Annotated in this window: 40 protein-coding genes; 13 read left to right on the plus strand and 27 right to left on the minus strand. The window is 68.7% G+C overall.

Annotated features, from left to right (window positions below; all coding sequences use genetic code 11):
- Window positions 1-50 precede the first annotated feature (50 nt).
- Both ACFQ9V_RS18205 and ACFQ9V_RS18210 read right to left on the minus strand, forming a co-directional pair.
- Window positions 51-1814, minus strand: a complete 1764-nt coding sequence (locus ACFQ9V_RS18205) for an ABC1 kinase family protein (protein WP_382460528.1) — start codon at window positions 1812-1814, stop codon at window positions 51-53.
- Window positions 1815-1818: 4 nt separating this feature from the next.
- Window positions 1819-2415 (minus strand): PadR family transcriptional regulator, encoded by a 597-nt coding sequence (locus ACFQ9V_RS18210; RefSeq protein ID WP_370056756.1) that lies wholly within the window; start codon window positions 2413-2415, stop codon window positions 1819-1821.
- A 253-nt stretch (window positions 2416-2668) separates the two neighbouring features.
- On the opposite strand from ACFQ9V_RS18210, the gene ACFQ9V_RS18215 reads away from it, so the two are divergent.
- Window positions 2669-2992: a DUF4190 domain-containing protein gene (locus ACFQ9V_RS18215; protein ID WP_382460564.1), complete on the plus strand. Its 324-nt coding sequence runs from the start codon at window positions 2669-2671 to the stop codon at window positions 2990-2992.
- Here the strand turns inward: ACFQ9V_RS18215 and ACFQ9V_RS18220 are convergent.
- On the minus strand, window positions 2989-3195 hold the full coding sequence (locus ACFQ9V_RS18220) for a PLDc N-terminal domain-containing protein (protein WP_382460565.1): 207 nt from the start codon (window positions 3193-3195) through the stop codon (window positions 2989-2991). The two genes, ACFQ9V_RS18215 and ACFQ9V_RS18220, sit on opposite strands and share 4 nt — an antisense overlap.
- Before the next feature lie 108 nt (window positions 3196-3303).
- Between ACFQ9V_RS18220 and ACFQ9V_RS18225 the strand changes: the two genes are divergently transcribed.
- Window positions 3304-3873, plus strand: coding sequence for a molybdenum cofactor guanylyltransferase (locus ACFQ9V_RS18225; protein ID WP_382460529.1), 570 nt, complete (start codon window positions 3304-3306; stop codon window positions 3871-3873).
- A complete protein-coding gene (locus ACFQ9V_RS18230) occupies window positions 3873-4118 on the plus strand; it encodes a DUF6457 domain-containing protein (RefSeq protein WP_382460530.1) in 246 nt (81 codons plus the stop codon). The genes ACFQ9V_RS18225 and ACFQ9V_RS18230 overlap by 1 nt, the downstream gene beginning before the upstream one ends.
- Before the next feature lie 6 nt (window positions 4119-4124).
- On the opposite strand, the gene ACFQ9V_RS18235 is transcribed toward ACFQ9V_RS18230, so the two are convergent.
- Both ACFQ9V_RS18235 and ACFQ9V_RS18240 read right to left on the minus strand, forming a co-directional pair.
- Window positions 4125-4622: a hypothetical protein gene (locus ACFQ9V_RS18235; protein ID WP_382460531.1), complete on the minus strand. Its 498-nt coding sequence runs from the start codon at window positions 4620-4622 to the stop codon at window positions 4125-4127.
- Between the two features lie 11 nt (window positions 4623-4633).
- Window positions 4634-6607, minus strand: coding sequence for a primary-amine oxidase (locus ACFQ9V_RS18240; RefSeq protein ID WP_382460532.1), 1974 nt, complete (start codon window positions 6605-6607; stop codon window positions 4634-4636).
- A gap of 572 nt (window positions 6608-7179) precedes the next feature.
- Here ACFQ9V_RS18240 and ACFQ9V_RS18245 point away from each other — a divergent pair.
- From ACFQ9V_RS18245 to ACFQ9V_RS18255, 3 genes are read left to right on the plus strand one after another with little or no spacing between them, the layout of a single operon-like run.
- Window positions 7180-7824 carry a TetR/AcrR family transcriptional regulator gene (locus ACFQ9V_RS18245; RefSeq protein WP_382460533.1) on the plus strand — a complete coding sequence of 215 codons (645 nt, stop codon included), beginning with the start codon at window positions 7180-7182 and terminating at the stop codon, window positions 7822-7824.
- A gap of 33 nt (window positions 7825-7857) precedes the next feature.
- Complete coding sequence (locus ACFQ9V_RS18250) at window positions 7858-8124, plus strand: type II toxin-antitoxin system Phd/YefM family antitoxin (RefSeq protein ID WP_382460534.1); 267 nt, start codon at window positions 7858-7860, stop codon at window positions 8122-8124.
- On the plus strand, window positions 8121-8516 hold the full coding sequence (locus ACFQ9V_RS18255; RefSeq protein WP_382460535.1) for a PIN domain-containing protein: 396 nt from the start codon (window positions 8121-8123) through the stop codon (window positions 8514-8516). Before ACFQ9V_RS18250 ends, ACFQ9V_RS18255 begins: the two co-directional genes overlap by 4 nt.
- A gap of 22 nt (window positions 8517-8538) precedes the next feature.
- On the opposite strand, the gene ACFQ9V_RS18260 is transcribed toward ACFQ9V_RS18255, so the two are convergent.
- From ACFQ9V_RS18260 to ACFQ9V_RS18280, 5 genes are read right to left on the minus strand one after another with little or no spacing between them, the layout of a single operon-like run.
- Window positions 8539-9930, minus strand: a complete 1392-nt coding sequence (locus ACFQ9V_RS18260) for an aspartate ammonia-lyase (protein ID WP_382460536.1) — start codon at window positions 9928-9930, stop codon at window positions 8539-8541.
- Window positions 9927-11069: a M20 family metallopeptidase gene (locus tag ACFQ9V_RS18265; protein ID WP_382460537.1), complete on the minus strand. Its 1143-nt coding sequence runs from the start codon at window positions 11067-11069 to the stop codon at window positions 9927-9929. The genes ACFQ9V_RS18260 and ACFQ9V_RS18265 overlap by 4 nt, the downstream gene beginning before the upstream one ends.
- Before the next feature lie 7 nt (window positions 11070-11076).
- Complete coding sequence (locus tag ACFQ9V_RS18270; protein WP_382460538.1) at window positions 11077-11748, minus strand: DUF1028 domain-containing protein; 672 nt, start codon at window positions 11746-11748, stop codon at window positions 11077-11079.
- Complete coding sequence (locus tag ACFQ9V_RS18275) at window positions 11745-12170, minus strand: RidA family protein (protein ID WP_382460539.1); 426 nt, start codon at window positions 12168-12170, stop codon at window positions 11745-11747. The genes ACFQ9V_RS18270 and ACFQ9V_RS18275 overlap by 4 nt, the downstream gene beginning before the upstream one ends.
- Entirely contained in the window at window positions 12170-13447 is a 1278-nt protein-coding gene (locus ACFQ9V_RS18280) for a flavin-containing monooxygenase (RefSeq protein WP_382460540.1), read from the minus strand. Before ACFQ9V_RS18280 ends, ACFQ9V_RS18275 begins: the two co-directional genes overlap by 1 nt.
- A 259-nt stretch (window positions 13448-13706) precedes the next feature.
- Between ACFQ9V_RS18280 and ACFQ9V_RS18285 the strand changes: the two genes are divergently transcribed.
- The 3 genes from ACFQ9V_RS18285 to ACFQ9V_RS18295 all read left to right on the plus strand — a co-directional run bounded on the left by ACFQ9V_RS18285 (window position 13707) and on the right by ACFQ9V_RS18295 (window position 17629).
- The gene (locus ACFQ9V_RS18285; RefSeq protein ID WP_382460541.1) at window positions 13707-15170 is read left to right on the plus strand and encodes an aldehyde dehydrogenase family protein; all 1464 of its coding nucleotides are present in this window, start codon (window positions 13707-13709) and stop codon (window positions 15168-15170) included.
- A gap of 10 nt (window positions 15171-15180) precedes the next feature.
- Window positions 15181-16038: an HpcH/HpaI aldolase/citrate lyase family protein gene (locus ACFQ9V_RS18290; RefSeq protein ID WP_382460542.1), complete on the plus strand. Its 858-nt coding sequence runs from the start codon at window positions 15181-15183 to the stop codon at window positions 16036-16038.
- An 82-nt stretch (window positions 16039-16120) separates the two neighbouring features.
- On the plus strand, window positions 16121-17629 hold the full coding sequence (locus tag ACFQ9V_RS18295; RefSeq protein WP_382460543.1) for an APC family permease: 1509 nt from the start codon (window positions 16121-16123) through the stop codon (window positions 17627-17629).
- 258 nt (window positions 17630-17887) lie between these two features.
- Here the strand turns inward: ACFQ9V_RS18295 and ACFQ9V_RS18300 are convergent, their stop codons facing one another.
- Together ACFQ9V_RS18300 and ACFQ9V_RS18305 are read right to left on the minus strand one after the other, a co-directional pair.
- Complete coding sequence (locus tag ACFQ9V_RS18300; RefSeq protein ID WP_382460544.1) at window positions 17888-19447, minus strand: GMC family oxidoreductase; 1560 nt, start codon at window positions 19445-19447, stop codon at window positions 17888-17890.
- Window positions 19444-20874: a purine-cytosine permease family protein gene (locus ACFQ9V_RS18305; protein ID WP_382460545.1), complete on the minus strand. Its 1431-nt coding sequence runs from the start codon at window positions 20872-20874 to the stop codon at window positions 19444-19446. Before ACFQ9V_RS18305 ends, ACFQ9V_RS18300 begins: the two co-directional genes overlap by 4 nt.
- Window positions 20875-21029: 155 nt before the next feature.
- On the opposite strand from ACFQ9V_RS18305, the gene ACFQ9V_RS18310 reads away from it, so the two are divergent.
- Window positions 21030-21965, plus strand: coding sequence for a LysR family transcriptional regulator (locus ACFQ9V_RS18310; RefSeq protein WP_382460546.1), 936 nt, complete (start codon window positions 21030-21032; stop codon window positions 21963-21965).
- 112 nt (window positions 21966-22077) lie between these two features.
- Complete coding sequence (locus tag ACFQ9V_RS18315; protein WP_382460547.1) at window positions 22078-23715, plus strand: amidohydrolase; 1638 nt, start codon at window positions 22078-22080, stop codon at window positions 23713-23715.
- A gap of 52 nt (window positions 23716-23767) precedes the next feature.
- Here ACFQ9V_RS18315 and ACFQ9V_RS18320 read toward each other — a convergent pair whose 3' ends face one another.
- From ACFQ9V_RS18320 to ACFQ9V_RS18345, 6 genes are read right to left on the minus strand one after another with little or no spacing between them, the layout of a single operon-like run.
- Window positions 23768-24826 carry an ABC transporter ATP-binding protein gene (locus ACFQ9V_RS18320; protein ID WP_382460548.1) on the minus strand — a complete coding sequence of 353 codons (1059 nt, stop codon included), beginning with the start codon at window positions 24824-24826 and terminating at the stop codon, window positions 23768-23770.
- Complete coding sequence (locus tag ACFQ9V_RS18325; protein WP_382460549.1) at window positions 24826-25638, minus strand: ABC transporter permease; 813 nt, start codon at window positions 25636-25638, stop codon at window positions 24826-24828. Before ACFQ9V_RS18325 ends, ACFQ9V_RS18320 begins: the two co-directional genes overlap by 1 nt.
- The gene (locus ACFQ9V_RS18330) at window positions 25635-26609 is read right to left on the minus strand and encodes an ABC transporter permease (RefSeq protein ID WP_382460550.1); all 975 of its coding nucleotides are present in this window, start codon (window positions 26607-26609) and stop codon (window positions 25635-25637) included. The genes ACFQ9V_RS18325 and ACFQ9V_RS18330 overlap by 4 nt, the downstream gene beginning before the upstream one ends.
- Complete coding sequence (locus ACFQ9V_RS18335; protein WP_382460551.1) at window positions 26609-27739, minus strand: PotD/PotF family extracellular solute-binding protein; 1131 nt, start codon at window positions 27737-27739, stop codon at window positions 26609-26611. Before ACFQ9V_RS18335 ends, ACFQ9V_RS18330 begins: the two co-directional genes overlap by 1 nt.
- Before the next feature lie 54 nt (window positions 27740-27793).
- A complete protein-coding gene (locus ACFQ9V_RS18340; protein WP_382460552.1) occupies window positions 27794-28774 on the minus strand; it encodes a sugar phosphate isomerase/epimerase family protein in 981 nt (326 codons plus the stop codon).
- On the minus strand, window positions 28771-29913 hold the full coding sequence (locus ACFQ9V_RS18345; protein WP_382460553.1) for a Gfo/Idh/MocA family protein: 1143 nt from the start codon (window positions 29911-29913) through the stop codon (window positions 28771-28773). The genes ACFQ9V_RS18340 and ACFQ9V_RS18345 overlap by 4 nt, the downstream gene beginning before the upstream one ends.
- A gap of 147 nt (window positions 29914-30060) precedes the next feature.
- Between ACFQ9V_RS18345 and ACFQ9V_RS18350 the strand changes: the two genes are divergently transcribed.
- Window positions 30061-31242: an ROK family protein gene (locus ACFQ9V_RS18350; protein ID WP_382460554.1), complete on the plus strand. Its 1182-nt coding sequence runs from the start codon at window positions 30061-30063 to the stop codon at window positions 31240-31242.
- An 18-nt stretch (window positions 31243-31260) separates the two neighbouring features.
- On the opposite strand, the gene ACFQ9V_RS18355 is transcribed toward ACFQ9V_RS18350, so the two are convergent.
- Window positions 31261-31755 (minus strand): peptidoglycan-binding protein, encoded by a 495-nt coding sequence (locus tag ACFQ9V_RS18355; protein ID WP_382460555.1) that lies wholly within the window; start codon window positions 31753-31755, stop codon window positions 31261-31263.
- A 131-nt stretch (window positions 31756-31886) separates the two neighbouring features.
- On the opposite strand from ACFQ9V_RS18355, the gene ACFQ9V_RS18360 reads away from it, so the two are divergent.
- A complete protein-coding gene (locus tag ACFQ9V_RS18360) occupies window positions 31887-32081 on the plus strand; it encodes a hypothetical protein (protein ID WP_370056725.1) in 195 nt (64 codons plus the stop codon).
- Between the two features lie 15 nt (window positions 32082-32096).
- Here the strand turns inward: ACFQ9V_RS18360 and ACFQ9V_RS18365 are convergent, their stop codons facing one another.
- The 8 genes from ACFQ9V_RS18365 to ACFQ9V_RS18400 all read right to left on the minus strand — a co-directional run bounded on the left by ACFQ9V_RS18365 (window position 32097) and on the right by ACFQ9V_RS18400 (window position 43465).
- Window positions 32097-32567, minus strand: a complete 471-nt coding sequence (locus tag ACFQ9V_RS18365; RefSeq protein ID WP_382460556.1) for a hypothetical protein — start codon at window positions 32565-32567, stop codon at window positions 32097-32099.
- Between the two features lie 257 nt (window positions 32568-32824).
- Complete coding sequence (locus ACFQ9V_RS18370) at window positions 32825-33781, minus strand: NAD(P)-dependent alcohol dehydrogenase (RefSeq protein ID WP_382460557.1); 957 nt, start codon at window positions 33779-33781, stop codon at window positions 32825-32827.
- A 69-nt stretch (window positions 33782-33850) separates the two neighbouring features.
- Window positions 33851-34402, minus strand: coding sequence for an HXXEE domain-containing protein (locus ACFQ9V_RS18375; RefSeq protein WP_382460558.1), 552 nt, complete (start codon window positions 34400-34402; stop codon window positions 33851-33853).
- Entirely contained in the window at window positions 34399-35079 is a 681-nt protein-coding gene (locus tag ACFQ9V_RS18380; RefSeq protein ID WP_382460559.1) for a 4'-phosphopantetheinyl transferase family protein, read from the minus strand. The genes ACFQ9V_RS18375 and ACFQ9V_RS18380 overlap by 4 nt, the downstream gene beginning before the upstream one ends.
- A gap of 87 nt (window positions 35080-35166) precedes the next feature.
- Window positions 35167-36141 (minus strand): tetrahydrofolate dehydrogenase/cyclohydrolase catalytic domain-containing protein, encoded by a 975-nt coding sequence (locus ACFQ9V_RS18385; protein ID WP_382460560.1) that lies wholly within the window; start codon window positions 36139-36141, stop codon window positions 35167-35169.
- A 24-nt stretch (window positions 36142-36165) separates the two neighbouring features.
- A complete protein-coding gene (locus tag ACFQ9V_RS18390; protein WP_382460561.1) occupies window positions 36166-38895 on the minus strand; it encodes a beta-ketoacyl synthase N-terminal-like domain-containing protein in 2730 nt (909 codons plus the stop codon).
- Window positions 38892-41981, minus strand: a complete 3090-nt coding sequence (locus tag ACFQ9V_RS18395; RefSeq protein WP_382460562.1) for an AMP-binding protein — start codon at window positions 41979-41981, stop codon at window positions 38892-38894. The genes ACFQ9V_RS18390 and ACFQ9V_RS18395 overlap by 4 nt, the downstream gene beginning before the upstream one ends.
- Window positions 41978-43465 (minus strand): MFS transporter, encoded by a 1488-nt coding sequence (locus ACFQ9V_RS18400; protein WP_382460563.1) that lies wholly within the window; start codon window positions 43463-43465, stop codon window positions 41978-41980. The genes ACFQ9V_RS18395 and ACFQ9V_RS18400 overlap by 4 nt, the downstream gene beginning before the upstream one ends.
- Window positions 43466-43922: the final 457 nt, after the last annotated feature.

The following is a 43922-nucleotide window of genomic DNA, read 5'->3' on the forward strand; positions in this document are numbered from 1 at the left end:
CCCCTAAAACACGCTTTTAGGGGCGTTTACGTGCCCCTCGACGTTCCGGGCTAGTGCCGGCGACCGCCCACGAGCACGTAGATCAGCGGTGCGGCGGAGACGCTCATCAGCACGATCCCGAACGCGGGCACGGTCGGCAGCAGCACGGCTCCCGCGACCAGGAACCCGCTGAACAGCACCGCCGCGATCAGCCGCCGGGTGACGCGTTCGAGCCGCCCGATCCGCTGGTCGAGTGCGGGCGTCTTCACCGAGAAGTTGCCCTCCTCGATGCGGTTGACCATCCCGTCGAGCCGTTTCGGCAGCCGCACGGCCACGCCCGCGATCGAGGCGGCCTCCTTCAGCGCGTCCTGCACCATGTTGCCGCTCTCGTCGCGCAGCAGCTGCGTCGCGTACGGCTCGATCGAGTTCCACAGGTTGAACTCCGGATCGAGCGCGCTGCTCACCCCGGACGTCAGCGACATCGCCCGCACGATGAGGAGGAAGTGCTCCGGCAGCTGGAACGGCAGCGACCGGATCACGTCGCCGAACTGGATGGCGAAGTCGCGGAACTCCCGCTGGTCGACCTCCCGCAGCTGCGCGAACCCCATCCCGCCGAACCGTGCGAAGAGCTGCGTCATCGCCCGCTCGAGCTCGGACGTGTCGGAGGTCGGCAGCAGCACCCCGACGTCGCGCATCGCGTCCACGAGCCCCTTGCCGTCGCGCCCCGCCGCCGCGATCAAGAGCTTGCGGAGGCCGCGCCGGGTGCCGTCGGGGACCTCCCCCATCATCCCGAAGTCGATGAACGTCAGCTTCCACGGGTGCGCGGTGGTCGCGTCCATCCCGTCGGCGGCGAGCGTGGGATCAGGCGTGACGAAGATGTTGCCCGGGTGCGGGTCGGCGTGGAAGAACCCGTTCGTGAAGAGCTGGTCGAACATCACGGAGGCGAACACCGGCGCCACGTGCGCCGGGTCGATGCCCGCCGCGCGCAGCGCCTGCACATCGGTGATCTTGATCGCCGTGACGTCCTCGAGCGTGAGCACGCGGCGCGTGGTCCGCTCCCAGACGACCTCCGGGACCGCCACGCGCGGGTCGTGGGTGAAATCCTCCGCGAACCGCGCCGCGCTCCTGGCCTCGTGGAGGTAGTCGATCTCCTCCATGCTCGTCGCCGCGAACTCCTCCACCAGCGCCGGCATGTCCACCCGGTCGGCCACCACCCTGACCCGCTTCAGCCAGCCGCCCACCCGCCGCAGCGCCGCCAGGTCGACGTCGACGATCGCGTCGATGCCCGGCCGCTGCACCTTGACGACGACCGTGTCCAGCCCGGTGTCGTTTCTGTCCTGCTCCGCGAGCCGCGCCCGATGCGCCTGCCCGAGGGAGGCCGCCGCGACGGGAACCGGGTCGATGCTGTCGAAGACGCGCTCCAGCGGCATCCCGAGCTCCGCCTCGGCGAGCCGCCGGATGGCGTCGAACGGGACCGCGGGCACCTCGTCCTGCAGCCCTTCGAGCTCCTTCGTGATCTCCGGCGGGAGGACGTCGAGCCGCGACGACATGAACTGCCCGACCTTGATCATCAGCCCGCCGAGCTCGACGGCGAGGTCGTGGAACCGCCGCGCGAACGCGGTGAGCCGCTTGGTCCGCCCGCGCTCGCTGAAGCGGCCGAGCCCGATGCGCGGAAGGAAGAGGTCGTACCACCAGATGTGGACGAGGTTGGCCGCGGCGAACCGCAGGATGCGGCGGTAGCGGGCCCTGGTGTTGCCGGAGCCCGCTACTGCTGCTGTCCTGTTCGTGCCTGGTGTCGTCGTCGCGCCTGATCCGGCCGCGTCGGGCGCCGCCACCCGCTCAGTCCTGGGCGTCCTGGGCGAGGATCGAGTACAGCTTCCGCCGCGCCTCGTCGAGGACCGCAGCGGCCTCCTTCACCTGCTCGGGCGTGCCGGTGCGCCGCACCTGGGCGGCGGCCTGCGCGAGCGCCATCCCGGCCTTCGGAAGCTCGGAGTCGAACGGGTTGTGCCCGCCGCTCCAGTTGCCGGGGCCCCAGGGTGGGCTGGTGGTCTCGCTCTTCTCCTCGGGCGCCCACGGCGCAGGCCCGGCCTCCTCGGCCGCGGCCTTGCCCTCCTCGGTGAGCGCATACGTCTTGCGCCCGTTGGACTCCTCGGCCGTGATGAGCCCCTCGTCGGCCAGCAACTGGAGCGTCGGATACACGGACCCGGCCGACGGCTTCCAGCTCCCGCCGCTGCGCTCCTCGATCTCCCGGATGATCTGATAGCCGTGCATGGGCTTCTCGGCCAGCAGCGCGAGCACGGCGGAGCGGACATCGCCGCGCCCCATCCGCGTGCCGACCTTCTTCTCGAACTGCGACCGGAGCTGGTCGAACGCCTGGAAGAGGCCGTCGGCATTCATGTTGCCCCAGCCGCCGCCACCGGTGAATGTTCCGCTCATGATGTGCCTCCTGATAAGGATCGGGTGAGTCGGTAACGATAGTTAACGATATATCGTTCAGGGCGGATTCGGGAGGGTTCTCAGCGCACACTCACCCCAACCCAGGGGGACGGAGCACACCGCGCCGCACGAGCCAGCGCCGGTCAGCACGTCGCCCTTCGCCGCCGCCGGCAGCCAGGGTGTCGGCTACGGTGTCGCATCGCAGACAGCCGACTTCCAGACCTCCTACCGCGATCCGAACGGGTACGTTCCCCTGCAGTCGCAGTCGCAGTCGCCGTACGCGGGCCCGCAGTACGTCGTCGCCGTCCCCCCGAAGAACAGCAAGGCGACCAGGGCGCTCGTCTGGGGGATCGTCTGCCTTCTCATCAACCCGTTCGCGCTGCCGTCCATCCTCGCGATCGTGTTCGGCGTGCAGTCGCGCACCACGGCCGACCAGATGGAACGCGCAGGGCTTGTCGACTCCGGCCGGGGACGCGCCACTGCCGGGATCGTCCTGGGCTGCATCGGCGCAGCGTTCTTCGTGCTGTGGATGGTGTACTACGTCAGCCAAGTCATCCTGCCCCGCGTAAGCGGCTAGCCCACCGCCCCGCCGGCCGAACCGCCTTCGCGCACCGACCGCCGCCCGATCGCGAACCACAGAATCGCACCCACGACCGGGATCAGCGTCGCGATCACCACCCACGCGACCACCGGCCCGGCCGCCGCCTTCGACTTCGCGATCTGCACCAGTGCGATCAGCCACAGCACGAACGGCACGATCCAGAACGACAGCACGACCATCACGTGCCAACCTGTGAGTCCATAAAGCATGCCCAGAACAATACCGAACGGTAGGGATACGGCGCCGACGACTCGCACCCCCACCCCGACCGTGGCAGGCTGGTCCCCGTGGCCCTCCCTCCCCCGTCGCCCGCCGTCATCGTCATCGCCGGCGGCCGCTCGTCGCGTTTCGGCAGCGACAAGCTGCTGGCCGAAATCGACGGCCGCACGCTGCTGCAGCGGACGATGGAGGCCGTGAGCGGCTGCGCGACGGTCGTCCTGGTGTCGGCGACCAACGAGACGCTGCCGCGCGGGGTCGTGACCGTGTCCGAGTATCCGCGGTGGGGCGGCCCGTGCGCCGGCATCGCGGCGGGAGTCGCGGCGCTGCCTGAGGAGACCTCCGAGACGCTCATCGTCTCGGCCGACCTTGCACGACCGGCCCTCGCCGTCGCCGCACTCCACGCCATCGAGTCGGGCGTGCTCGCCGATCAGGACGGCAACGCGCAGTGGCTGCTGGCGCGCGTCCCGGTCGCGGCACTCCGGGCGCAGCTCGCAGAACTGGACGCCACCGGCGGCACGGCCGGCCGGCCCGCCCGCGCACTGATCGGCCACCTCGGCCTCCCGATCGTCCGCGCCCACCGCGACGCGGTCGCCGATATCGACGAACGGCATGACCTCGAACGAGTGAAGGAGCACTGATGGAACCGCAGGAACTCGACGCATGGGCAGGCGCTGCCGCGCGGCGGCTCGGGGTGGGTCTCGAGCCGGGCGATGTGGCCGCGCTGCTCGACCTCGCCCGGGATGCAGCCCACGGGGTGACCCGGCCGGCGGCGCCGCTCACGGCCTACATCGCCGGCCTGGCCGTCGGGTCGGGGCGGTCGCTGGAGGATGTCGCTCGCGAGCTGCGGGTGGCGATCGCGGAGGCCGGGCCCAGCGAGGGCTGAGCCCGCCTACATCACCGCCATCAGCAGAACGCCGACGGCCATCCCGGCGACCTCGCCGAGTTCCAGGAGCCTTCGCGCCCCTGGACGACGCTGCAGGCGACGCTCCCGCGCCATCGTGACGAGCAGCCACACGCTGTACGCGAGATACCCCGCGACGAACGCGACCACGATCGCGCCGAGCGACACCCCATGCGCGTGCGCCGAACCAGAAGCACCGCCACGCGACATCCCCAGCGACATCCCAACCAGCGCCGCCATCGTCACCCCGCCCAGCGCCCGGTGCAGGCTCATCGGCGGCACCCTCCCCGACCGCCGCTGGAGCGCGAACCCCGCCGACGCCAGCGAGAGCACGATGGCGGCCAATCCGACGCCGGGCACGGACGACCCGAGCACGCAGCCCAGCATCGCCAGCACCATCAGCCCGGCCGACACCCACACCCGCACCGGCCGCGGCGACCCCAGCAGGCAGCACGCGGAGACCGTGGAGGCCCCGAGCGCTCCCACGTCGAGGAGCATCAGTGGCCGCAGGTGCAATCGGCGCCGCAGGAGGCGGAGGTCTCCGCAGCCGCCGAGTGGCACGACGACGCCGACCGCGGCACGTCCAGCGTCGGGTTCCGGTCGAAGAACCCGTACGGCTTCAGCGTGAACCCGGCGTAGTCGACCGGCATGATCGGCCAGTCCTCCAGGCGCGGGAAGTGCGTCAGGCCGAACGCGTGCCAGACGACGATGTCCTCGCCGTCGAGCGGGCGGTCCTGCGCGATATACGCGGGAAGGCCGGCGCCGCCCGGGTGCAGGTTCACCGCGTACCCGGCAGCCCACAGCTCCGACGGCTCGTACTGCGTGACCCAGAGGTGGTGCGCGGCGAAGCCGGCGCGGCGACGCTGGTGGGCCTCGTCCGCGGTGAACAGCGCGGGCTCCGACGACGGGTGCAGCACGTAGCTGGTCGGCCGGCCGACGCGGTTGCGACGGGAGGCGCTGCTGATCGACCAGACGCGACCCACCGAGCCGTCGGCGTCCCGCACGGCGCCGGACTCCGACGACAGCCGGGTGATGGTCCGGCCGATCGCGCTCCCCCACGGGTTGCTCGCCGACACGGGGACGCGGGCGACGTCGATCTCGTCGACCGCGTTGGCGACGCCGTCCACGGTCATGTCCAGCCGCGCGCAGAACATGTGCTGGTGCACGGGCGCTCCGAGTCCCGGCGCGAGCGGGGTGGAGTACGGGTCGTCGCCGCCGTCGTGGGCGCCGGTGAAGACGATCCCTGTGGCCTTGGCCTCCACCTCGAACGTCCCGTCCAGGTAGAAGTAAAAGTAGAAGCCGTAGTCATAGTTGCCGACGGTCGTGAAGAACGAGACGACCAGGCGGCGCTGGCGGCGGGCCTCCGAAGTGTTGGTGAACTCGTCGGTGTGCTTCCAGAGGATGCCATAGTCCTCCTCGTGGATGCAGATCGCGTTCTTGATGGTGCGCGGGTTGCAGAAGTCGTCGGCGACCACGGCGTCCAGGTAGAAGATGTCGCCGAGGCAGTCGCAGCCGAGCTCCAGGGAGTTCGCGAGGCGCCCGAACTGGTACTCGCCGGCATCGTAGTAGTTCTGCCAGCCGTGGATGGGCGTCGGGTCGGCGTAGTTGACGACCATCTCCGAGATGGAGGCCCGGTAGAGGATCGGGCGACGCTCCTGCTGGTAGGTGAAGGCGACGTCGTGGAGGGTGAGGCCCTCGCGGCCGTTGAAGCCGACGCGCAGGTCCCAGTTCTCCCAGCTCAGCACGCCGTCCCGGTACTCGAAGCTGACGCCCTCGGGCTGGGTGATCTCGATCGGCTTGAGCGAGGTGCGCAGCGGGCCGGTGACCTCCGGGTCGAGGTAGTCGCCCGACTCCATCGGGACCGTGTCGATCGGGGTCTCGACCAGGCGGATCACCGAACGCGACAGGGTGTCGACATGCGCGACGACCCCGTCGATCGGGTGCGCCCACGGGAGGTCGGACGGGCTCTGCTGGACGAAGGCGAGCACGCGGAACATCCGGCGGCCCTCCTCGTCGTCGTAGTCGAAGTGGCCGGCGGTGAGCGGGCACGTGCGCACGGTGCTGACGTCGTGGATGCCGCGCTTGGCGAGCGCGGCGACCCAGCCGGCGTCGGCCTTGACGATCTCGTCCACGAGGGTGAACTCCTCGTCCAGGACGGGCGCGGTGCCCTCGGTGACGGGGTCGAGCTCGCGGGTGTGGACGACCTCCCCCGCGGTGAGGTCGGCGACGGCCTGCGTGACCGCGCCGGTCGAGAAGTCGAGCAGCAGGGCCTCCACCTCGCGGTGCAGCCCGGCGACGCGGTCGGGGTCGAGGACGTCGCGCTTGTGCGGCTCGCGCAGCATGACGTAGGTGAACCGGGTGTGCTCGGTCACGAGGCCGGCGGCGGCGAACACCTCGCGGGCGCGGTCGATCTCGGCGCCGGTGAGCGCGGCGAGCGGGTGGGAGGTCGCGGTGGCGATCGTCAGGGACATTCCAGAACTCCTTCGTCGGTGGATCCCGATTGTTATTGACTGTAGCGTCAAAAACCGGGATTGGGAAGGGTCGCTGCAGAGAAGGGAGGAGATTCGCGGCGACGTGCCGGGCTGGGGCGGGTCGCGGAGGAGATTCAGGGCGGGGCCGGGCGGATGTCCTCCGTTGGCGACGCGTGTGGGGGTGGGAGCGGGCGGGAGTCCTCCGTTGGCGACGCGTGTGGGAGCGGGCGGGAGTCCTCCGTTGGCGACGCGAGCGGCGAGCGGAGGAGATCGTGGCCTGCGGAGGCCGGATGTCCTCCGGTAGCTGCGGTTCGGGGGTTGCGCGGGCGGATCTCCTCCCTTGGCGACGCGGGTGGGGAGCGGAGGAGTTTCGGGGCGGCACGCCGGGCTGGGGCGGGTTGCGGAGGAGATTCGGGGACGGGGGCGGCCGGGTGTCCTCCGTTGGCGACGCGAGCGGCGAGCGGAGGAGATCGGGGGCTGCGGAGGGCGCGTGTCCTCCGGTAGCTGCGGTTTGGGGGTGCCACGGGCGGATGTCCTCCGTTGGCGGCGGCGGGTCGTGCAAGATGGGGAACGTGCCGAAGATCGTCGATCACGACCAGCGCCGCCGCGACATCGTGGACGCCTACCTGCGCGTGCTCGCGCGCTCCGGCGTCGCGGGGACGCACGGCCGCTCCGTCGCGGCCGACCTCGGCGTGGTGCCCGGCACGCTCTGGCACTACTTCGACTCGGTGGAGCAGATCGCGGAGGCAGCGGCCCAGCGGGGAGTCGAGCGCACGCTGGAGCGGATCGCCGCCCGCGCCGGCGACGCCCGCGGGCTCGCGGCGCTGCTGGCGATCGCGGAGGAGATCCTGCCGACCTCCGCGGTCACCCGCGAGGAGGCGCGCGTGGTGGTCGCGTTCTGGGGCCAGGTGCACCCGGGCTCCGACCCGCGCTCGGCGTTCGGCCGCACGCGCGAGTTCACCGAGCTGACCCGCACCGCGCTCGCGCAGGCGGTGGCCGACGGCGAGCTCGTGGGCACCACTCCGGTGGAGCCGTTGGTGCGCCTGCTCGACTCGATCTACGCGGGTGAGCAGGTGATCTGGGCGGCGGAGTCCGTGGAGGACGACGTGAGCCGGGTGCGCGCCACGTTCGCGACGGCGGTGCTGCCGTGGCTGGACGAGAGCGGGTCCCCGGCCGCGGGAACGCTGCAGGATTGGGCGGCCGGCGAAGCGTCGTAGATAAATGTCTACGGAATGAGCTAGTGTTGGGGAATGATCTCGACCATCGATGACCACAGCATCACCGTCGGCCAGCTTCGGCAGAACCCGACGAAGATGCTCGCCGACGTCCAGGGCGGCGAGCGTTACGTGGTGACCAATCATGGTCGTCCTGTCGCCGACGTCGTGCCCCACGTCGAGTCGGCGTGGGTCCCGGTCGAGCGGGTCGCGGCGCTGCTCCGGCGCAGCGGCGATGAGGACTGGGGACGCGAGCTCCAGGACCAGCGAGCCGAGCAGGATCTGCGGGACCCCTGGCAGTGAGGGCGCTGCTGGACACCAACGTCGTCATCACCGGCGGGTACATCGTCCCGGAGGGGATCACCGACGTCGCGATCTGCTCCATCTCGTACGCCGAGCTCGAGCAGGGACTCGTGGCGCCCGGGCTCGACCCGTCGGTGCTCGCCGACCGCAAGCTCCAAGTCCTGGAGATCCGGCAGGCGTTCGGGCGCGGCCTCCCGTTCGACGATGTCGCGGCGATGTACTACGGACGCATCGTCGAGGCGGTGCACGCGGCCGGCAGGTCGCCCCGCGGTCGGATCGCCGACCTGATGATCGCCGCGGTCGCCAGGGCGCACGGCGCCGCGATCGTCACGCACAATGTCGCCGACTTCGCCGGCCTCGAACGTATCGTCCGGGTGATCCCTGCCGACTGACCTCGCGGTCCCCGAGGCCGGCTCAGCGCGCCCCGGTCAGCACCCGCGGGTCCGTGATCGCGTCGTACTCCTCCGCCGTCAGCAGCCCGCGCCCGACGATCGCCGCCCGCACGTCTCCCCCGGTCTCCAGCGCCTCGTGCGCGATCTGCGCGGCCGTCGTGTAGCCGATCCGCGGCGTCAGCGCCGTCACCAGCCCGACCGATGACGCGACGCGTGCCCGCAGCAGCTCGGCGTCGGCCTGGATGCCATCGACGCAGTTGATGCGCAGCGTCCGGCACGCGTTCGTCAGCCAGGTGAGCCCCTGCAGCAGCGCGTTGGCGATGACCGGCTCGAACGCGTTGAGCTGGAGCTGGCCGTTGTCGGCCGCCATCGTGATGGACACGTCGGCGCCCGCGATCGCGAAGGCGACCTGGTTGACGACCTCCGGGATCACCGGGTTGACCTTGCCCGGCATGATCGACGAGCCTGCCTGGCGCGGCGGGAGGTGCAGCTCGCCGAAGCCGAACTGGGGGCCGCTGGAGAGCAGGCGCAGGTCGGAGGAGATCTTCGAGAGCTTGATCGCGGCGCGTTTCAGCGCAGCCGAGACGAGCATGAAGACGCCGGTGTCCGAGGTCGCCTCGATCAGGTCGGTGGCGGTCACGAGCGGGAGGCCCGTCAGCGCCGCGAGGTGGCGCACGACCGAGGGGGCGTAGCCGGGCGAGGCGGTGATGCCGGTGCCGATCGCGGTCGCGCCGAGGTTGATCTCCGCGAGCAGCGGGATGGTCTCGGTCAGCCGGAGGTTGTCCTCGTCCATCGTCACCGCGAACGCCGTGAACTCCTGGCCGAGCGTCATCGGTACGGCGTCCTGGAGCTGGGTGTGGCCGATCTTCACGTGGTCGCGGAACTCGACCCCCTTGGCGCGGAACGCCGCGGCCAGCAGCGCGTGCTCGGCGATCAGCCGCCGCAGCCCGATGGTGAGCGCGACCTTGACCGCGGTCGGGTAGACGTCGTTCGTGCTCTGGCTGCGGTTGACGTGGTCCAGCGGGTGGATGACGTCGTACCTCCCGCGCGGATGCTCGAGGCGTTCGAGCGCGCGGTTCGCGATGACCTCGTTGGCGTTCATGTTCGTGGAGGTGCCGGCGCCGCCCTGGATCAGGTCGACCACGAACTGGTCGTGGAGGCCGCCGTCCACGATGTCCTGGCAGGCCGCGTCGATGACGTCGGCGACCGACGGCTCCAGCACGCCGATCTCCGCGTTCGCGCGCGCGGCCGCCTGCTTGACCAGCGCCAGCGCGGTCACGAGCTCGGGATACGTCCCGATCCCCCGCCCGGAGATCGGGAAGTTCTCCACGGCGCGCCGCGTGTGCGCGCCCCAGTAGGCGTCGGCCGGGACCTCGACGGGGCCGAGCGAGTCGTGCTCGGTGCGGGTGGTCACGAGACGAACTCCACGACGGTCTGCGCGAGCGCGACGGCGGCGTCCCGCAGCGCCTTCTCGGCCAGCGGGCCGACGCACGCGGCGGCGAACTCGGGCTGGTGGTTGGTGGCCGGGAGGCTGCCGACGCCGACGTACGGGTGGATGGCGGGGACGACCTGCGACACGTTGCCCATGTCGGTGGAGGCGCGGTTCATCCGGCCCGCGGCGGACGAGCCGTCGAACACCCGGCCGAGCGCCTCCGCGTTCGCCCGGTACAGCGCGAGCGCGCGCTCGTCGTTGCGGAACTCGGAGTACGGCTTGCTCTCCGGCGTGATCGTGAGGGCCGTGCCGGAGGCGAGCGCGCCCGCCTCGAAGCAGCGGTTCACCTTCTCCTCGATGCGCTCCAGCTCCTCCAGCGTCTCGGCGCGGACGTACCAGCGGCCCTCGGTGCGGTCCGGGATGGCGTTGGGGGCCTGACCCCCGACCGTCTGGATGCCGTGCACGCGCGTCGAGTGCGGGAGCTGCTGGCGCAGCAGGCCGATGGCGACCTGCGCGACCACGAAGGCGTCGTTGGCGTTGACGCCCTCCTCCGGGTAGGCGCCCGCGTGCGCGGCCTTGCCGTCGTAGCGGACGTGCGAGTGCGCGACGGCGAACGGACGCGCCTCGGCGACGTCCACCGGGCCCGGGTGCGCCATCAATGCGAGGTCGAGGCCGAAGAACGCGCCGCGGTCGAGCAGCTCGATCTTGCCGCCGCCGCCCTCCTCTGCCGGGGTGCCGTAGACCTCGACGGTGATGCCGAGCTCGTCGGCGAGCGGAGCGAGGGCGGAGGCGACACCCACGGCGATCGCGGCGATGAGATTGTGGCCGCAGGCGTGGCCGAGGCCGGGGAGCGCGTCATACTCGGCGCAGACGCCGATCCGGACCGGGCCGGCGCCGGCCGTGGCGAGGAAGGCGGTGTCCAGGCCGAGGTACGCGGGCGTCACTGCGAAGCCGCGGGAGGCGAGCGCCTCCTGCAGGCGGGCGCTGGAGCGGTGCTCGTTCCAGGCGGTCTCGGGATCGGCGTGCAGCGCCTCCGACAACGCAACGAGCGACGGGAGGTCCACGTCAACGAGCGCGCGGATCCGGTCCTTCAACGCGGTCGCGGTCGCAACGTGACTCATCGCAGTGTCACTCATCCCCGGGCACCCCGTAGCTCGGCGCCCCCGCCGGCATCAGCCCGCGCGTCACGTACGCGTCCCGCTGCGGCAGCCACGTCTCCACCAGGATCTCCCCCAGCAGCTCGACCGGGTTCTCCGCCCAGTCGACGCGGAGGTCCGTGACCCGCCAGCCGGCGTCGCGCACGACCGCGACGCCGGCCGAGTGCACCGGCCCCTCCTCGCCGCCCGCCGCGATCGCCGCCTGGAGCGCGGCCAGCAGCCGCACCTCCAGCTCGCCCGTGGCCGCCTCGAACGCGTCCACCATGAGCTGCGGCACGTCGTCGCGCGCGAGCATGTTGCCCGCCGCGACCGCGTGCGCCGACTGCGCCTGGCCGTGGTGGCCGAGCACCTGCGAGCCGGAGTGGATGGCCGAGCGGCCGTTCCGGTCGATCACGAGGAGCTGCCGGTAGTCGATGTCGGGCGTGGAGTCCACGACCCACGCGAGGACCTCCTCCACCGGCCGGCCGTCGCGCAGGCCGTCGATGAGGCGCGGGCCCAGCCGGGGGTCGGTGATGTTCTGGGAGTGCGCGCCGCCGACGCCGTCGGCGAGGTTCACGCAGCGGGCGGCGACGGCGGGCGAGGAGGAGCAGATGGCCGAGCCGATCGCCCCAGTGCCGTCGACGGCGAGGATCGAGAACGTCACCGGGAGACCTCCCCGCTGATCACGGCCGTGGCGTCGATCTCCACCAGCCACTCCGGCCGCGCCAGCGCCGAGACGACGATGCCGGTTGAGACCGGGAACACGCCCTTCAGCCAGCGCCCGACGACCCGGTAGACGACCTCCCGGTAGCGCGGGTCGATGAGGTAGATGACGACCTTCACGATGTCGTCGAGGCTCGAGCCGGCCTCCTCCAGCAGCATCGCGATGTTCGCCATCGCCTTCTCGGCCTGCGCCTCCACGTCGCCGACGCCGACCGACTCGCGGGTCTCCAGGTCCTGGCCGATCTGGCCGCGCAGGTAGACGACGCCGCCCGCGACGACGGCCTGGCAGAGGTCGTTGTCGAGGTTCTGCTCGGGATAGGTGTCCTTGGTGTTGAACGGGCGGATGCGGGTGTGCGTCGGCATCAGACGGCTGCTCCTTCCGCCGCGACCGCGGCGTTCTCGTACGACAGGTAGGTGCGCTGGATCTGGATCTGGTCGGCGATGTAGCCGGCGTCGTGCCAGACGCCCCAGATGAAGCTGGAGCCGCGGCGCGACTGCCACGGCAGGCCGAGGAAGTACACGCCGCGCTCGGCGGAGACGCCGCGCTGGTGCACGGGCTTGCCCGCCGCATCCAGCGCGTTCACCTGCAGCCAGCCGTAGTCGACGCCGAAGCCGGTCGCCCAGACGATGGAGGTGATCCCGGCCGCCGCGAGGTCGAGCTCCGTGACCGGATCGGTGACGCACGCGGGGTCGGGGCCGAGGATGCGGGCCTCCGGCTCCTCGGGGAGGTCGAGGCCGTTGCGCTCGATGTAGGCGTCCGCCTCGTCGAGCACTGAGAGGTAGTTGGCGTCGCCGGCGTGGATGTTCGCGGCCAGGTCGCCGCCGAACCGGATGACGCCGTCCGCGTAGTCCTGCGTGCGGCCGACGAGCGTGATGCCGCTCTCGGCCAGTTCGCGGAAGTCCACGGTGCGGCCGCCGCGGGCGCCGCTGACCGCGATGGTCACGTGCTCGGCGCCGGCGGCGGGGGCGGAGGCCTCCCACTTGCCGAGGACGCCCAGCCACCACACGTTGTCGCGGCCGCGGTACCGGCGCGGCGGCCGGTCGTGCGGACCGACCGACAGGTGCACCTGGCGTCCTGCGCGGCGCAGCTCGTCGGCGATCTGCACGCCGGAGGAGCCGGCGCCGACGACGAGCACGCCTCCGGCCGGGAGCCGGCCGGGGTTGCGGTAGTCGCTGGAGTGGAGCTGCTCGATGCCCGCGGCCGCCGGGATGACGGTGGGGATGACGGGCTTCTGGAACGGGCCGGTCGCGGCCACGACGTGACGGGCGGTGTAGCTGCCGTCGGTGGTCTCCACCTGGAACCCCGGCGCGCCGACAGTGCGGCGGACCGACAGCACCTCCACCCCGCTGCGGATGGGGGCCTCCGTCATGGCCGCGTAGGCGACGAAGTAGTCGGCGACGCGCTCCTTGGGGGCGAAGCCGTCCTGGTCGACGTCGTCGAACTCCAGGCCGGGGAAGCGGTCGTGCCAGGCGGGGCCGTTGGCGACGAGCGAGTCCCAGCGTCCCGAGCGCCAGCGCTCGGCGATGCGGCCGCGCTCCAGCACGAGATGCGGGATGCCGCGCTCGGTCAGGTGGGCGCTCATCGCCACACCGGCCTGTCCCGCGCCGACGACGAGGACCTCGATTTCCTGGCTCGACATGCTGATCTCCTTCGCTGATGGGCTGTGCTGTCCCGGGGGTGCCTGGCCATTGTCAGCAGGTCCCGGCGAATCTGTAAAACAATGAGAATCGCCGTATTGGATCAACGGAAGTGATGCTTCGCGCGCAATTCGCGCACGTGAGCTTCTCATTTCGTAATCAGGTGTTGCGTGGCGGGAGCCCACTCCATCACTTCAATCGATCCATTGGAACGCTTTTCAACGCTCGTTTCGATGCACTCGACCTGCGTACTCTTCCGGCATGACGATCGACACAACCGTCCGCATCGACGGCAGGGCACTTATCAACGGCGACAGGGTCGGCGCGAGCTCGGGCGAGACGTTCGTCACGATCAACCCGGCGACCGGCGAAGAGCTGGCGGAGGTCGCCAGAGGCGGCGCCGCCGACGTCGACCGCGCCGTCGCCGCGGCCCGCGCCGCCTTCGAGTCGGGCGTCTGGAGCCGCCGCGACGCCGCCGACCGCGGCGCCGTCCTCCGCCGGCTCGCCGACCTCATCGAGCACAACGCGGCCGAGCTCGCCCTCCTCGAATCCCTCGACATGGGCAAGCCGCTCTCGCAGACCAGCGCCGTCGACGTCCCCGGCACCGCGGCGACCTTCCGCTGGTACGGCGAGCTCGCCGACAAGCTCACCGACGAAGTGCCCTCCACTCCCCCGGGATCGACCGCGATCGTCAGCCGGGTCGCGCTCGGCGTCGTCGCCGCGATCGTGCCGTGGAACTACCCGCTCGACATCGCCGCCTGGAAGCTCGCGCCTGCACTGGTCGCCGGCAACAGCGTCGTGCTGAAGCCCGCGGAGACGACGAGCCTCACCGCCCTCCGCCTCGGCGAGCTGGCGCTGCAGGCGGGCATCCCGGCGGGCGTGCTCAACGTCGTCCCCGGCCCCGGCTCGGTCATCGGCCGCGCGCTCGGCCTCCACCCGGACGTCGACGCTCTCACGTTCACCGGCTCCACCGCGGTCGCGAAGAAGCTGCTGACCTACGCGGGCGAGTCCAACCTGAAGCGACTGAGCCTGGAGGCCGGCGGCAAGAGCTCCAACCTGATCTTCGCCGACGTGGAGGACCTGGCGCTGGCCGCCGAGAAGGCCGCGTTCGGCGCGTTCTACAACCAAGGCGAGGTCTGCTCCGCCAACTCGCGCATCTTCGTCGAGCGTCCCGTGTACGACGAGTTCGTCGGGCTGATCACGGCGGCCGCGGAGGCGTACCGCTCCGGCGACCCCCTCGACCCGGCCAGCGGCAACGGAGCGCTCGTCTCCGAGTCGCACGCCGACAGCGTCGCCGCCGCGATCGAGGCGGCGGCGCGCGACGGCGAGCTGATCGGCGGCGAGCGCCTCCAGCGGCAGGGCTCGCGCGCCTTCATCGAGCCGGCGATCGTCGCCGGCCTCCCGCTCTCGCACCCGCTGCACCGCGAGGAGGTCTTCGGCCCGCTGGTCGTCGTCCAGGCGTTCGACCACGAGGACGACGCCGTGCGGGCGGCGAACGCCACCGACTACGGCCTGGCCGCGTCGCTGTGGACCTCCAGCCTCTCCCGCGCCCACCGGGTGTCCGAGCGGCTGGTCGCCGGAACCGTCTCGGTGAACACGGTGGACGCGCTCGGCTCCACGACCCCGTTCGGCGGGTTCCGGCAGTCCGGCTTCGGCCGCGACCTCTCCCGGCACGCCATCGACAACTACGTGGGCCTCAAGACCACGTGGTTCCAGCACGCGTAGGAGGCCGGCCATGACCATGCAGCTCGACGCCACGCCGCGCACGACCACGACCACCCGGGTGCCTCCCGAGGTCGCCCGCTCCTGGCTGCTCCTGGCGGCAACACGCCTCGACGCGGTGGCCGTCGCTGGGTCGGCCGCCGACGCCGTCGTCATCGACCTGGAGGACGCGATCGACGCCTCCCGCAAGGAGGTCGAGCGGGAGCGCGTCGTACGGTTCCTGGAGTCCGGCGGCCCGGCCTGGGTGCGTGTCAACGACCGCACCTCGGCCTTCTGGGCCGGGGACGTGGAGCGGCTGCGCGGCCTCCCCGGGCTGCTCGGCGTCGTGCTCGCCAAGACCGAGGAGGCGGCCCACGTCACCGAGACCGCCGAGCGGCTGGGCGGCGCCACACGGGTGGTCGCCCTGATCGAGTCCGCGCTCGGCATCGAGAACGCCGCCCTGATCGCCCGCTCGGCAGGCGTCTTCCGGCTGGCGTTCGGCAGCGGCGACTACCGCCGCGACACCGGCGTCGCCAACTCGGAGGCCGCCCTGGCCTACCCGCGCTCGCGGCTCGTCGTCGCGAGCCGCGTCGGCGGCCTCCCCGGCCCGATCGACGGCCCGTCGGTTCTCGACGGCGCGCCGATCGTCACCGAGCAGTCGCGGTCGGCCGCCGCGCTCGGCCTCACCGGGCGGCTCTGCCTGCGCGAGACGCAGGTCGGCATCGTCAACGAGGTGATGGCGCCCTCCGCCGAGGACGTCTCCTGGGCGGTCGGCTTCCTCGACGAGTTCGAGGAGGCCGGCCGCGTCGTCCGCGACGGCAGCGACCTCCCGCGGCTCGGCCGAGCCGAGAAGATCCTCCGCCTGGACCGCGCGTTCAGCGCGGCCGGGTAGCCCGCACCGCCCGGGCCTCCCCCGCCCGGATTTCCCCCGCAAGCCCCACCCGAAGAGAATGCAAGGACGAAGGAGTCCCCCGATGACCGATACGAAGCTCCAGACCTCGAACATCCGAACCCAGCATTTCCGCAAGACCCTCGGCCGGCTCGACATCGTCTTCCTGTCGATCAGCGCGGTCATCTCCATCGACACGGTCGCGCAGATCGCGGCGGGAGGCGGCGCCGAGGCGTTCACATGGACGGCCGTGATCGGCCTCACCTTCCTGTTCCCCTACGCGCTCGTCATCTCCGAGCTGGGCAGCACGTTCCACGACGAGGGCGGCCCGTTCGTCTGGGTGCGGCTCGCGTTCGGCAAGCTGACCGCGGCGATCGCGACGCTGTTCTACTGGATCACCAACCCGCTCTGGATGGGCGGCTCGCTGGTGTTCATCTCCGCCGCGACCTGGGGCGCCTACATCGCCCCGCTCCCGGAGGGCAGCGCAGGGGACATCGTCTTCAAGCTGGTGTTCATCTGGCTGGCCATCGGCACGGCGATCATCGGCCTCCAGTACGGCAAGCACATCGTCGCGGCCGGAGCGATCGTCAAGATCCTGCTGCTGGTGGTGTTCGTCGTCACCGTGGCCGTCTACGCGGCCAAGAACGGCGTGCACGGGTATGCGGCGGGCGCGTTCTCGCCGACGCTCGGCGGGTTCCTCGCCGTGACACCGGTCATCCTGTTCGCCGTCGTCGGCTTCGAGGCCCCGAACGGCGCCGCCGAGGAGATGCGGAACCCGCAGCGCGACGTCCCGCGCGCGATCACCTCCTCCGGCATCATCTCGATCCTCTGCTACCTCGTGCCGATCTTCGCCATCCTGGCGGTGCTCCCCGCGAACAAGGTGCAGGGCGCCAGCGGCCTGCTCGACGCGTTCAAGGAGGTCTTCTCGGTCTACGGCATCGCGACCGGCCCGGTGATGTTCATCGCCGCGCTGCTGTTCGTGTTCGTGGTGCTCACCCAGGCGAGCGCGTGGATGATCGCCTCCGACCGCGTGCAGGCCGCCGCCGGCGCCGACGGTGCGTTCTTCCGCTACTTCGGCGTCTTCTCGAAGCGCTTCGGCACTCCGGTGCGGATGAACCTGCTCTCCGGCATCGTGGCCACGGTGTTCTGCATCTCGGCCACGATGCTGCTCAAGGGCAGCACGGCAGCGGTGTTCACGGTGGTTCTGACGGTCGCGATCTCGACGCTGCTGCTGTCGTACCTGCTGATCTTCCCGTCCATCGTGCGGCTGCGCCGGAAGTACCCGGACGTGGAGCGTCCCTTCCGGGTCCCAGGAGGCCGCGCCGGGCTGTGGACCGCCGTCGTGATCATCTACGCGTGGGTGCTGCTCGGCTCCTGGGTCGCGGTCTTCCCCGGCACGCTCGAGGGGCTGCTCGGCCTGAAGTACGACTTCGTCGACACCTGGGGCGTCGACCGTCCCACCTTCGAAGGCTTCACGCTCGGCACGCTGATCGTCATCAGCGTCCTGGCCCTGGCCGGCTACTTCTGGCAGCGCGCCCGCGACCGCCGCGTCGCCCCCGGCCCCGAGGTCCTCCTGGAGCCGGTCCGCGACTGAGGCGCGCCCCACGCACCCAACGGAGGAGACCCCGGCCCAACCAGCCGGGATCTCCTCCGTTGACTGTTATTCCGGGGCCGCAGCGAGTGGATGTCCTCCGTTAGCGACGCGCGTGAGTAACGGAGGAGATCGGGTGCGGCGGGACGCGTGGGAGCAGGTAACGGAGGAGTCTGCGGGCGGGTGGGACGCGTACTCCTCCGTTGGCGACGAGGGGCGGGAGGGGGCCTCCGGTAGCGGCTGGCGAGGGGTTGGGCGCGGTCAGGCAGGGACGGGGGCGGCGAGGAGGTCGGCCGCCCGCTCGGCGACCATCATCACCGTGATGACCGGGTTCACCGACGTCAGCGTCGGGAACACCGACGCGTCCACGATGCGGAGGCCGTCGATGCCGCGGACGCGCAGCGCCGGGTCGACGACCGCGAGCTGATCGTCGGCGGCGCCCATCCGGCAGGTGCCGCTCACGTGATAGACGGTCTGGTGGATGTCGCGCTGCACGGGCGACAGCTCCTCGTCGGTCTGGACGTCGGGGCCGGGGAAGACCTCCCGCAGCAGGTGGCCGCGCATCGGCTCGGCCTCCGCGATCCGGCGCGCCAGGCGCACTCCGGCCACCAGCATCCGCTCGTCGTGGCCGGAAGCGTCCGTGAAGTAGCGGTAGTCGATCACCGGCGGCTCGTCCGGGTCGGCGGAGGCGATGGTGACGCGGCCGCGGCTGTGCGGCTTCGCGACGTTGGGCGCGATGGCGACGATGGCGGCCGGGAAGACGACGCCGCGGGCGCGCGGATGGTCGACCACCGGCTCCACCGGGAAGTGCATCAGCACGTCCGCACGAGTGGGGTCGCCGTCCACGCCGACCATAGCGCCCGCGTCCCAGCCGGAGGCCGAGACCGCGGGGGGCGCCGACACGGCCTCCCACACGACCAGCCCCTCGACGTGGTCCTGGAGGTTCTCCCCCACGCCCGGCAGCTCGTGCACCAGCGGAACACCCGCCGCCGCGAGCACCGGCGCCGGGCCGATCCCGGACAGCAGCAGGAGCCGCGGGGTGTCGATCGCACCGCAGGCGAGCACGATCTCGCGCCGTGCCCTGACTTCGCGCAGCGTGCCGGACGCGTCGCGGTAGTGCACCGCGACGGCGCGACCGCCGTCCAGCACGATCCGCGATGCCCGCGCGCGCGTGATCACGTCCAGCGACTCACGGTCGTCCATCACGTCGTGGAGGTAGTGGATGGAGCTCGACCCCCGCACGTTCGTCGCCGGGTCGTAGCCCACCTCGAAGAAGCCGGCGCCGCGCGCCAGGGTGTCGGTGCGGCCGTCGTTCCAGCGCTCCTGCAGCGGGAGGCCGAGGGCCGAGACGGCGGAGGCGACCACGTCCGCGACGAACGGGTTCCTGTCCTCCGCGCCGACCGGGTGCACCGGGATGGCGAGCCGGTCGAAGTACCGCTGGAAGCTCGCCGCGTCCCACCCGGCCGCCCCGGCCTCCACCCACTCGGAGAGATCGGACGCGAGTGGGCGCCACGCGATCATGGTGTTCGCGGTCGAGCAGCCGCCGAGGATGCGCATCCTGGTCTGCCGGATGGACGAGTTTCCGCGCTCCTGCGGCGCGCTGCGGTAGTCGAGGTCGTACTCGCTCCCGATCATCTCCTCCCAGCGCCGGAGCTCGCGGGCGCGGCCCTCGTCGCGGTCGCTCGGCCCCCACTCCAGGAGGGCGACCGTCACGTCCGGGTTCTCGGAGAGGCGAGCGGCGACGATGCCGCCCGCAGTGCCGCCGCCGACCACGACGTAGTCGTACTCGGCGGCGGCCTGTGCTGCTGGATCGGGGGTCATTCTGCTCCTGCGACGGGGGTGGGGAGGGAGGTGGAGGCCGCGGCCGGCGCCACAGTCTTCGACGGCGCCCACTTCATGAGCGCGTAGTACAGCGGGCAGATCACGGCCAGGCCGACGATCCACGAGATGTCGACGCCGCCGAGCGCGGTCGCGATCGGGCCGGTGTAGAAGGCGGTGTTGATGAACGGCAGCTGGATGAGGACGCCCAGCACGTAGCAGACCACCGCGTTGCGGTTGATCCGGCCGTAGACGCCGCCGTCCTGCCGGAACAGCGAGGGGATGTCGTACTTGCCGTGCTTCACGACGTAGTAGTCGACCAGGTTGACGGCCGTCCACGGGATGAGCACGCACAGCAGCAGGATCATCAGGTTCGACAGGTTGACCAGGAAGTTGGCCGAGAAGGCGAAGCCGAGCACCAGCGCGACGAGGAAGAGGATGACCGCGATCGCGCCGCGGGTGACGGCCCGCGGGATCCACTTCGGGAACAGCGTCTGCCCGATCGTGATGATCGCGAGGCTGCCGCAGTACAGGTTCATCCCGTTGCTGACGCTGATCCCCACGCCGAACACGAGCATCGCCAACCCGGCGATCCCGGGGATGAGCGCGCTGAGCCCGGTCGCGACGTCGTCCTTCGGGAAGGCCGCGCCGACGATGGAGCCGAGCACCATCGGGATGACCGAGCCCGCCACGCAGCCGGCGAACGTCGCCCAGAACGCGGCGCGCACGCCGGTGTCCTTCGGCATGTAGCGCGTGTAGTCGGACACGTAGGGCGCGTACGCGATCTGCCAGAGCGCGGCGACCGAGATGGTGCCCATGATGCCGGCGGCCGTGACCGAGCCGTAGTCGATGGCGCTCGCGGGGAGGGTGCCCGCGGCAAAGATGTAGACGAAGACGATGGTGATGGTGAGGCCGGCGACGATGCTCATCACCGTCCCGAACACGTGCAGCAGCCGGTAGCCGAACACGGCGCCGAAGACGCTGATCAGGCCGACGATCACGGTCGACCAGAAAGCGCCGAGATGGGTGAGCGAGTCGAGCGCCTGGCCGCCCAGGATCACATTCGACGCGAAGAACGCGACGTACATCCCGACCACGATGACGACCACCAGGAGGCTGCCGTACGACCCGAACTGCGCGCGGGTCTGCAGCATCTGCGGCACGCCCATCTGCGGCCCCTGCGCCGCGTGCAGCGCCATCACGACGCCGCCGATCAGGTTGCCGACGACGAGCGCCACGATCGCCGCCCAGATCGGGAGGCCGTACACCGCGGTCGCGAGCAGGCCCGTCGCGATCGACAGCATCATGATGTTGCCGCCGAACCAGATCGTGAACAGGTTGCGGGCCTTGCCGTGCCGCTCGTCCTCGGGGATGTAGTCGATGGTGCGGGTCTCGACGCCGAGGGCGTCGCTGCGGACCTCTGTGGTCATGGGTGTGCTCCTCGTCGTGGCCTGGGGGCTTGGCATAGAAGCCTCTGCCTTCCTGGCGCATCAATCAACTAAGGTTGCCTGAAGCACTGCATCACTTGGGGAGATACCACGCCGCAGGTAACAGCGCCGAAACCTGGTCGTAATGGAGGCCTCCCATGAGCAAGAAGCCGGATGTCACCCTGGCACAGCTCCGCTACTTCATCGAGGCCGCAACGCACCTCTCGATGACCCGCGCCGCCGAAGAGCTGTTCGTCGCCCAGTCCGCCGTCTCGTCAGCCATCGCGCAGCTCGAGCAGCAGGTCGGCGCGCAGCTCTTCATCCGGCAGCGCTCGCGCGGGCTGACGCTCACGCCGGCCGGGCAGCAGTTCCTCGGCGACGCCCGGGCGCTCCTGCTCAACCTGGAGGAGGCGCTCGACACCGCGCGCGGCATCGACAACCAGGTGCGCGGCACCATCCGGATCGGCTGCTTCGTCACGCTCGCGCCGTTCATCCTGCCGGCGATCGTCAGCCGGGTGCGGGCCGAGCACCCGTACCTCGACATCGAGGTGGACGAGCTGGACACCGACGGCGCACGGGCCGCCCTGCGCAGCGGCCGGGTGGAGCTGCTGATCGGCTACGACTTCGGCTTCGGCAACGACATCCGCACGGCGGTGCTTTCCGACGCTCCCCCGCACGTGATCCTGCCCGCCGACCATCCGCTCGCGGCATCGCCACAGGTCTTCCTGCGCGAGCTCTCGCGCGAGCCGATGATCCTGCTCGACCTGCCGCACAGCCGGGAGTACTTCCTCGGCATCCTCGCCGGCGCGGGGCTGCAGCCGGAGATCCGCCACCGGTCGCTCAACTACGAGACCGTGCGCGCATTCGTCGCGCACGGTCACGGCTTCTCGATCCTCAACCAGCGCCCACGGCACGACTTCAGCTACGACGGCGAGCGGGTGGCCGCGCTGCCGATCGCGGACAGCGTCCCCGCCCTCCCCGTCGTGCTGGCGGCGATGCGCTCGGTGCGGGCGACCGCCCGGGCGCGCGCGGTGAGCGACATCGCGGCGCAGGTGGTCGCAGAGGCGCTCAACCCGGAGCCGTTGCGCGCGTGACCTGACGGTTTCGGACGCGCATCTGCGTGGATGATGAACTGATCCAGTCGAAACTATTTGCGTGATCCAGCGCCGCCGCCGAGACTGGTCGTTGAGCGCGAAAGGGACGCCGATGAAGAGTCTGCACTTCACGAACGCCCGCCTGTACCGCGGCGACGGCGTCTGGCAGGACGGCGGCGTGCTCGTGCGCGACGGGCTCATCGCCGCCATCGGCGCGGACGACGAGCTCGCAACGCTGCGGGATCCCGGCACGGTCGTCCGCGATGCCGCCGGCGCCTCCCTCCTCCCCGGCTTCCACGACACGCACGTGCACCCGCCGATGGCCGGTGCCTCGCTGCTCGGCATCGACCTGATGCCCGTGCACGACGCCGACGAGTACCTGCGGATCATCGCCGGGTACGCGGCCGCGCATCCCGAGCTCGACGTCATCGTCGGCGTCGGCTGGTACGGCGACGTCTTCCGCGGCGGCCTCCCCACCCACGAACTGCTCGACGGGGTGGTGGCCGACCGCCCGGTCATCCTCACCAGCCACGACGGCCACGGCGTCTGGGTCAACTCCCGGGCGCTGGAGGCCGCCGGGATCGCCCCCGACGCCGCGGACCCGCTGGGCGGGCGCTTCGTGCGCGACGACCGCGGCGCGCTCACCGGCGTCTTGCTCGACACCGCGATGCAGGCGCTGGACCCGATCCTCCCCGAGCCCGGCCCCGGCGCCGTGGAGGAGGCCATCCTCGCCGCCCAACGCCGCCTCCACTCGGTCGGCGTGACCACCTGGCACGACGCCGCGGTGGGCAAGAGCGAGCTCGGACCGGACTCGCTCGACGCCTACCTGAATCTGGCGCGGCAGGGCGCGCTCACCGCCCGGGTGGTGCTCTGCCAGTGGTGGGACCGCGACCGCGGCCTGGAGCAGCTCACCGACCTGGAGGCGCGGCGCGAGCTCGTCGCGCAAGCCGGGCGGATCGAAGCCGGCACCGTCAAGATCATGCAGGACGGCATGATCGAGAACCGCACCGCCGCCCTCCTCGACGACTACAGCGACGAGGCGGGCGTGCGCGGCGACTCGTTCATCCCGGCCGAGCAGCTCGCGACGATCGTCGCCGAGCTGGACGCCCGCGGCTTCGACGTGCACCTGCACGCCGTGGGCGACCGCGCCGTGCGCGAGTGCCTCGACGCCGTGGCACACGCCCGGTCCGTCAACGGGCCGGCGGGAGGCCGCCACCAGCTCGCCCACCTCGACGTGGTCGACAGCGCCGACTTCGACCGGTTCGGCGAGCTCGACGTCACCGTGAACGCGCAGCTGCTGTGGGCGCGCACGGACACCGAGATCGTGGAGCGCAAGCTGCCGATGATGGGCGACGACCGGGCGGGCAGGCACTTCCCGTTCGGGTCGCTGCGGCGGCACGGCGCCCGCATCGTCGGCGGCAGCGACTGGCCGGTGTCCGACCCGAACCCGCTGTGGGCGATGCACACCGGCACCACGCGGCTCGCGCCCTCCACCGATCCGCACGCGACAGGGCACGCGCTCACCGAGCCGCTGCTGGCGACGGAGGCGCTGCCGGCCGCCACCGTGCTCGACGCGTACACCGGGACGGCCGCGTGGATCGGCCGGCTGGAGGCGACCACCGGACGGCTGGCGCCCGGCCTCGCCGCCGACCTCGTCCTCCTGGACAGCGACATCTCGGACGGGCGCTCCTTCGACGCCACCCGTGTGGCCGAGACGTTCATCGACGGCCGCAGCGTGTACCGCGGCTGAGCGTCGCTCCCCCAGCACCGCCTGCACCGTCCAGCCGACGAGACGTGAGTAATCACGCGAAGGCGTGGAGGCCTTCGGGGGCGATGGTGAAGCCGACCTGCTGACCGGGGGTCAACGCCTCGGCCGCCTGGGACAGCATCGTGACGGGGATACGGAGGTCGCCCGCGACGATCTCGGCCCGCGCGAACGGCCCGAAGAAGTCGACCGCGCGCAGCACGCCGGAAGCCGACCCCGGCGTGGATGCCGCGTCCTCAGCGAGGATGCGCACGCGCTCGGCCATGACCAGCACGTCGACGCGGTCGCCCTCGCGGAGGTCGTCCTGCGACGTCGTCAGCGACAGTCCGCCGATCGCCACCCTCGCGGCACGGCCGGAACCGTGGACGACGCCGGTGCCGAGCGACTGCCCGCCGAGGAACTGCGCCACGAACCGGTTGCCCGGCGTCCGGTACAGCGACTCGGGGGTGTCGTTCTGCTGGACCACGCCGCGGTCGAGCATCATCACCTGGTCGCCGAGGTCCATCGCCTCCTCCTGGTCGTGGGTGACCATTATCGTCGTCAGCCCGGTCTCCCGGTGGATGCGCTTGAGCTCGCGCTGCATCTCGCCGCGGATCTTCTTGTCCAGCGCGGACAGCGGCTCGTCCAGCAGCAGCAGGTCAGGGGAGGTCACCAGGGCACGCGCCAGGGCGACGCGCTGCTGCTGGCCGCCGGAGAGCTGGGCCGGGGAGCGTCCGCCGAAGTCGCCGAGGCCGACCAGGCCCAGCATGTCCTCCGCCTTCTTCTTGGCGGCGGACCGCGGAGTGCGGCGGGCGCGGAGCCCGTACATCACGTTGGCCAGCACCGACAGATGCGGGAACAGCGCGTAGTTCTGGAAGACGAACCCGATGTTCCGCCTCTCCACCGAGAGCCGCGTCACATCGCGCGACCCGACCCGGATGGAGCCGCCGTCGGGGTCCTCCAGGCCGGCGACGATGCGCAGCAGGGTGGACTTGCCGGACCCGGAGGAGCCCAGCATGCAGCAGAAGGCGCCATCGCCGACGGTGAGGTCCAGCGGTTCGAGGACGCGGGTGCCGTTGAACGTCTTCGACACACCCGTCACAGTGAGCTCGGCCATCAGTTTCCTTTGTTCGTAGAGGTCGTGAAGAGCTTGGCGGCGTTGCCGGACAGCCAGTTGAGGATGACCACCAGCAGCACCGTGGAGAGGATGATGATCGTCGCCAGCGCGTCCACGTCGGGCGTCACACCGAGGCGGACCATCGAGTAGATCTGCACCGGCAGCGTCGAGACCCCGATCGGGGCGAGGAAGAGCTGGATCGCGAAGTTGTTGAACGTGATCACGAACGCAAGCAGGCCTCCCGCGATGATGGACGGCCCGATCAGCGGAATGGTGATGGTCAGGAACGTCCGCAGCGGGCCGGCGCCCAGCGAGTGCGCGGCCTCCGCGTAGTTCGGGTTCAGGTCGCGCAACCGGCCCGAGACGATCAGCACGACGAACGGCAGCGAGGTGACGATCGAGGCGAGGATCAACCCGAGCGTGCTCGAGCCGAGGCCCAGCCAGCCGAACACCACGACGAACCCGGCGGCGAGGATCAGCGCCGGGACCGTGAGCAGGGCGAGCAGGAGGCTGTTGATCGGCGCCGTGATGTAGATGCGGCTGCGCGCCATCCCGAGGGAGAGCAGCGTGCCGACGATCACGGCGAAGATGGTCGCCTGCGTCGCCAGGTTGAGACTGGTGAGCAGCGCGTCCACCAGGGCCTGGTCGTGCGAGAGGTTCGCGTACCAGTCGAACGTGAAGTGGAACGGGAACGTGCCGTACCGGGACTGGTTGAGACTGAGCGCGGTCATGGCCAACAGTGGCAGCGCCAGGACGACCAGCACCACGTACAGCCAGACCTTCATCAGCCGGGGCAGGACGGCGGTCTTCATCGGAGGACTCCTTCCGTGGTCAGCGCATCCTCAGCGATGAGGGTCTGCGCAGCGACGCTCTCCACGCGCGGCTTGCCTGCCTTCGCGACCCCGGAGAGCGCGTTGCGCGACCACGACAGCAGCCCGGTCACGCCTCCGACGATCGCCAGCGACGTCACCAGCAGCACCAGCGACATGGCCACCGCGAACTGCTGGTGGACTCCCGCCGAGAGCTGCGCGGAGATGGTGTTGCCGAGCATCTGCCCGTTCGGGCCGCCCAGGATGGCGGGCTCGGCGAACGCGCCGACGGTCTGCACGAAGGTGAGCGCGAAGTTCACGCCGATCATCGCCGAGCTGAGCGGCCAGATCACCCGGGTGAACACGAAGCCCTTCGACGCGCCGAGAGTACGGGAGGCCTCCAGCACCGAGCCGCTGATCTGCTCCGAGGCCGAGTACATCACCAGGATGGCGGTCGGGATGGACTCCTGGACCAGCATCAGGATGTTCGCCGCCGGGGTGTACATGATCGACGCCTGCGGGTCGGCGAGACCGATCGAGGACAGGAACGACATCACCGGGCCGCCCGCCTGGATGAGGCTGACGAACCCATAGATCAGCAGCAGCTGCGACGTGATGTACGGGATGATGACGAACCCGAGGATCAGCGGCTTCGCCTTCGGGCTCGTGTAGCGGGCCAGCGCCCAGGCCGCGGGCCAGGCCAGCGCGATGCTGACCACGGTCACGCAGAACGCGATCAGCAGCGTCCGGCCCAGCAGCGACATGTACACCGCGCTCGAGAACATCTCCGTGAAGTTCTCGACGGTGAAGCCGCCGGAGCCGTTCGTGAACCCGATGATCAGCAGCGCGACCAGCGGGAGCAGGGCGAACAGGACGAGCAGGAGGCCGCCGGGGGTGAGCAGGAAGCCCGTGCCCAGGGCCCCCCTGGCCCGCCGCCGGGGACGGCGGGCCAGGGAGAGAGGGGCGGTGGTCATCAGGAGCCGGCTTTCACCTGCGTCCAGGCGTCGACCCACGACTGGAGCCGGTCCGCGGGCTGCGGGAGCTGCAGCGCGAGACTCGAGATCTTGTCGGGGTTCGCCTGGAGGCGGTCCAGCGTTGCCGGTTCGAGCGAGGCGACGACCGACTTGTTGGCAGGGGCCGGCGAGGAGTCGGCGGGAGTGTTCGCCCACTTGGTGAGGAAGTCCTTGCCGGTCATGTAGTTGAGCCACTTGTAGGCGAGGTCGAGGTGCTGCGTCTTGGCCGCGATCGCCCAGTTGTCGATCCAGCCGACCGCGCCCTCCTTGGTGATCTCGTACTTGAAGTTCGTGGTGCCCGGCGCCTTGGCGTCGATCAGCCCGCCGATGCCGTCGGAGTTCGCGATCCCGGCGACGATGGCGCCGCTGGCGATGCCCTTGGCGAGGTCGTCGGTGGACGAGTACAGCAGCTTGGCGTTGTCCTTCAGCTTCTGCAGCGCCGGCGTGACCTTCGCCATGTCGGGGTTCTGCGGGTCCTCACCGAGGTAGAGGGCGGTGATCGGGACGAGCACGGTCGCGTCGTCGATGAGCGCGATCTGGCCCTTGTACTTCGGGTCCCACAGCACGCTGAGCGAGTCGGGCGTCGGCGTCACCTTGCTGCCGTCGAAGAACAGGCCGGTGCTGCCCCAGGTCCACGGCACGCCGTAGAGCTTGCCGTCCTTGCGGATCTCCTTGCGGCCGGAGAACTCCGGGTAGAAGTCGTTGTAGTTCGTCAGCTTGGAGGTGTCCAGCTCGTGGAAGATCCCCTGGTCGATGCCCTGGCCGATGTACTGGATGTTCGGCAGCGCGACGTCGATGCCGCCGTTGGCCTTGTTCACGAGCTGCAGCTCGTTCGACTCGGAGTCGATGTACTGGAACTTGAGGGTGGCGCCCGTCTCCTTCTTGAAGTCGGTGGCGACCCAGGGCAGGTCGGCGCCGTAGCCCTTCCAGATGGCGACGGTGAGGGTGTTGCTGCCGCTGCCCGAGGCGCTCGGCGACAGCGAGCACGAGGTCAGGGCGACGGCCGCGGCGACGGCTGCTCCGACGGCGATACTCGTCCGTCGTGCGATGGAGCGGCGGCGTTGCCCTTTGATGCTGCGTGAGTCTTTCACGTCATTCTCTCCTTGTTGTGTGGTGCATGAGTCCACTCTTGGCGGTGGGGTGGGTCAGAGGATGCCGGCGGTGGCGTCCTCCAGGAACGTGCGCGCCGCGATGAGCTGCCCGACCGGGTCGGAGGCGGCGTCGAGCTCCAACAGGATGCCGCCCTCGTAACCGATCCCGGCGAGCGTCGCCGCGAAGGCGGGCCAGTCGACGATGCCCTGGCCGGCGGCCCGGAAGTACGGGCGGTGCCGCTCCCAGATGCCCTCGTCCACGAGCGCGTGCTCGCGGAAGGCGCCGGCGGCGTCCTTCCAGTGCGCGATCACGACGCGCTCGCGGTGACGCGAGACGAGCTGGACCGGGTCTCCCCCGCCGAGCACGATGTGGCCGGTGTCCGGGCAGAACGCGACGAGGAACGGGTCGGTCAGCAGCAGGAACAGGTCGACGTCGCGCGGCGTCCAGAACACCGAGTGACTCTCGGTGTGCAGGGCGAGGGTCACACCGTGCCGCTTCGTGATCGCACCGACCTCGTTGGCGATCTCGGCGATCGGCGCCGCGGTCGCGAGGTCGACCGGCGCCAGCCCGTCGCCCTCCGCGTTGTTGCGGCGCATCGGGAGCCCGGCGACCAGGAAGGAGGCGCCGATGCCCGCCAGGAACGCCGCCTCGGTCTCGGCGGCGGCGAGGATGGCGGCGCGCGTGGCCGGGTCGGTCACGTCCTCCGCGTGCTCGATGTCGGCGAAGTAGGCGCTGACCACCGAGAGGCCGCGGCGCTCCAGCTCGGCGGAGAAGGCCTCCGCCGAACCGTAGGCGGCGATCGCGGTCAGGCGGTCGGCGGGCGGGAAGGTCATCTCGAACTCGGCGACGCCGGCCTCCTGAAGGGCGTCGAGGATCGTGTCCCAGACCCGGCGCGGCTCGGCGGCGGCGAGGGCCTCCAGCGAGTCACGTCCGGTGAGGCCCCAGAAGCCCGGGTCGAAGAAGGTGATCAGGTCGACGCCGAACGCGCGGGTCGTGGCCGGGGCGCTAGTCGTCGATGCGGTGGTGGCGGTCATGCGATCGCGGTCTCCTCGAGGGATGCCGAGCGCCAGGTCTCCGTAGCAGGGGCCGGGCGCTCGCAGGTGGTGGTCAGGGTGTGGACGCCGTCGGTGCCGTTCGCGATCGCGTCGAGCACCTCCAGCACGTGCATGGCGAAGTCGGCGCTGGTGCGGTGCGGCTCGCCGGTCAGCGCGGCGGCGAGGTCGGCGACGCCGGGGCCGCGCAGCGGAAGCAGTTCCTCCAGGAGACCGTCCGTGAAGCCTTCGATGACGCCGGGCAGCTCGCGCCACTCGTCCTCTCCGTGCAGGCGGACGCGCACCGCGTCGTCGTAGTTGTTGGGGTCGGGGACGCTGAGCGTACCCTTCGAGCCGTACAGCTCGATGAACGGGAGGTTGTGGTCCCAGACGTCGAAGCTGGCCAGCACCGTTCCGATCGCGCCCGACGCGAATTCGAGCGTCGCCGAGGCGTGCGTCGGGATGGTGACGTCGATGGACTCCACCCGCCGGCCCGGGGTGGAGACCGGACGGACGGTGCTGCCGATCCGGGCGCTGGCGTAGACGGTCGAGACCGGGCCGAGGAGGTTGACCAGCGCGGCGATGTAGTACGGGCCCATGTCGAGCGCCGGGCCGCCGCCCGGGATGAAGAGGAAGGTGGGGTCCGGGTGCCAGAGCTCGGCCTTGCTGTGGGTGACGAAGGCGCTCGCGCCGATCACCTCGCCGATCAGTCCGGCGTCCACCGCGGCGCGCGCTGTCTGGCCTGCCGAGCCGAGGAAGGTGTCGGGAGCGGAGCCGAACAGCACGCCGCGCTCGCGGGCCTCGGCCACCAGCGGGGCCGCCGTGGCGAAGGAGGCCGTGAGCGGCTTCTCCGTGAAGACGTGCTTTCCCGTCGCGAGGAGGGCGCGGGTCACGCTCTCGTGCGCCAGCGGCGGGGTGAGGTTGACGAGGATGTCCACGCCCTCCGCCGCGGCCAGCTCCTGAACGCTCGCGAAGACCGGGACGCCGTAGCGCTCCCCCGCCGCCTGCGCGAGCTCCTGGCTCAGGTCGGTGCAGCCGACGATGTGGAGGCCGTCGAAGCGCTCCAGCCCGCGGAAGTACGCGCCCGAGATGTTGCCGCAGCCGACGATGCCGACCCCGATCCGGTCTTTCTGAACAGTCACGCTGGCCCTTCTTCTTCGAAGCTCTCGGCGGAGGAAGCACGTTTGCTTTTCGCCGTTGAACGGGAACGTTAGCAATTATGCGCGGTAATAGCAAAACTATTTTTTCTCGCGTAAGATCAGGCACTGGCACGAAGGGGTAGACCACACATGGATCATTCGGAGATGCGGCAGCGCAACGCCGCCAGCACGCTCGGCATCCTGTACCGCACCGGTCCGGCGAAGATGACCGAGCTGCAACAGGAGTCCGGGCTGTCGCGGCGGACGATCGAGCTGATCCTCGACGACCTCATGGACTCCGGCTGGGTCGTGGAGCTGGCCGCGGCCTCCCCCGACGCCCGCCCGGTCGGCCGCCCTGCGCGGTCCTTCACGTTCCGCTACGACGCCGCGTGCGTGGTCGCCCTGCAGCTGGACGCCGGCCAGATCCACGCGACCGTCGCCGACCTGGCGACGACGATCCTCGGCGACCTGCGGGTGCCGCTGCCGATCAAGACCTCCCGGGCCGAGCGCCTCAGCCTGCTGGACGACTGCGTGACCCGGCTGCTCGACGAGGCGGCCGTCGACCGGTCGGCCGTCGTCGCCGTCACCGTCTCCACCCCCGGCATCGTGCGCGACGACGGGATGGTCGACCTCCCGATGACCATGCCGGAGTGGACCGGCTTCTCACTGCGCGACGCGGTGGGCGAACTGTTCGACTGCCCGGTGCGCGTCGAGAACGACGCGAAGGTCGCCGCCCTCGGCGAGAAGTGGTCGCGCGACGGCGAGGTGCAGGACTTCGCCTACATCTTCTCGGACAGCGAGCGCATCGGTATCGGTCTCGTGCTGCGCAACGAGCTCTACCGCGGCCGCGACGGCGCCGCCGGCGAGGTGAGCTGGGCGCGCGATCTGGGCCTCCACGACCTGGTCAGCCCGCTGCTGGTCGACCTGGACGACGAGCTCGCGCCCGGCCACGCGGCCACCTGGGAGCTCGTGACCGCCGCCCGCGCCGGCGAGGCGCACGCGCTCGAGGAGGTCGACCGCCTCGCGAGCGCGCTCAGCACCGGCGTCACCCTGATCGCGTGGCTGCTCGCGCCGGAGGAGATCATCCTCGGCGGCTCGCTCGGCACACTGGCGGACCTCCTCATCCCGGCCCTGGAACGCAAGCTGGCCACCAACGACCGCCCGATCGAGACCCGCCTGCGCGGCTCGCAGTACGGCGACGCCAGCGTCCTGACCGGCTGCCTCCGCATGTGCATCGAGTCCCTCGGCGACCAACTCTTCACGCCGGCGGGCGTAGCCCGCATCGGCCGCGCCCGAATCCCCCTGGCCGCCCCCGAGGAGGCCGCCAGCTAACGCCCGTCGCGCCTTGCGTCAGGAGACCACGTACTCCAGCCCCACCGCCGTCTCCAACGTCGCGCTGGCCGCGTGCAGCGACACGCTCCACGTCTGATCGCCCACGACGCCGTCCACCGTGACCCCACCCCAGCCCTGGAAGGCCTCCACCGAGGCACGGGTGTGCGACCCGAAGATCCCGTCGATGCCTCCCGGCGTGACGCCGCCCCACTGGTCGGCCCCGTTGGTGAGGATGGTCTGGAGGCTGGAGACGACGGCCCCGGTCGAGCTCTCGCTCAAGACCGGCATCGGCCCGCCGTCCGGGAGCGCCGCCCAGGTGAGCGGCCCCACGATTCCGTCGGGCACGAGCCCCGCGCCGCTCTGGAAGTCGATGATCGCGGCCTTCGTCGCGGGCCCGAAGACCCCGTCGACGACGATTCCGAGGTTCGGTGTGCGCCGGACCGCGCGCTGCGCCCGCTTGACCGCGTCGCCGGTGTCGCCCTCCTGCACCGTCGGCTGTCCTGGATTCGGCATGATGGCTCCTCTCGTCCGAGCGCCGCCAGTGTGGCAGACCGCCCGGTCTACGGCAAGCGCTGATCCTGGGCGTTCCGCGGCCCTCCGCGTGGCCGCGCGTGTCCCGCGAATGGGGGGCCTACCGTTGGCGCATGGCGATCAGAATCGAGCTGCGGACGGCGGACTGCCCCGTCTGCGGAAAACGCATGAACGGCACCGTGAAGATGCTCGGCAACCCCGGCCAGGCCGGCTTCCGCACCGCCCCGCAGGATGTGCACTGCGTGTCGGGCTGCGAGCGGGCGCTCGGCGACAACCGGGAGCGGATGCTGGGGGTCTTCCAGGAGTAGGGGTCGCGCTGGGCATTACAGCCGAGCTGCGCGGCCGGACCGGAAGTACTCGCTCGCCGGCGGGATGAAAACCAGGATCGTGGCGATCACGCCGAGGACCGCGCGCACAGCGCCGACGCCGTAGGCGCCGAAGACCCCGAAAAGGGAGAGGGCTGTGACGATCAGCAGCACGATGCGCGCCCAGTTGGCGCCGCGCCGCATGAACACGGCGAACAGCACGTACGCAGCGATGTAGAGGATGCCGAAGATCACGCTGGCCGTGACCGCGAGTCCAACCGCCGCACTCGCAGACGACGCGACCCCGGCCGTCGCGGTTCCGGCCGTCGCGACGGCGAGGATCAGCACCACGAGGCTCAGCGCGGCGCTGGCGATGTAGAGCCAGAACGCGATGTTGATCCGCGACGGCACACCTGCTGCCCCGCCGCCTGCCCTCGCTGCTCCTGCTGATGTGTTCGGGGCATCCGCCTGCGGCATGCGATCGCTCATCCCTGCATCTCCTTCGTCCGGGTGGTCAAACCGGTCGTCCGACCGGCGTCGCACACGGTAGGCCGGAACCAGCGCCTGAGCAATGGTCAGTTTCACACGTTGGGTGGGCGGCCGGGATGTCGCAGACGATTCTTAGACGCGTCTTAGACGACGTACGTGAAGATTCATCAGCGACGTCGGCGGCAGCCCTCCCCCAAGGCAGTCGCCGCCGACGCCGCTTCCTTGCCCGCTCACACCTCGTGGCCCCCGGCCTCCGACTACGGGACGATGATGCTCTTGCCCCGCGTGTGGGCTGTAGCGACATACTCGTGAGCGCGGGCGGTTTCGTCGAGGTCGTACCGCCGATCGATCACCGGCTTGAGGTGCCCCTTCTCGACTGCGTCGGCAAGCCACTCGAGGTCGCTGGGAACAACCTTCACCGGGAGGAACGACACACGTCTACGGGAAAGGAGCGATCCGAGCACTGCCGGCAACCCGCCGGGCGCGATGGTCACCATCCGTCCACCTGGTTTGAGATAGTCGCGGTAGCGCGCCGTCTCGATGCCTGTGCAGTCGAAGACCGCAGTGAACGAGGACACTGTGCCGGCTGCGGGCAAGGCGTCGTAGGCGTAGGTCTCGGACCCTCCCAGAGACGCGCAGAGATCGAGATTGTTGCCACTGGACACCGTCGCGACCTCTGCCCCGAGACGGCGGGCGAGCTGAATGGCGGCAGTCCCGACACCACCGCTGGCGCCGACGATCAGAACTCGTTCTCCCGCGGCGACCAGGAGGCGGTTCCGCAGCGCCTGGAGGGCGGTCATCGCGACCAACGGCAGCGCGGCAGCGTCCTTCACATCCGGCACGCGTGGGGCGCGACTGACTGACTTCTCGTCGATGGTCGCGTACTCTGCAGCGGTCCCTGTTCTGCCCATTGTCGCCATACCGACGTATCCCCAGACGACATCGCCGATGTCGTGGCGGGAACAGTCGTCGCCCCTCGCGACCACCTCACCTACGACATCGACTCCGGTGCCTTTCGGGAATCGCGGCCCATTCGTCAAACGGGTTCCGCCACTGCGGGCGATTGCGTCGGCCCGATTCACGCTGCACGCGATCACTTTGAGGAGCAGCTCGCTGCGGCGAGGTGTGGGGATGGGGACGTCGTTGATCTGAAGGACATCGGGCGGCCCGTATCGGAAGTACTGGGCGCCTCGCATCATCGTGTCTTGTTCCATGATCTGCCTTTCGGTCGGACTGGTATCGAGTGTCGGGTCGAGGTGCTATCGGGAGTCCCCGTGCCAAAGTCACCACTCCGTTGCCTGTGAAGCTGCGGGGTGCTCGTACGCCTGGAACCACTTCCGTGCTTTGGGCTCGAGCACTCGGATGATCGCGAAATTTGCGGCAAACACGAGAGCCATCAAGCCGGCTGACGCGGCGACCGTTACAGGAGTGGCGTCGGACACGATGTAGAGGGCACTGGCGACGCCGATGCAGGGCAGCAACGTAATCAATGAAGTGATCAGGGAGGGCGTGTACGAGCGGTAGATGAACAACTCGGTGATGTGCCCGATGAGATGCAAAACGTACGGGACCAGAAATCCAATCATCAACGAATACCAGCCGGTGGCAAGCGCGGTGATGGTCACGACCGAGAGGATCAAGAACTCGATCCCGATCATGAGTACGATCACGGCCGGGGAGGCGCCCGCGAATCGGTGCACGAAGTAGTGGTCCCGTGTGCGCGCACTACCGCAGCGAAGTTGTCGTCGGACCCACGGGGCGATCATGACCATCTCCTCGAATTCGTGGACGAGGAACAAGACGATGACGACGTAGACCAGTACCGCCGCTGTCATGAACAGGAGACCGCTCGGGCACGAATCTGGCTTCGCAGATCGGAAATGGTGAGTTCACGGACGTGCATCTCACTGAACGGGATCGCTGAGGCTGCTGCGCACATATGGCTGCCTCCGACAACGAAGGACTGAGTCCTGATGGGCACGTGCGCCTCGTTGACTCGACCCGGGAACAGGGTCGTCACCCGGTCGGCGACCACCACTTCCTTTGGATCTATTGCGAGTCCCGTTCCTAGAGCTTTGAGAACTGCTTCCTTCCGCGTCCACATCGACACGAAACGATCCGGTACGGACTCGGTCGTGTGGAGGATGTCATCGATTTCGCGGTCGGCAAGGATACGACGGAATAGTCGTTCGCTATACACGCGGTTGAGCGGTTCACTGTCCACGCCGACTGGGCCCGTATCGCTGACAAGTACTACTGAAAGGCCACGAGAATGCGACAGCGAGAAGTGGAGGCCAGTACCCGGCAACAACGGTTTGCCGTGTTTGGCCTGTCGCGCGAAGCTCACGTGCTCAGGCTGGATAGGTAGCCTTTCGGCAATCGCCCAGCGCGCTGCGACATGCGCGGCTAGGTAGTCGCGCGCCGCATCGGCATCGCCGAACGCGTGGAGCCGGGCGCGTTCATCAGGGCTCAGGATTGTCGAGGCCGACATGGGCACGGATGCGCTATGCATCCACCGGACCGTGAGCCTTTGGCTGGTGCACGCTAAGCGATCTTGTGCAACGGCTGCCCGGAAAGCTAGTGCTCGCAAGGAGTATGTTCACCCGCCCGCTGCTGAGCAGACTTCGTCTTCAGTGTTGTGCGTTCGACGGTATGCAGCATTCTCGGCCAGGTTGCGCGCGAGAACGCCGAGCATCACGGGCCCGATACCGGAAGGAATCGGGAACAGCTTGGACACACCGCCCGCCACCGAGTCGACGTCGACGCCTCCGCAGAGCTCAGGAACCTGTCGCCCGTTGGCAAGGGTCTTGACACCGATCACGTTGGGCGCAAAATCTAGCACGACGGTGCCGTCCTTGAACCACGACCGATCGAGGAAGCGCGGACGCAGCAGGCTGACGACCACGATGTCGGCGTGTCGGAGGATGTCTTTCGTCTTCGGGTTGGCGAGAGTGACCAGTGACAACGCAGCAGCCGCGGGGAACACGGCGGGAGCGGCAGCTCGCACCATGAGGTTTGCCAGCGGATTGTTGTCGATTATCTCCACATCGCTGACGATGGCGACAGACAAGTCATCGTCGTCAAGAGACACCCCGGCGTCCGCGAACAGCTCGAGAAACGAGTCGACGACGACGGGGCGGCGTGGAAAGAGGAGGTCGGACTCGCCGCTGGTGGAAAGCATGTGAACCGCATGTGCCGGATGCACGCCTTCGATGTCCTTGACCGGTTGGATGCGGTTCAGGCCAGCGCGGAAGTCGATCTGCGGCGGCACCGGAATGAGGATGAGGATGCCGTCGATCGCGTCATCTTCGTTAGCGGCGTCGATGTGAGCGTAAAGGTCCGCTTGCGTTGCATGTGCCGGGAGAATTCGGGACTCGACGACGGCACCTGTGGATTCGAGTACGCGCACGTGCAGACCCACCAGGTGGTTGGCTGCTCCGTTGCCGAGATCGAACGCGATGATCAGCGCCCGCGGGGCGACGTCGGCATCAGCGTTCAACACGCGTGCTCGATCGAGCAACGACGCTTGGGCGGCGAAACCCGTATGGATATGTGAGGCGGCGAGCGTGGTCATTACGTCCTCCTGTAATGCGTGAAGTCAGGGAACTTGTGCGGCGACGGACCGAGTGGCCCGAGCATGGTCGGATAGGAATCGTTCCGTGGAAGCTGACATGGCCGCGACGATGTGAGGATCGTCGAAGAGTGTGTAGTGGCTGCCATCAACGTGTTCCACCACGACCTCCCCAGTGGTGAATGATTGCCAGGAATCGGGGCCTGTCGGGCGGAAACCGACAGCATCGGCGATGTCTCCGGGGAAGGGGGCCGACGCCTTGAGGAGAAGTATCTGTGACGCGACGCGGGTAGAGTCCGGCACCCAGTTCGCAAGTGCCTGCTGGTTGTGCTTCCAAATCTGGACGAACATGTCGGCCTCGCGCGACGGGTCGGCTGTTTCGCGGCTTGTCGGCACGTCGAAGACCGCTAGCTTCTCTGGGAGATTTCGCAGCAGCGCATCGACGGCGCCCGACCGGCTGTCGCGTTCTGCCGACGGCGAGATGTAGTCGGAGGTGGCGAATGAGTCGTACATCACGATGGCGGGAACCTCTTGTCCATCGGATTCGAGGATTTTCGCGATTTCGATGGAAAGGTTTCCTCCCAGCGAGTATCCGCCTAGGTAATAGGGGCCCTCAGGCTGAATGCTGCGTATCGTGCTGACGTAATCTGCGGCGAGTTCGGACAGCGAACAGGAGCGCGCGAGCCTCGACCTCGGGAAGCTCAGCCCGGTGACTTCCCATTCCCTGGAAAGGTGCCGAGCGAGGTTGCGATACATCGAAACACTTCCGCCTGCCGGGTGCGCGAGGAACAAGCGGTTCCACCGCGGCGAGCGAGCGAAGGTCACCGCGTTGTGCTCGACAACCGGCTGCTCCGGACCGTTCGATAGTCGTTGGTGGACAAGCGCGCCGAGGCCCGCAGCGGACGGGTTGCGTTCGAGGTCGTTGAAGGAAAGGGACGCCTCTGGGTAAGCCGCGTGCAACCCATCGATCAAGTCGATCGCCGAAAGCGAGTCTCCGCCGTTGTCGAAAAAGTCGTCATCGATCAAGAGCGCGTCACTATTCACGATGTTTCGCATCGCATCCAGTGTGTTGCGCTGGCAATCCGCCAGAGTCGCGACCTCGTCCGAGTTGCTGACAGGAACCGTCTGCGCCACGGCCGGCTCAACTTCCGGCTCGACGAAGTAGCGCCGACGTGACCACTGGTACGGGGGAAGAGAAACAGGTGCATGCTGCCGCGCCTGGGTGCTCGTGACAGCCTCCGATTCTCGGCGGTCAGGGACGATTACACGCTCGAGCTCGATGATGAGGTCCTCGGCTGAGTGTGCGAGCACGGTCACCCCGAGTTCGAACACCTTCCGGGACGCGAGTGCATCGGCGATTTGCGCGAGCGAAGTGTGCGGGTGCTGTGCGATCCACTCCTTCAAGACGCGAACATAACGCCGCAGGGAGGATTCCGTGCGGGCGCTGATCCGGATGGTACGAGCAGAGTTGTCCTTCTCCCGGGCCGCACTCGGGACCGCCGCCCGTGTGAGGATCGCGTGAACGTTGGTGCCGCCCATGCCCAATGAGGTCACCGCGGCAGCTTCGAGGGGAGCTAGGGGAGTGGCTTCCGAAGTCGGCATGGAGACTTTCGATGTGGCGAGTTCGATGAGGGGGTTCGCTTGTGTGAAGCCGGCGAGCGGTGGAATCCGCTGATGGTGCAGAACGAGCGCGGTCTTGGCGAGTCCTGCCAGGCCGGCCGCAGCGTCGAGGTGTCCCATCGTCCCTTTGAGGCTTCCGACGTATGGGCGTTGGGCCGCTGGTTGTGTCTTGAGGCCGTAACCGTCGACGAGGGAACGCAACTCGATGGGGTCGCCGATGCGCGTCCCCGTGCCATGAGTCTCGAAGTATCCGACCGTCTCCGGGACGACGCCGGATCGTGCAATGGCTTCGTGAATGGCCTCTCGCTGTCCCATCACGCTCGGCGCCGCGATACCCGATTTCCGTGACCCGTCGTTGTTGATTCCCCATCCCGAGATCTCGGCGTACGTGCGGTCATTCGCTGAGGCGGCTTGATCGCTCTTTCGCAAGACGACCGCTACGGCCCCGTTCCCTTTGACGGTTCCGTCGGCGAGGTCGCTGAAAGGCCTGCAGCGGCCGCTCGGACTGAAGATGCTGCCCTCTTTCGCGCGATATCCGGAGAGGAACGGCAAAGAAATACTGGCGGCCGCGACAATCGCGATGTCGCAGAGTCCATCCTCAAGTGCACGGGAAGCTGCGTGTGCTGCGGCTAGCGAACTCGAGCATGCCGATTGGATCGAGAAGCTCGGTCCCGTGAATCCGAACACGAAGCTGACGCGGGAGGCGGCGAAGTCCTTGTCGTTGCCGATCATGATCGGGTAACTCGGGTCGCTGTCATCCCAGCGTCCCGAGAGAGTGAGGGGGCCGCTGAGATAGGTGCTGGTGCTCACCGAAGCGAACACTCCGACTTTCAGCGTTTCGAGCGACGCGGCGTATCCGCCGTCCTCAATCGCGCTCCAGGTTGTTTCGAGAAGAACGCGCTGCTGCGGGTCCATGACGAGCGCTTCGTGGGGACTGATACCGAAGAACTCCGGCTCGAACATGTCCGGTTCGTCCAAACAAGAGGTCACCCGAACGAACTTGTCGGCTTTCTCCGCCGCGGGTACATCTCGGAACGTGTTCTCTCCACTGCCGATCAGCCTCCAGAGTTCATCCACAGAGTTTGCTCCGGGCAGGCGGCAGCCGATACCAGTGATGGCGATACGGGAGCGAGTCATCGTGCATCCTCTCTGCGCTCTCGTGCCTCGATGAACGACGCGAGTTCCGACGGTGTCGTGTGCTCGAAAAGGTCGACGACGTCAATGCTGATCGGGCGAGGGAGGTCGTTGAGTCTCCGGGTGATCTCGACAGCATCGAGTGAAGTACCGCCGATGTCGAACAAGCGGCTGCTGGGCATGACGTTCGGGTGTCCGGTGACCTCGGTCCAGATCTCGCAGATCACGCCCTCAAGATCACGGGGTGCGGTTCCGATTGCAGAAGGCTGCCGTACCACCGACCGGTTCCGAAGCGCCGTGGTGAGAGCTGCGGTGTCCGTTTTCCCGTTGATGGTCGTGGGAAGTTCGGAGCGCTGTTCTACGACTGCCGGAACCATATATGCAGGTAGCGCACGTCGCACGTGGTCCAGCACCGTTTGCGTGGATGCCTGGCCGGCATACCAGAGCGCAAGGTAGGGGCCATCCGGAGAATCGATCTTGGCGGCCGCAGCGAACTCTATTCCATTGCAAAGCATGGCCGTCGTCTCAAGCTCACCGAGTTCAATACGGAATCCGCGCAACTGGACCTGGTTGTCGCTGCGACCGAGGTACGCGAGGCCGAGGTCCGTGTCTCGGCAGCGGTCGCCGGTGGCCAGCCACCGTCGCACCGTACCGTCCGGCTGCCGTAGGTGCTGGAACCTCTGGCTCGTCTCCGTCGGTAGGCCGAGATAGCCTCTCGCCAGACCGACTCCAGCAAGATAGAGCTCACCTGGCAGTCCTGGAAGGGCGATCCGGCCGTAAGGATCCAGGCACACAGCGTCGAGGCTCTGGACAGGGAACCCGATGAGGTTCGTCGTGGAATCTGGATGAACGAGGTCCATCGGCAGAATCGTCCCGACAATGGTGTTCTCCGTGAGCCCGTACATGTTGAACACGTTCATGCCAGACATGATCAGAGTTCGCCACGCGAGCAACTCGCGAGCGCAGAACGTCTCGCCCCCTACGGTGAGTATGCGAACAGAGGAGAAGAGCTGGCGCCGCTCGGCGACCAGCCGACCGAACCGCTTCAACCCTGCTGGCGTCTCACACAGTACTGAGACCTTCTCCGACGCCACATACTCGGCTAGAGCGGCCGGGTCGCTCTGCGTCTGCTCGTCCGGGATGCACAGCGTCGCACCCAGAGCAAGAGGGCAGAATACTTCCCAGATCGAGTAGTCGAAGTTGCTCGAATGCAACCAGATCCACGTGTCCTTGGCGGTGAAGCGCATCGTCATTGCCGCACCATCGAAGAGCGGGATCAGACCCGAATGACCGACATCGACGCCCTTCGGACGACCGGTGGAGCCGGACGTGAAGATGACATAGGCAGTGCGATCCGTTTCGCACTCGTTGACCGAAGCCTCTGCGGCGTTGTCGATGAGGGCCCCGAACAAGACGATGTCAGCCGATGCGATTTCCTGAGCAGGATGCTGCCCGCCCCGGGCTGCGATAACGGTGACCTTGCCAGGCACGTCTTCGGTGAGCGTTTCGACGATGTGTCTCAGTCGCGCCGTGGGCGTGGCTGGGTCGACGGGAACACAGACACGACCGGAGGCCATGATGCCGAGAAACGCGACCACTGCGTCCGCTGACTTCGGCAGCGCCTGGACAACATAGTGAGACGCACCTGCTCGGTTGAGGCCTTCTGCGACGCATCGAGATTGATCGACCAGTTCCCGATACGTGAGGGTGCGCTCTGCGCGCACTGCCGGACCGGTCGGTCGCTCAGTGGCTACCGACTGAATCCGACGCCAGACTGTCTCAACGGAGAGAGGCGTTTCATCATCGGCGGCGGCGCTCGGACGGTAGTCGGGCTGAACGATTCTTGCCGCGGGATTATCGGCAATGCACTCAAGGGCCTTGACCAGCTCCGCCCCGAGATCAGCATGTTCGTAGGCCTCGGCGGTCGAGAGTTCGATGCTGATCGTGTCCTCGCCGTCAGCGAACGTCACCATTATCGGGTAGGAAACGGTTGACCGCGGTACGTCGAGAGACGTGGTCTCAATACCTGAGAAGTCCGGCTTCAACTCACGCTTGTAGTAGGTGACGGCATTGTCGAGCGCCTGGTTCGTCACTTGCGGGCAGGCTTCGTCGTGGTGGATCGTCAACGGGTACGCCGATCTTGCGCGTTGCAGTGTCGACAACCCGCGACGGGTCTCAGCGAGCAGTTCCTGCCAGGTTGTCGTTGGGTCCACCTGCAGCGGCAGAGGAAGTGTGTTGACAAAGAATCCGCTCGCGGTCTTGCCGCCGACGCCGGAGCGGTCGGCTACAGGGACTCCGATGATGAAACGATCCGTCCCGCAGACTCGGTGGACCATCGCCGCGTATGCGGCATAAAGAACCGCGACAGGTCCGAAATCGGCGTAGCTGTCGGATTGGCGAAGCCTTTTGACGACTTCGCGAGAAATTTGGTGCATGTACCTGCGACCTGCGAACCGTCCCCCAACGCGCGCGGCCGTGACGTTCGCGTTCGCGAAGGAGTCGACGTGCGCATACAGCTCGGCGAGGGAGTCAAGAGTGGCTTGGCCCGGTGTTGTGACGGGAAGTGAACCCGGGTGCTCTCGGAGCCTTGCGGTGATCCGCGGCCACTCGGACTCAGAAGCGTCGTAGCACGCAGACATTGCGTCGAGCATCTCGTAGCACGCGTAAGCATCGCCCGCGATGTGCGCCGCGCGTAACGTGATGTACACAGCAGTCGGCGTCACTGCAAGCCTGCATTGTGCTTGGCTGGGAGACGAAAGGCCAAACGGTTCGAGTGTGACGGCCTCCCTCATCAGCGCCAGGAGCTGAGATTCGGCCTCCGCTTCCGTCAGCGCTGTGGAGAGCTCTATCCGTTCGACTCGGGGTCGTGTCTGATGGACTTCGGCCACTAAGTCGCCCGACGCTGTGGAGAATGACGTGCGGAACGCAGTCATCTCGCTGAGGACCCAGCTAACCGCCGCGTCCAGTCTCGACACGTCGATCCTGCCCTGAAGCTTCCACAGGAACGCGAGGTCGAAAGAGTCGTCCGTGGGGTGGACCGACTGATGAAGGACCATCGCGCGTTGGCTTGGCGTCACGTCGTATTTCACTGTTGCGCTCCATCGCTCATCGCGGACGGTGGGAAATGCGCCTGCATCGTGGCAGGCAGGGCCGCTCGGCGCTGGTGGACTGCAGCGCCGAGCATCACGACGAGTGCGATAACTGCGTACAGAGCGGCGAGCGCAGCGAATCCACTTCCGTACGCATACGACTGCGCCCACGCTGGCCACTCGACCTCCGTAACCCGAGCGTCGGGTTGTGCGAGCAACGCCTCGAACCTCATCACCGCGAACGTCGTCGCTGCCGCGACACCGATGGCCCCTCCGAGCTGTTGCGCCGTGTTCGTCAAAGAGGAGGCGACGCCGCTGTTCTCGATTGGCACGCCGTCAGTCGCCGTGGATACGGCGGGTGCCATCATGAAACCGATACCCAATCCCAGGAGAGTCACACCGAGGAGAATCCAGGGGACGTATCCCCATGTGGGGACCATCATGCTGAGGACCGCGAAGGCTCCCGCCTGAAACGCGAGGCCCAGGGCAATCGTGTAGCGCGGCCCGATTCGCAATACGAGCACGCGCATACCGATAATCGCTGCGACGATCAAGCCCACGACAAGGGGAACCAGTGCGAGCCCGGTCTGCAGCGCCGACATCTCGAGCGTTCCTTGCACGAAGTAGGACAGGTACAGCGAAGACGCCATCTGCGAGAACCCGACCAAGGCGACAGCCAGGTAGGCGGTTCGGCGCAAACCCTGAGCAAGCAATGACGGCGGAAAAATAGGGTTGCGCGCGCGCGCGAGGCGCCAGGCGAACAAGAGAAGGGCAAGCCCACTCAGGCCGAGGCACCCGGTGACCAGGAAGTCACCCCAACCTCGGGTGGCTACCTCGGAAACGCCAAAGATAAGGAAGAACAGCGCAGCCGACCCGAGCGCGAGCCCCAGAAAGTCCGTGGGTCTCCGATGGGCCGCGCGTTCGCCGCGGGTCGGCGCACCTGCGATGTTGAGCAGACACACCAATGCGAACAGCACATTCACGAACAGGCACCACCGCCATCCGAAGTACTCAGTCAGCACCCCGCCCAGCACGAGGCCGAGCGCTGCGCCGGCGCCGGCGGTAGACCCGAACACCGCGAACGCTCGCGCTCGGTCCCGCGGCTCGACGAATGTAGAAGCCACCATCGAGAGATTCGCAGGCCCGAGCAGCGCCGCGAACAACCCTTGCAGTACGCGGGCGAGGATGAGGATCACGAAGGCTCCGGCGAATCCTCCGAGTACGCTGGCCAGCGCGAATCCAACCGCCGCGATCCCGAACGCCATGCGGACGCCGACCCGCTCAACGATACGACCGCCGATCAGGAGCAGCGCTCCGAAGGTGATCGCATAAGCGGAGATAGTCCACTGTTTCTCCGCTTCACCGAACCCCAGTTCAAGCTGGGCCGCCGGAAGCGCGATCGCAATGATCGTGGCGTCGAGCACGATCATGATTTGAGCAAGACTCGCGGCGAGAAGCACACGGCGCTGCTTGGCTGCACTCATGGCTTGGACCTGGTCCTAATACCAGTTGGTTCATCTCCGACTGGTTCATCTCCGACGTAGATCAGAACCGGACAAGATTTGAAGCGCGAGTCCAAGGCGCAGACCTCCTTCGCTAGATCACTCTAGTCAGCTACCCTACTAAAATGTAACCTTAGCACGCAGTGCTTTTGTGGGCAATAAACGTGACCATCGACGACGGCACGAGGGGGCTCGTCTCTGCTTCTCGCCTGCGGCGTCGAAATTGTCGTCGTTTCGAATGAGCCTGGTCACTCGTTCGTGAGCGCCAGCCGATGTGTCCACGGGCATCACCAGGCTGCGCCCCACCCACGACCCCAAACGCCGGTCCTCGCAGAGCGAGGCCCCGCGCCCGGGGCCCCTCGCGGGCGGGGGCCCCATTAGTCAGTGCGAGTTCTGAAAAAGCCGGAGGGGCACGGGGGCGCTGTGCGACCTTCGTGCC

Origin of the sequence: Leifsonia sp. NPDC056665, assembly GCF_042791795.1 — a bacterium.
Lineage (GTDB): Bacteria > Actinomycetota > Actinomycetes > Actinomycetales > Microbacteriaceae > Leifsonia.

Coding starts and splice junctions, on each gene's coding strand:
- ACFQ9V_RS18210 (WP_370056756.1), bottom strand. CDS start 2,415: ATGAGCGGAACATTCACCGGTGGCGGCGGCTGGGGCAACATGAATGCC.
- ACFQ9V_RS18220 (WP_382460565.1), bottom strand. CDS start 3,195: ATGGTCGTGCTGTCGTTCTGGATCGTGCCGTTCGTGCTGTGGCTGATC.
- ACFQ9V_RS18230 (WP_382460530.1), top strand. CDS start 3,873: ATGGAACCGCAGGAACTCGACGCATGGGCAGGCGCTGCCGCGCGGCGG.
- ACFQ9V_RS18240 (WP_382460532.1), bottom strand. CDS start 6,607: ATGTCCCTGACGATCGCCACCGCGACCTCCCACCCGCTCGCCGCGCTC.
- ACFQ9V_RS18250 (WP_382460534.1), top strand. CDS start 7,858: ATGATCTCGACCATCGATGACCACAGCATCACCGTCGGCCAGCTTCGG.
- ACFQ9V_RS18265 (WP_382460537.1), bottom strand. CDS start 11,069: ATGAGTCACGTTGCGACCGCGACCGCGTTGAAGGACCGGATCCGCGCG.
- ACFQ9V_RS18275 (WP_382460539.1), bottom strand. CDS start 12,170: ATGCCGACGCACACCCGCATCCGCCCGTTCAACACCAAGGACACCTAT.
- ACFQ9V_RS18280 (WP_382460540.1), bottom strand. CDS start 13,447: ATGTCGAGCCAGGAAATCGAGGTCCTCGTCGTCGGCGCGGGACAGGCC.
- ACFQ9V_RS18285 (WP_382460541.1), top strand. CDS start 13,707: ATGACGATCGACACAACCGTCCGCATCGACGGCAGGGCACTTATCAAC.
- ACFQ9V_RS18290 (WP_382460542.1), top strand. CDS start 15,181: ATGACCATGCAGCTCGACGCCACGCCGCGCACGACCACGACCACCCGG.
- ACFQ9V_RS18295 (WP_382460543.1), top strand. CDS start 16,121: ATGACCGATACGAAGCTCCAGACCTCGAACATCCGAACCCAGCATTTC.
- ACFQ9V_RS18300 (WP_382460544.1), bottom strand. CDS start 19,447: ATGACCCCCGATCCAGCAGCACAGGCCGCCGCCGAGTACGACTACGTC.
- ACFQ9V_RS18305 (WP_382460545.1), bottom strand. CDS start 20,874: ATGACCACAGAGGTCCGCAGCGACGCCCTCGGCGTCGAGACCCGCACC.
- ACFQ9V_RS18310 (WP_382460546.1), top strand. CDS start 21,030: ATGAGCAAGAAGCCGGATGTCACCCTGGCACAGCTCCGCTACTTCATC.
- ACFQ9V_RS18315 (WP_382460547.1), top strand. CDS start 22,078: ATGAAGAGTCTGCACTTCACGAACGCCCGCCTGTACCGCGGCGACGGC.
- ACFQ9V_RS18320 (WP_382460548.1), bottom strand. CDS start 24,826: ATGGCCGAGCTCACTGTGACGGGTGTGTCGAAGACGTTCAACGGCACC.
- ACFQ9V_RS18325 (WP_382460549.1), bottom strand. CDS start 25,638: ATGAAGACCGCCGTCCTGCCCCGGCTGATGAAGGTCTGGCTGTACGTG.
- ACFQ9V_RS18330 (WP_382460550.1), bottom strand. CDS start 26,609: ATGACCACCGCCCCTCTCTCCCTGGCCCGCCGTCCCCGGCGGCGGGCC.
- ACFQ9V_RS18340 (WP_382460552.1), bottom strand. CDS start 28,774: ATGACCGCCACCACCGCATCGACGACTAGCGCCCCGGCCACGACCCGC.
- ACFQ9V_RS18350 (WP_382460554.1), top strand. CDS start 30,061: ATGGATCATTCGGAGATGCGGCAGCGCAACGCCGCCAGCACGCTCGGC.
- ACFQ9V_RS18355 (WP_382460555.1), bottom strand. CDS start 31,755: ATGCCGAATCCAGGACAGCCGACGGTGCAGGAGGGCGACACCGGCGAC.
- ACFQ9V_RS18360 (WP_370056725.1), top strand. CDS start 31,887: ATGGCGATCAGAATCGAGCTGCGGACGGCGGACTGCCCCGTCTGCGGA.
- ACFQ9V_RS18365 (WP_382460556.1), bottom strand. CDS start 32,567: ATGAGCGATCGCATGCCGCAGGCGGATGCCCCGAACACATCAGCAGGA.
- ACFQ9V_RS18370 (WP_382460557.1), bottom strand. CDS start 33,781: ATGGAACAAGACACGATGATGCGAGGCGCCCAGTACTTCCGATACGGG.
- ACFQ9V_RS18375 (WP_382460558.1), bottom strand. CDS start 34,402: ATGACAGCGGCGGTACTGGTCTACGTCGTCATCGTCTTGTTCCTCGTC.
- ACFQ9V_RS18380 (WP_382460559.1), bottom strand. CDS start 35,079: ATGCATAGCGCATCCGTGCCCATGTCGGCCTCGACAATCCTGAGCCCT.
- ACFQ9V_RS18385 (WP_382460560.1), bottom strand. CDS start 36,141: ATGACCACGCTCGCCGCCTCACATATCCATACGGGTTTCGCCGCCCAA.
- ACFQ9V_RS18390 (WP_382460561.1), bottom strand. CDS start 38,895: ATGACTCGCTCCCGTATCGCCATCACTGGTATCGGCTGCCGCCTGCCC.
- ACFQ9V_RS18400 (WP_382460563.1), bottom strand. CDS start 43,465: ATGAGTGCAGCCAAGCAGCGCCGTGTGCTTCTCGCCGCGAGTCTTGCT.